Raw genomic sequence first — 42660 nt, forward strand, 5'->3', positions numbered from 1 at the left:
AGTATTAACTTAGAAAAAAGAAAAGTATGGGATTCATCGTATTCGAGGAAGAGGCATTCAACTATCTTGATGCCCAGTTGGAGAACTTCGTGAAGCGCATGGACAGAATCCGTGAGCGCAGTGAGGACAAGACCATGAACAAGTGGCTCGACACGCAGGACGTGTGTCAGACGCTCAACATCTGCCCACGGACAGTGCAGACGCTTCGGGACAACGGAACTTTGGCTTATACGCAAATCAGCCACAAGACCTACTACAAGCCGGAGGACGTGATGGCTATCGTAGCAGTAGTGGAGGACAAGAAAAAGGACATGCGTTTTCGCAAGCGCACAGGTTAGGCTGTCAATATACAACAGCCACTTAATCCAAAGCAGCAAGTAAACCGAGTAACGTAAGAATCAACAATAAAACGAGACAACTATGAGCAATGAAGTAATGACAAGAAACAGCGAGTGGATGAACCACATCGTGAACCACCTCAACCGAATGGTTGACAATTTTGAACGTGCCGTGATGAACTACCGCCCCATGCTTGGCGGTGAGCGGTTCATGACGGACAAGGAGCTTTGCGCCAGGCTGCAACTGAGCCGAAGAACCCTGCAGGACTACCGAAACAACGGTGTCATCCCGTATATCCAGCTTGGCGGAAAGATTCTCTACCGCGAGTCCGACATTCAGAAGATTCTGATGGCTAACTATCGTGAAGCGTACAGAATGAAAGGTGTGTAGGAGAATGTCCTTGATGAGTGGGGTGAAATGAACAAGGCGACAACGTATAACTTACCGAGTGTGGCTGTTATAGGTTGTCGCCTCGTTTTATTGGCTATACCGAGTTGGTCGTGTTTGCCGGGTATCATTTGTGTTACCTGTATAAATCTAATACCATGCTAAAACACACTGCGGAGGTTCGCCCAAGTGGCTGGAGGCGCAAAGCCTCCAAGGAACGTTGCTTTATGGCAGGTCTATGCCATTGCGTTCTCTGTAAAGATACAGACCAGTTTAGTGCGGCTTGTCTGCTTGCCTATGACGGACTGCATAATGAACTCCCGAAAGGCTCTGCTCTCAATGCTGTCAATACGGAAGGCTACCGCAATGACGAGTTCAAGGCTATACACATCATAGCTGATGCGGTCGTTCTTCCTGACATGACGGCGTACACCCTGCTCTTTCAGAATGCCATCCTTGAATATAGCCTTGACAGCCTTGCGCACATAGCAGCCGAATACATTATACATGTCGGCAATCTCCTGCATGGTCATCCATACATTATCGGTCGGCATGGATACCGTTCCGCTCTCGCTGATTGTTATAACTCCTCTGTTCATTTTTCAATAGTTTTTTCGTTCGATAATCTGTTCCTTTCTCGCTTGGCAATAAGCTTATCCATGTCATTTGAAATCTTCTGCTCCGTCACCTGCGCATAGACCTGTGTGCTTGTAATGTCTGCGTGTCCCATCATCTTGGCTATGCTGCCGATGGGAATGTCCTCGTTGAGCATCAAGACTCCGAATGTATGGCGACTGGCGTGGAATCCCAACTTATTACTTATGCCAAGCACCATTCCAAGGGTATGCACATCAAGATAGATGTCTTTCTTCTCACCCAGTGGAAAAACAGGCTTGCTGTCGTCCGTGGTATTGTAGAGCGAAAGAATCTTCTCGGCTATCGGATGGAGTGGCACGAAGAACTCCACGCCTGTCTTCTCTCTTTCCTTGCGGATGAACTTCCTGCCCTCAGAGTTCTCACTGATATGGTGAGGGTACAGTTTCTTTACATCTATATAGGATAAGGAGGTGAGCGAGGCAAAAATGAAACATCTGCGTGCAAGCTCCGTTCGCTCGTCAGCCATCGGGGTAGAGAGCATCTTGATGAAGTCTGCCTTGCTGATATGGGTCATCTTCGGTGCTGCCTTCTTCTCATACCCTATCTTGGCTATGGGATTGAAGCGGATAATGCTCCTGTCCACTGCCTTGTACATCAACATGTTCAGCCAGAGAAGGCAATGGTTCACGTAGCTGTCGATACGTCCCTGGTCTCGTTTCAGGAATAGCTTGTATTCCTCCCCGAAATTCTCGTCTATGTCCTCAAAGGCGATGTCGTCCTTATCCAACGAATGGACAAAGGCTCTCAGATTCTTCTGCCATGTCCGCTTGTGCAGAAAGGTTTGTCTGGCTTTTGAGGTTCGATACCATTCCACGATGGTATCACCAAAGTTCAGCAAGAACCTTCCTGTCGTGTCCTTGTCCTTCAACACAGCCTTCAGCATTTCCACGGTGATGATGCCATTGGCGGTAAGAAGTGAGTTGTATTTATCCTTGACCCCAGCAAGGAAACTTGCCAATCGTCCGTTGTCCCTTGCGTTCCGTACCTCTCCCTTCTTGGCGTTCCACTCCTGTGGGGTACAGGATATGCCTGTGGAAATGGCTGCACTTTTGCCGTCAACGGTGATGCGGCAAAGTATGTTGGCTGTTCCGTCTGCCTTCACCTTCTGTCTGTTGATGTAAGGCAAAATTGAAAATGTACTTCTGCTCATAGTTGTTGTCCTTATAATATAATAATGTAGTTGAACTGTAAAAAGAAAAGTTGAAAGCCTTGTTCATAATGCGAGAATAAAGTCCTTCTCGGTTGCAGCGATGAACTTGTCCATGTCCTCAAACAGCTTCTTTTGGGTTACTCTCGCATACCGCTGCGTCATCTTCACATCCTTGTGACCGAGCATCTTGCAGATGGTCTCCATCGGCACACCTGCCTCCAGCGTAATGAGGCTGGCGAACGAGTGTCGTCCCGAATGGTAGGAATAGGTCTTGCTCGTTTCCGCCAACTTGCAGATGGTGATGAGATCGATACGAACACGATTCGTGCTCAGCAATGGGAAAAGGGTATCTCTTGCCCCGTCCTCGTATTTCGCCACCAGCTCCAACGCTTCGGGCAGGAGTTTCACCCTGGCAAGTGTTCCGGTCTTCTTGCGGTTATAGATGAGCCATTTGTCGCCATCCTCCAACACCTTGACATTGGCTTTCGTGATGGAAACGGTGTCTATGAAGGCTGTTCCCGCATAGCAGGCGAAAAGAAACAGGTCACGGCTAACGGATAGTCTCGGCTTGTCTTCGGGCAGTTCCGCATCACGGATTTTTATGAAATCAGACATGCTGAGAGCCTTGGGTGTCGTAACCCTTGGAGTGCCAACCCGATAATGGGCGAACAGCAGGTTCTTGCACAAGCCTCGCTCAAAGGCAATGCGGCACATCTTCTTGAAGAGCGACACATAGATGGTGATGGTTCCTGATGAAAAGCCTTTCTCGTCAAGCAAGTAATGGTGAAAGTCACTGATGAAAGGCTCGGTCAGCTGTCCGAAAGCCAAATCAGTCAACCTATACTTCTCCCCGATGAACTCAGCGAGATTCTTGCGAATCTTTCTGTAAGTCCAGACACTGCTCTTCGACATATCTATGCCCTCATGGGTGCTGAGTTCACTGATATGCTCGTCCACGAAGGAGAGAAGGGTGGTCTGTGTCTTGACGCTGCCCTGCAAGGCCTCCTTGACATCCTTAGCCTCGAAGTCCGTTCTCTTTTCCACAAGCACATCGAAAGCCTTTTGGATGGAAAGCAACAACTGCTCGATGTCCTTGTTGGTCTCCACGGCTTCCTTGCTCTTGCCCTCCAATCGGCTGGCACGAGGATTCCAAAGCGATGGAGTGCAAGACAACTTGCAGGAGAACTGTGCCATAGTCCTGTTCACCGTGATGCGTCCCATGATGGGAGCTTTTCCATTCTTGTCCATTCCGCTCTTTTTTAGGTAGAGCAACACCTTGAATTTTTCGATTTTCATAACGCTTACATTTTGAGTGTGCAAATATAATCATTTTGTAAGCGTTCCTTGATACGCAAAACATTGAGAATCAGCGCAATAAAATCCGTTGATGCACAAAGTTGCCTTTCCGCATTGTTACCTGCTTTGCATAGGTAACTGTGGCTCACGATTTAGTAACTGAACTACTTCAATATTCCTCACTCGCTTGCTTTATGCCGATTTGGCAACTTTGTGCAAATCTACTCATTCCCAACTGTTTACGTTCCAACCTCTCTTATTCTCCTTTGGCTGCTTTAGAGCTTTATGTTAATATTGTTGCTTCAGTTTTTTAAATGTATAAACTCTCCACATATTTTTTCCTCTAAAGGTGGATTTTTTCTTATTTTATTTGCAGGCTCAGACTATCAAGGAGACTATTCGGGGAAAGAATGGAGAACTGCAGGGTACAGCTGTGACTACCGTTCGAGGGAATAAGTCTGTTACTGTATATAAGGACAAATATGGTAAGATTACCGGAAGATCGGAGAGTACTACAAATTCCCAGGGAAAGCCCCATACGGTATATCGTGACCAATATGGTCAAAGGACAGGAACCTCCACAACCAGCATTAAAAATCCTGGAACGTCTTCTACTACAACTACGGTCTATCGTGATAAATACGGGCAGCGTACGGGTACAAGTACCACTCGGCAAACTGGCAATTCCTCCACTACAACCTATAAGGATAAGTATGGAAGAATCCAAAAGCGAGGAAACAGTCAGAGGAAGTAGTTTTCATGAATAAGTCATCTATACAGAGCTTATCACAGTTGTTTTTCAATCCAAGTCATCAGTACCGTAACGGCGTATTGCTGCTCTTCTTCTGTCAGCAGTTTTCCGGCTGGTATATGATGCCATTTGAAGAAGCAACTACGGCAACAGCAGCCTGTGGCATGTTGGGCAATAAATACAGGATGCCCTCTCATTGGTGTTTGCTTACCGTCATTGGGAATTATGGCAGGTGCAAGGCGTTTGGCAATGAAATCCTCTGCATGTTTACGGATTGTTGCCAAGCCTTTTTCTTTAATATAATCTTTTTCCTTCTTCGAAAGACGGAATCGGCTGCGGAAAGCAGATTTGGACAGTCTTTCAAACAAATCTGCCAGATTGTACTCTTTGTTAGTAGGAGAGTACAATCTTTGACACACAGAAATATCATATTCTTTTTCTTTGTTTTCTGAGGAGATAGAGTTTTTTATATTGACATTTTTCTCTTCTTCAGGAAATAGTGAAAGTTCAACATATTTCTGTTGTTTTTTTCTTGCGTTCTTTCTCATAATTACTCTACATTTACTTCGAATTTTCATCAGTTTCATCAATGCTTCTTTTCTGCGTATTTGGTAAGAACCATACTATGATGCCGGGCAATGTGCCAGGAAGGCATTCACTTGAAAGATGAACTTGAGGCTTGTTTTATAGAATTACCATCTGTATTACCGAAAAATACAAATAGCTTTCCCGTATATTCAAGCATGCAAAAATACAAAAAATATTTGTGACAAGCAAATAATCTTAAGAAGTAATTTGGCAGATAGTGAATTCCAATGAGCCATTTGGCTTATTGATGATGACAGAAATTGATGAAAGTCAAGAAATATAGGCTTTTTTGAAAATATTCCTTCAAAAAATGTGTACGCACACAAAAAGGCATTACTTTTGCACTTGAAAAGATTGAATAACGATAATTAAAGTAAAGAAAGGGTAACAATTATGATGATTTTTGGAATGACATTAGCTGTATTGGCTATCACATTTGCTGAGATTGTAGAGATCAACAAGAAAATGAATCTTAGCAAGTAAAAAGGCTTGAAGATGAGCATCTTAGGATGCTCAGTATGAGAGCATATATATTAAGGTAACGATTAGGATAACAGATTTTAAGAGAGAAAGGAACTATATTATGATAGTATTAGGTATGATTTTAGCAGTGGTGGTTGCAGCCGTAGCAGAGCTTGGTGCAATAGCCAACAAGAAGAACTTCGCTTAATAGCGATATTCTTCATTTTAGGAGAAATAAGGTTTTCCATATATAAGAGGAAAGGCAGTTGTAGGCAGAAGATGTTTGCAGTTGCCTTTTTCTTTTTATGCCATTTGCCATCATCTCATTCTAATAAACTTGAAAAGATAATCTATATGAAAAAAATGCCATTCCCCAGTTTTTGTGTAATAGTTGTTTAATGACTAAAAGCAGACTTTAGGGAGTGCACTGACTACAGTTTTTAAATTTACGTATAGAAACAGTTATGAAAAGTAGTAAAAAGTAAAAAAATAACAGATGTTATAGTTGATTTGTAAGCAAAAATTTGTTTTTATCATCTTTTTTACTTATCTTTGCGCCCAAAGTAGTTCAAGAAGTGGAGAAAATACGCAGATAACTGGCGTAAACCGACCTAAATCAGAACTAATAGCTAAAGATATATAAAGATATATTATGTAATGCAGACAGTAAAAGAAGAATCGTATCAAGCGATATTTAGGAAGTACTACCCTCGAATGTTTTATTATGCTAAACGTATCGTAGGGGAGGATGCTGCCGATGATGTAGTTCAAGAAGCTTTTCTTGAATTGTGGAATCGTATGGATGCATTGGAGACGGATGTCCCGCAGATAGAATCATACCTCTATAAGACGATTTACTCCAGAGGATTGAATTACTTGAAGCGCTATAAGAAAGTCAATACTGCAGCCATTGAAGATATCAACGAAATGCGTATGTCGTGCTACTTCTCTTCGTTGGGAGATGGAGAACAGGACATGGAAAACATGGAGTTGAGAAGAAAAATCAATCAGGCCATAGGGGAACTTCCTGATAAATGCAGGGAAATATTCGTTTTGAGCTATCTCAAGGATATGAAAAATAGTGAGATTGCTCTGATGATGAACGTATCAGTACGTACCGTTGAAGCTCATATTTATAAGGCTTTAAAGTCTCTTAGGGCTCGTTTGGGAATATTTTTTGTATTTTTTATACCTTTTTTATAGGTTATTGAGTAAGTGTTTTCTCAACAATTATTGTTATGGTATTTAATTAGATCATTAATTTAAAAGGATATTAAGCAAGATTGTTATATGATAAATGAGGAATTAAAGGCGAGATTCTTGGCAGGTGAGTGCACGGAAGAGGAACTCATCGCATTAAGGGATATGTTGAAGAATTCTCCGGAGGAAAAACAAGAACTTTTCAAAGAAGAAAAGTTGAGCGATGAGCTCAAGGCGCAGTTCATGCCAAAGACCCAACTGATGCTTGCTGAACAGAGAATGCAGGATAAGATCAAGGAGATGAAGGATGAACAGCAGGCTGAGCATCATGCGCATATAATAGGTATGTGGCGTCGGGCTGCAGCGATTGCTGTGGTCTGCGTATTGGGTGGATTGGCCTGGTTCTATCTCCAGCACAATCCGATTTCTAATATGCAGATGCAGGTGGTGATGGCCAGTGCCGACAATGATACGACGGTTACTTTACCTGATGGAACTAAGGTTTGGCTCAACAAACTTGCTTCCATCAAATATCCGAAAGAGTTTGATGGTTCCGACCGTAAGGTAGAGATAGACGGTGAAGGTTATTTTGAGGTGACCAAAAATCCGCACAAGCCTTTCATAGTAGAGAGCGATGTGATGAGTGTTAAGGTGCTCGGTACCGTTTTCAATTTCCATGTGGATAAGGCTCATCAGCAGGCTTCCGTCAGTTTGCTCGAAGGTAAGGTGAGGGTAGAAGGAAATCATGATGAGGGTATGATCGTCTTGAAACCAGGGCAGAAGGCATGTGTGGATGCACGCTTAGGTAGCATGACGGTTTCTGAAACCGATGTCTATAAGGATGCAATGTGGCATGAGCACAAGACTTCCTTCAATAATGCAAGCGTGAATGAAATAGCCAAGATGCTGGAGAATATCTACGATGTGCAGGTGGTTGTTGATCCTACCATCGATCAGGAGAATACTTACTCCGGTGTCATCAAAGAGAAGGAGACCATCGACTCGGTTCTCGATCTCTTGCAGAACACCCTGCCTATCCACTATCACGTGAAAGGCAGTAAGGTATTTATCACGAAGTAGTGAATTAGTAAGGTTTACACCTTAATTATACTGTTATACGAGAAAAAGAGAGCACTTATTCAAAAAAATAATTTTTTGGGTAAGTGTTTTTTTGTTTTTTGCTGTTATATATTTGAAATTAATAACAACAAAAGGTAGTTATAACAACCTAAATGCTAAAAACAAGGATTATGACACATTGGTATCATTTACAAAAAACTAAAACCGCAGCTGCAGCTTTGGCTCTGATGTTGGTTTCCAGTTCCTGGACATCTGTAAAAGCCCAGATTTCGTTGAATGTTTCTCAGACCACTTTGGGAGCAGTCATCCAGAAAATCCAGAAACAGTCTAAATACCAGTTTACTTACGACGACAACTTGGCAAAGATGCAGGTGAATGCCGTTCAGGTGAAGAACGGTAAGGTAGAGGATGTTTTAAACAAGCTCTTGAAGGATAAGGGTGTATCTTATGTGATTAAGGATGGAATCATCTATCTGAAGAAAAAGGAAATTACTACAACTCCAAGCACCCAGCAACCAAGACAGAAACGTACATATAAGGGTACGCTTCTCGATGAAAACAAGGAACCTCTCATTGGCGCTGCCATCCTCGTAAAAGGCACCAATCATCGTGCTGTAACTGATATGGATGGTAATTTTACCATCGAGACCGATGAACCTGCCCCTGTCTTGCAGTTTACATATCTCGGATATAAGACGATGGATATGGCTGCAAAGGAAGGACATAACGTGAACGCACAGATGTTTCCTGACTCTCAGGCGCTGAAGGAAGTGGTGGTTACTGCCCTCGGTATCAAGCGCGAGAAGAAGATGTTGGGATATTCCGTACAGGATGTCAAGGCGGATGCTCTCAATACGACTGGCGACCCTTCTGTGACTGGTGCCCTCGACGGTAAGGTGGCTGGTCTGCAGATGAATACTTCCAGCACGGGTCTCGGCGGTTCTACCAAGATCACTATCCGTGGAAACTCTTCTCTTACTGATAATAACCAGCCTCTTTGGGTGGTAGATGGTGTTCCTTTTACCGACAACCAGAGTTCTGATGCTTCTGCTTATGGCGGATACGACCGTGGTGGCACTTCTCTGGACATCAACCCAGAGGATATCGAGTCTATCTCGGTACTCAAAGGTGCCAACGCTGCAGCCCTCTATGGTTCACGTGCAGGTAATGGTGTGATCTACGTTACAACCAAGAAGGGTAGTCATAAGCAGGGCTTCGGCATCACATACAACGGTAACTTTACTTGGAGTAAGGTGGCTGAAACAATCCCTATGCAGAAGCAGTACGGACAGGGCTCTCAGGGTGCTACGGTTTATAAGACTGATGAGGATGGCAACAAGACGCTTTCCAGCGAGTTGGCATTCGGTGCTCCGCTTGATGGCAGAATGGAACCTTCTTTTCTCGGTGAGAACATCGCTTACCGATATTATGGCGATAAGTTGAAGGATTACTTCAATACAGGTTTCTCCCAGTTCCATACCGTAGCTCTCGGAAATTCTGATGAGAAAGGTCATTTCCGTCTCTCTTTGGGTTTCAACGACAATAAGGGTCTTTTCGATGGAGAGAAATTGGATAAGCTGATAGTTGACCTTAATGCAGGTAGAACTATCAATAAGTATCTTTCTACAGATAGCAAGATTTCTGTTTCTCGCATGAAAGCCGAGAACCGTCCGATGACTGGTCTCAATGGAGAGGTAGCCCAGTTGCTTCTCATTCCTGGCAACGTGCGTTTGCAGGATCTTCAGACTTATACAACTCAGGACCAATTGCATCGCAACTGGTTCGGACCAGATATGCAGTATGCCAACCCATACTATGTTCGTCATCGCTTCCAGAATAGTGATGAGCGTTGGCGTGCCTTCGGTTACTATGGTGCTAATGTCAACGTAACCGACTGGTTGAAGTTTAATGCTAAATATGCTTTCGATTACTATCGCACACGCATCCAGGCCACAGACTTGAGTTTGGGTAACTCTGCTGTGAGCATTCCGGGCAGACACTGGAGCGAGATCGTTACCGATGATAATATGAGCCGTTCGGAGGAAAACAACTTCGAGCACAATATCTCTTTCCTCTTCTTGGGTGACAATCAGGTGACCAAGGATTTGCGCTTGGGTTACAATCTGGGCGCCAACATCATGTACCAGAAGTACGAGTTGCTGAGTGCTGCTACCAAGAATATGTTGGAGAAGGATAATTGGATTTTCAATACAGGTTATCAGTTGACCAATGCCAGTGAGAATGGCCATGAGCGCTCTATGTACTCAGCCTTCGGTTCTTTGCAGTTGGCTTTCCGTGAGTATCTCTCATTGGATCTTACAGCCCGCAACGACTGGTCATCTACCTTGCCAAAGGACAATCGTTCTTTCTTCTATCCAAGTGCAAGTGTTAGCTATATCTTCAGCGATTTCATGCGCTCTATCAACCATCCGTTACCAGCATGGATGACTTTCGCCAAGACTCGTCTGTCTTTCGCTCAGGTAGGTAAGGACCCAAATCCATACAATCTCTACAACACCCGTTCTTATACCTATGAGAATGGCATCCGTGTGCCAATTCCACAGACCGTGAAGAAGAACAACAACCTGAAACCAGAGATCAAGTCTTCCTTCGAGTGGGGTCTTGAGATGAAGTTCCTGGAGAACCGTTTGGGATTTGATTTCACCTATTATTATACCAAGACCAAGAACCAGGCTATGCTTGTAGATGCATCTGCTCCTTGGACACAGCAATGGGTGAATGCAGGTAAGATTACCAACAAGGGTATTGAGCTGATGCTTTACGGCACACCTGTCAAGACCAAGGACCTCAAGTTCGACCTCACCATGAATATTTCCAAGAATATCTCCCGTGTAGATGAACTGGCTAATGGCGTGGATCACATCTACTTCAATGGCGATGGCAACATGCCAGTCAAGGTAGGTGCGAAGGCAGGAGGTAAGTTGGGCGATATCTATGCCAATAACCTCATCAAGCGCGATGCGAATGGTCAGATGGTGATTGGCGAGAACGGTCTTCCGATGCCTGTTACCAGTAGTGATGCCGGCGGAAATCTGGAGCAGTATATCCTCGATCATCCTATCGGAAACATCGAGCCAAAACTTCTCATGTCTGTTACTCCAAGTCTGAACTATAAGGGTGTAAGTCTCACTGCGATGTTTGATATGCGATTTGGCGGCGATATCGTGAGCGTATCAGAAGGTATGGCTACTGCTGTAGGAACTTCAGAGCGTTCGGCTTATCGTGGTGAGTACAAGGAGTTGAATGGTGTGAGCGACTACTATATGGTAGTTCCTGGCGTGACAGCCGACGGACAGGTGAATACCAAGGAGGTAAGTGCACAGTCTTACTATTCCAACATCGGTTTGTACAAGTCGCAGAAGGGTTATGCAGAGATGTTTATCCACAGCGCTTCCTATATCAAGTTGAAGGAACTCGCATTGGGTTACAGCCTGCCAAAGAGCGTGCTCAAGAAGACTCCTCTTACCAATGTGAAGTTGTCATTCGTGGCACGTAATCTCTGCTTCCTGCTGAAACATACACCAGGCAATCCTGATGGAGGTTATGATACTTCTATGTTCTCACAGGCCCTTGACTTTGCCGCAGTGCCATATACCCGCACCTTCGGTTTCTCAGTCAATGTAGGCTTCTAAATACTATCAACTACATCATAAACAGTTCAAGACAATGAAAAAGACGATTATATTCAAGACGATGCTTGTGTCCATGGCATTGGTAAGTTTATCTTCCTGCTATGACATGGATGAGATGAGCAAGAATCCATACGAATTGCCTGATAACACTACTGGCGGCGGTGAAGAGCAGCCTGGTGAAGAAGACAATACCAAGTATGCCGATATCAATATCGACTATAAGGTGAGCAAGGAAGACTCCTTGGCGCTGAAGAGTGAGTTGAGCTCTGCCAACTCTGTTTTCCGCAACTTCCTCTATGAGGGATTTTTCAACGACTATCAGACTACTACCAACCTGAGTCATGACATCTATGCGGGTTTCGTGGCCAACAACCAGCCCAAGCATGCTGGCGCATCTCCTGATTATTCTTATAAAGATGGATGGAGCAATGCGCGCTGGAGACATTTCTATACCGACCGTAGCAGTGAGTATCGTACCTTGTTGCGTGCCTACAAGTTCAACGAAAATACCAAGAAGTACAAGAACTTGTTCTATGCCACACGTATCTACTATGCGTTCTTAGCACTTGCCAATACCGATACTTATGGCGATATGCCTTTCAAGGAGTATGTGCAGGCCAAGATTCCTGAGACCAACAATGTGTCTTACAACACCCAGGCTGAGGTTTACGATGCCATGTTCCGTATGTTGGAGCAGGCTGTTGACAGTATCAAGCCAACGGATGCAACCCAGATTGGTTATACCACAGACGATATTTGCTATCATGGCGACTGGAACAAGTGGCTTCGATTTGCCAACACCTTGCGCCTTCGCATGGCTTTGCGTATCTCCAATGTAGATCCTGCTCGTGCAAAGCAGGAGGCACAAAATGCTCTTAACAACGAGTATGGACTGATGCAGAGCAACGACGACAATATGCAGATCGTTCCTAAGTATGCTCCTGTAAGCCAAGGTGGTACTGATGACGGTGGTAACGAGCATCCACTGGTGATGTGTAGTGTTTGCTACAATGGTGAGAGTGTGATGTCTAAAGACTTGGAGAACTACTATCGCAACGCCAGTGAAGGTGGTGCAGAATACAAGATCAAGACAGGCCGTAATAGCTATACCACCAAGAAGATAGACCCACGTTGCTTGGTAAGCTGGTATCGTGGCAAGATGACAGCGAGCACTCTGGAGGCAGGTGAAGATAGCCAGCGTGAAGACTTCGTAGGTTGTGAGCGTGGTGCTCAGGCTCCTGTCATTGACATGGGAACCTTGAATTATTCACTCACCCGTACTGCGCCTAAGAGTCTGGGCAAGAACTTGGATCCTAACTACTTCTTCAGTCGTGAGCGTGCTTACCTCCTCTTGGGCTATGCTGAGTCTGAGTTCCTGAAGGCAGAGGCTGTTTTGCGTGGATGGGCTGGCATGGAACTTACAGGTACCGTAGAGGATTACTATAAGTCTGGTATCAAGGCATCTATGGACTACTACGGCATTGCCAATGACAAGGCACAGGCTTACATCGATGGTGAGAAGGCCCTTACGGGTAAGGTGTTCGAGGGTAGCGACAAGGAGAAGCAGCTTGAAGCAATCATCACCCAGAAGTGGATGGCTATCTTCCCTAATGGTAATGAGGGATGGGCTGAGTTCCGTCGCACCGACTATCCTGCTTTGGCAAATCAGTTGACCAACAATAGTGGAGGTGACGTGCCTATGGGTAAGAATATCAAGCGCATTCTCTATCCTTTCAGCGAGAATAACAACACTTACTTCACTTCTCATCCAGAACTCCAGCAGGTGAATACTCAGGGCACAAGACTCTGGTGGGATGTGGCTGATACCAATGACGCTGACGGCCATCGCCTGCAGCCAAACAATTTCAGATAATCATTCAGACTGTTGTCTATGAAAAGAAAATCAGTTTTGTTCATATTTGTATTCTTCACCTTGATGGCGCAAGCCGTCAGGGTGAATGTACAGAATGCGGTAGATTTCGTGCAGCCTCTCATGGGTTCCGATTCCGACCATGGACTTTCCACAGGCAATACTTATCCTGCCATCGCCATGCCTTGGGGCATGAATTTCTGGGTTCCACAGACAGGAAAGATGGGCGACGGATGGCAATATACCTATGCAGCCAAGAAGATAAGGGGTTTGAAGCAGACGCATCAACCGAGTCCCTGGATTAATGATTACGGTCAGTTTTCATTGATGCCTATTGTGGGCAAACCGGTATTTGATGAGGAGCAGCGTGCCAGCTGGTTCTCTCATAAGGCAGAGAAGGCTACACCTTATTATTATAGTGTCTATCTCGCCGACTATGATGTGACGGCAGAACTCTGTCCTACGGAACGTGCAGCCCTGATGTCCTTCACCTTTCCTCAGACCGATAGTGCTCATGTGGTAGTTGATGCTTTCGACAAGGGCAGCTTCATCAAGGTTCTCCCGAAGGAGCGAAAGGTGGTGGGCTTTTCTACCCGCAATAGTGGAGGTGTTCCTGAGAATTTCAGAAATTACTTCGTCATCGAGTTCGACCATGATTTTGAGGCTTTCGTCAATGTGAAGGATGGTCAATACCAGGGTATGGTTCAGGGCGATTATCAGGAGGCTTACCAGCAGGAAGGCAATCATGTGGGCACCATCATCTCCTTCAAGATTCGTCAGAGAGGCGAGAAGGTTGTGGCTCGTGTGGCTTCTTCCTTCATCAGTGAGTCACAGGCCTGGCAAAACCTTCAGGAATTGGGACAGGCAGATATGCAGCAGCTCTGTCAGCAGGGCAGAAACCGCTGGAATGAGGTGCTCGGCAAGATAGAAGTGGAGGATGAGGACATTGACCATCTCCGTACTTTCTATAGCTGTCTCTACCGCTCCGTTCTCTTCCCTCGTGCCTTCTATGAGAAGAATGTAGCCGGTGAGGTGGTTCACTACAGTCCTTACAACGGAACCGTACAGAAGGGCTATATGTTTACCGATACCGGTTTCTGGGATACTTTCCGCTGCCTTTTCCCACTGCTCAATCTGATGTATCCTTCTGTGAATGAGAAGATTCAGGCGGGTCTTGCCAATACCTATCTCGAGAGCGGATTCCTGCCAGAGTGGGCGAGTCCGGGGCATCGTGGATGTATGGTGGGTAATAATTCAGCTTCAGTAGTAGCCGATGCTTATCTTTCCGGTTTGCGTGGTTATGATGCAGAGACCCTTTGGCAGGCTGTGGTTCATGGAGCCAATGCCGTTCATCCTGAAGTGAATTCTACCGGACGTCATGGTTTTGAGTACTACAATAAGTTGGGCTATGTGCCTTATGATGTGAAGATCAATGAGAGTGTGGCCCGTACCTTGGAATATGCCTATGATGACTGGTGCATCTACCAGTTTGGCAAGGCGCTCGGCAAGTCGAAGAAGGAACTGAAACCTTTTGCCAAGCGAGCGATGAACTATGAGAAGGTGTTCGACAGGGAGAGTGGTCTGATGCGCGGAAGATTGCTGAATGGAAAATTCCAGTCTCCTTTCAATCCGCTCAAGTGGGGCGATGCCTTTACCGAGGGAAATGCCTGGCATTATACCTGGTCGGTATTCCACGATCCTGAAGGACTCATCCGTCTGATGGGCGGAAAGGAGAAGTTCAACCAGATGCTTGACTCGGTATTCCTTCTCCCTCCTGTTTTCGATAATAGCTATTACGGATTTACCATCCATGAAATCAGAGAGATGCAGGTGATGAACATGGGCAATTATGCACACGGCAACCAGCCTATCCAGCACGCCATCTATCTCTATGATTATAGCGGACAACCTTGGAAGTGCCAGTATTGGGTGCGACAGGTGATGGACCGCCTCTACACACCGACACCAGATGGTTATTGCGGCGATGAGGACAACGGTCAGACTTCAGCCTGGTATGTTTTCTCTGCGATGGGCTTCTATCCGGTTTGCCCGGGTTCAGGACAGTATGCATTGGGTACTCCTTACTTCAAGTCTATGAAACTCCATCTGGAGAACGGACAGCAGGTAAGCATACAGTCGGAAGGTGACGGATGCTATGTTGATGACATGCAGATGAACGGAAAGAAGTATGATCTTAATTATCTTGACCTGAATTCCCTGAGACAGGGTGCGCAGATCTCTTTCCGCCTTTCTGAAAAACCGAATTTGCAGAGAGGTATTCTGGAGTCAGATGCGCCATATTCTTTCTCAAAATTCATGAAATAGTATCATTAAAATATATCTTAAATTCAGAAAATGAGAAGAAGATTATTTCCTATATTATTATTGTTGGCTTGTGTGATAGGTGGAGACTATCCACAAGCCGCTTTTGCTCATGATAAAGCTCAGGCAACCTCCAGTCTGACCCAATTTGTCAATCCAAGAATCGGAACGGGCGGTCATGGTCATGTATTCCTCGGTGCCAACGTACCTTTCGGTTATATCCAGTTGGGACCTACTGAGCATACCCGTGGTTGGGACTGGTGTTCCGGTTATCATCAGTCAGACTCCATTCTCATCGGCTTTGGTCATCAGCACCTCAGCGGAACGGGTATCGGAGAATTAGGCGATGTTGCTTTCCTCCCCGTGACAGATGCTCATCAGAAGGAAGTGCTCTTCCATCATGCCAATGAGAATGTTCGTCCGGGCTATTATGCGGTGAAATTGCAGCAGCCGAATGTATGGGTGGAACTTACCGCTACCAAGCGTGCTGGTTTCCATCGCTATACCTTTGGGGCAGACGTGAAGAAGGCACAGTTGGTACTCGACCTTTTCCAGGGTATCGGATGGGATAAACCTACCGATTATGCGCTGGATGAGGTGAAGGAAACTGCAGTGGCTGGTCATCGCTTCTCTACAGGATGGGCGAAGGACCAGAAGAATTTCTTCGTGGCTGAGTTCTCTCAACCGGTTCAAGTACAACCGCTCGATAGTGGACGCTGGCTGGTTCAGGTGGCAGATGCCACCCGCCCTCTGATGATCAAGGTTGGTCTCTCTGCTGTCAGCATTGCCAATGCCCGACAGAATCTGCAAACAGAGATTCCTGACTGGAATTTCCATCAGGTAGTGGCGCAGGCTGACGAGGCATGGAATCGGGAATTGGCTAAGGTGAAGGTGGAAACTTCAGATTCCATTGCCCGCCGCATTTTCTATACAGCCATGTATCATTCGATGACAGCTCCATCCGTATTCTCTGATGTCAACGGAGAATATCGCGGTGCCGACGGTAAGGTGCATCAGGGTGATTTCACCAATTATACCACCCTTTCACTCTGGGATACTTATCGTGCAGCCCATCCGCTGATGACGCTCATTCACAAGGAAATGCTCCCAGACGTGGCAAGTACCTTTATCAATATCTATCGCCAGCAGGGTAAGCTCCCGGTATGGCATCTGATGGGCAATGAGACCGACTGCATGGTGGGCAATCCGGGCATCCCGGTGCTTGCCGACCTTGTGCTCAAAGGTTATGTGAAGGACAAGGAGGGAGCCTATGAGGCCATGAAACAGTCGGCATTGCGTGAAGACAGAGGCCTCGGTCTTCTCAAGAAATATGGTTACCTGCCTTATGACAAGGATCCGGAAATGGAGACTGTGGCTAAGGGACTGGAATATGCGCTGGCTGATGACTGCGTGGCGAAAGTGGCCCGACTCTTAGGCAAGAAGGCGGATGCGAAGTATTTCGCAGAACGTGCCCAGAGTTATCGTAAATACTTCGACCCGAAGACCGGTTTTATGCGTGGCATCGGTACCGACGGCAAGTTCCGCGAACCGTTTAATCCATTCTCAGCCGTTCATCGTCAGGATGATTATACCGAGGGAAATGCCTGGCAATACACCTGGCTCGTTCCGCATGATGTGCATGGACTGGTGAAGCTCTTCGGTAATGAACAGAAATTTGTGACCAAGCTCGACTCCCTTTTCATCGTAACGGGCAATATGGGCGATAATGCCTCTCCTGATATTTCTGGTCTCATCGGACAGTATGCCCACGGTAATGAACCGAGTCATCAGGTACTCTATATGTATAATTATGTAGGTCAGCCTTGGAAGGCAGCCCGTCTTATCCGCCAGACCATGCACGAGATGTATAAGGATGATTTCGACGGTTTGAGTGGAAACGAGGATGTGGGTCAGATGTCAGCCTGGTATATTCTCTCTGCGATGGGACTCTATCAGGTAGAACCTGCAGGCGGCAAGTATATCATCGGCAGTCCGATCATGGACAAGGCTACCATCAGCTTAGGCGACGGCAAGAACTTCTCCATTATCTGCAAGAACAACAGTCCGGAAAATATCTACGTGCAGTCTGCCAAACTCAACGGTAAAACCTATACCAAGTCGTATATCATGTACCAGGATATGATGAAGGGAGGAACCCTCGAACTCCAGATGGGCAATCAGCCATCCAAGTGGGGAACCCGTGGTGCAGATAGACCTTAAAAGAAATCACAATTTAAATCGAAACATAAATAAACCCAGACAATGAGAAAAACAATATTTGCAATAGCTCTGATGTCGGCAATGTCGGCGATGGCACAAGAGCATGCTGAGGTAGATGTTCATGCCCGCTACACTAAGGTGGTAACACCTGTCAATGGCAAGTATGAGTCCAAGCGTCCGCCTGTAGCAGAGCGTCTCTTTACTTCAGAGGCAGTGGAGAAGAAAATCAAGGAAGTACAGAAACTCCTCAAGAAGAATCCGAAACTCGCCTGGATGTTCGCCAACTGTTATCCGAACACGCTGGAAAGTACGGTGCATTATCGCCAGTTGGCTAATGGCGATGACGATACCTTCGTCTATACAGGTGATATTCCTGCCATGTGGCTCCGCGATTCAGGTGCTCAGGTTTGGCCATACGTAGCCCTTGCCAACAAGGATGAGAAATTGAAGAAGATGCTGCGTGGTGTTATCCTGCGCCAGTTGAAGTGCATCAATATCGACCGTTATGCCAATGCCTATAACGACGGACCTACCGGAGCAGGTTGGCAGAAGGATGATACCGAGATGAAGGCAGAGGTTTTCGAGCGCAAGTATGAGATAGACTCTTTCTGTTATCCTATCCGCCTCGCTTACGAGTACTGGAAGGTAACAGGCGATGACTCCATCTTTGGAGAAGACTGGATGCAGGCTATCGGAAATATCCTCAAGACCTTCCATGAGCAGCAGCGCAAGGAAACAGCCAAGGCTTACCACTTTACCCGCATGACCGATCGTGCCTTCGATACCGTGGGCTGGGATGGATTCGGAGCTCCTGTCAAGCCAGTTGGTCTCATTGCTTCCCTGTTCCGTCCTTCAGACGATGCCACGATTCTTCCGTTCCTGATTCCTTCCAATTTCATGGCGGTTTCTGCGATGAACAAGGCGGCTGAAATCCTGAAGCATGTGGCAGAGAAATCAGAGACTGAGCAGAAGAATAAGGCACTCGGGATTGCACAGGATTGTTCTGCCTTGGCAGCCGAAGTAAAGGATGCCTTGCAGAAGTATGCAGTCTATGATCATCCTAAATATGGCAAGATTTATGCGTATGAGGTAGATGGTTTCGGCAACCGCCTTCTGATGGATGATGCCAATGTTCCATCGCTTTTGGGTATGGGCTATTTGGGTGATGTTGAGATGAATGATCCGATCTATCAGAACACCCGCCGTTTCGTATGGAGCGAGGACAATCCTTGTTTCTTCCGTGGCAAGGCAGGCGAGGGTATCGGCGGTCCGCACATCGGTTATGATATGCCTTGGCCGATGTCTATCATGATGAAGTGCTTCACAGCCCAGAGTGATGATGAGATTCGCTGGTGCATGAAGACCCTCCTGAATACCGATGCAGGGATGGGATTCATCCATGAATCTTTCCATAAGGACGATGCTTCGAAATACACCCGTGCTTGGTTTGCATGGCAGAACACCCTCTTCGGAGAGTTGGTCATCAAGCTCATCAATGATGGTAAGGTAGATTTGCTCAACAGTCTCTAATCGATTTCCCAAACAGTCACTAATTGATTTTTCTAAAAAGTAACGACAATGAAAGAAATTAAAATCATAGGTTCTGCTCTTCCCAACATTCCATGGGAAGACAGACCAGAAGGAAGCAGCGTGCCGCTCTGGCGCTATTCCCAGAATCCGATTATCAAGCGTAATCAGCTACCCGACTCCAATAGTATCTTCAATAGTGCAGTAGTTAAGTTTGAGGATGGTTTTGCAGGTGTATTCAGATGTGATGACAAGAATCGCCGTATGACTCTTCATGCCGGTTTCAGCAAGGATGCCGTACATTGGGACATTGATGAGGACACCATCCATTTCGAGTGTGATGATCCTGAGGTAGGAGAGTGGGTTTATGGTTACGACCCTCGTGTGTGCAAGATAGGCGAAAAGTATTATGTCACCTGGTGCAATGGTTATCATGGACCAACGATTGGTGTGGCATGGACAGAGGATTTCAAGACCTTCCATCAGGTAGAGAATGCTTTCCTGCCATACAATCGCAATGGCGTGATGTTTCCTCGCAAGATCAATGGCAAGTTTGCCATGCTGAGTCGTCCGAGTGATACTGGTCATACTGCCTTCGGTGACATCTTCTATAGCGAGTCACCCGACTTGGAGTATTGGGGGCATCATCGTCATGTGATGGCTCCTGCAGCTTTCGAGGAGAGTGCTTGGCAATGTATGAAGATAGGTGCTGGCCCGGTGCCTATTGAGACTTCCGAGGGTTGGTTGTTGCTCTATCATGGTGTGCTCCATTCCTGTAATGGATATGTTTATGCTTTTGGTGCAGCCTTGCTCGATTTGGATGAACCGTGGAAAGTATTGGGCCGTTCAGGTCAGTATTTGATTACTCCTCAGGAGCTCTATGAGTGTGTAGGAGATGTACCTAATGTCTGCTTCCCATGCGCATCTCTCTGTGATGCAGAGACGGGTCGCATAGCTGTATATTATGGTTGTGCAGATACCGTTACCGGATTAGCCTTCGGTTATGTACCGGAAATCATCGACTTCATCCGCCGTACCAATATTATCAAGTAGAATCTTCAGAAAATATATAGATTTTTCATAATCAATATCTATTTCATAAAACAGATTTTTCAATAAGGCTATAAATTGATGTTAAGTTAAGATGTATTATTTATCTAAAAAAAGTTGTTTTTAGGTTTAGTTTAGGTTTATTAAAACCGCTATAGTTTTGCGTGAGCATAGCTATAGCGGTATTTTTTTGAATAAAAAATAAAAAAAATGCATTTTGACTAAGTAGTTTGGTTTTTATTCTTGTTATAAGTGCAGAAAATAGCTAAAAACGAGGAAAAAATCTCAAAAACGGCGAGATACTCAAAAGCAGAAAATAAATTATTAACTATACAATATTAACTTAAACCTTTAAAGTATGAGACTAAATCGACTTTTTAGCGTTGCAATGCTCTCCATTATATTTGGAGGTACAGCAAGTGCTCAACAGCCTTATGGTGGTTGCTGGCATCCGGAACACGTCAAGAACTAGTCCCCAGAAACTGACAAGAATGCCAAGTTCAACCGTTCTAAGGTGCCATTGGCAAAACGTTTCAAGGAGCCTACCTTGATGAAAGCCAATAAAAATCAGTTCTATGAGGGACAGGTATGTAATGCAACCATTCTTTTCCCTACATGTAGTTCTTGCCCATCTCAGGGCGCTAACAACTTCTTGGGATACCAGCCAACTTACTGGCAGTATATGGATAAACTCGTTTATTGGGCAGGTTCTGCCAGCGAGGGTATTATTATTCCTCCACCAGCACCATCTACAGATGCAGCTCACCAGAGTGGTGTGAAATCTCTCGGTCAGATATTCTTCCCTCCTTATGCTTTCGGAGGAAACCAGGCTTGGGTTCGTGAAATGCTTACCAAGGAGAATGGCTCTTACATCTTTGCCAAGAAATTGTATGAAATCGCTAAGTATATGGGCTTCGATGGTTGGTTTATCAACCAGGAGTCTGGTGGCTCTACTCTCTCAGAATGGGCTGGTTTCATCAAAGAGTTTAATGCACTCGCTGATGCAGACGGCAATAGCCACATGGAAATCCAGTGGTACAATGCATCTGGTTCACCAAGTCCAACCATTCTGAAGTCACATAAGAATACTTCTCAGTTCTTGGAGTATGGAGCTAATGGCGATTATCGTAGTCAGGCAAGCCAGCTGGGCTGTACAGAGGAAGAGACTTTCTCTAAGATCTATGCAGGTATCCAGGTGGTAAGTAGTGGTCATACCGGATTCGGTTATTACCTCAACAGATCTATGCCAACGACCGGCCACGTAGGTTCTATTGACTTGTTCTGCCCAGAGGAGCGTATCTGGAAGGATAATGTAAAGAACCTTCTTGGTAGTGATGATACAGGTCCAAGCGCATATGCTGCTATTCAGAAAACCTTTAAAAATGAAGAGCAGATGTGGGTAAATCAGGAAGGTGACCCAACAGTCACATCTACCACATCTTGGCCAGGAATTTCCAACCGCGTATTGGAGCGTTCTACTATCACTAATATGCCTTTCGTCAGCTCATTCTGCGTAGGTGTGGGTAAGCACCGCTTTGTAGAGGGTATCAAGAATGGTACACAAGACTGGTATCATAGTGGTGTACAGAGCATCATGCCAACATGGCGCTGGTGGATAGAGAACAAGGGCAACCTGACAGCTTCTATCAACTGGGATGATGCTTACAACTATGGTTCAAGCATCGAGGTGAGCGGTAGCTTGACAACAGGTGATCACCTCATGCGTCTCTACAAGACGATGATTCCTGTAACATCAGGTGGAACTCTCCGTATTGTTTACAAGACCACTACTCCTGGTAGTGTAGAGATGAAGTTGGCTACAGAGAGTTCTGTCAACCCAGATGTAACTCTGACCGATGCTACAGTAACAGAGAAGAACGGCTGGACCATCGCAGACTACGACTTGACATCACTCAATGGCAAGACCATCTATATGATTGCTCTCAACATGAAGGGTGAGACAGAGGTTCCTTATTATGAGTTGAAACTCGGTGAGCTCGCAGTATTGCCAGCAGGTTATGCTCCTGCATCTGTCGCAGTAGAGAATCTTGCATCAACCACAACTCTCGGTGCAGAAAAGAACGATGTGCGTCTGACATGGGACTATACCTATAACGATGATTTCGATCACTTCGATATCTATAAGAAGCATGAAGATGGCGAGCGCATCTTGGTAGGTCAGACTCGTGGCGAGGCTTTCTATGTTCCTACATTCGTTCGTAATGGCGTAGATAATTTCCTCGAGATGGAAGTAGTTCCAGTGATGAAGGATATGAAGCAGCAGCCTGCTAAGAGCATCAAGCTTGACTATCCTAAGGGTACTGCTCCTGTAGTTACCTTCTCTTTGGGTAAGAGTTACCTCGAAGTTGGTGAAACTACATCTATCACAGCCAAGGGTACAGGTAAACCTACTGCTTGGGAGTGGATTTTGCCAGAGGGCTTGGACTTCAAGCCAGGTACTCCTACTAATGAGGAGACTATCCAGGTAGTGGCTAAGAAGCCAGGTAAGATGAATGTTACTGTAAAGGTTACTAACGTTGTTGGTACTTCTACTACTACAAAGCAAGTTATCGACGTTATTGCTAAAGAAGACGCTGCTACTGTTTACAACGTAGTAAAAGACAAGAAGGTGGTTAGCTACTCTAACTCTACCAACTATAAAGAGACACCTTGGAAGATTATCGATGGCGTAACTTATCCAACCGAAACCAGTGATAAGTGGTGTACATTGCAGAGCGAACGTTGGGCTATCTTCGATTGCCAGAGCGCATATCGTATCTATGGTTTCCGTATCTATGATGGTAACTATGGTCCTGAGAGTGGTGTTGAACAGATCAACAACTATAAGATTCAGTTGTCTAACGACGGTGAGACCTGGACAACAGTGGTTGATGCTGAAAATCGTGTAAGCGAGAGCGTCAAGACCGACTACATTCCTCCTTACAAGGCACGTTACGTGAAGTTGATTCCTGAGGCTAACGGTACTCTCCGTATTTGGGAGTTTGAAGTATATGGTTCTGAGGACAACAATATGTCTATTTCGGTTCCTTCTTCTGAGATGAAGATGAACGCTGGTGAGACACAGAACATCGTTGTAACTTACGACTTGAATGGTGATCCAAGAGATCCTAAATTCTCTTGCCGCGTGAAGTCTTCTGCTGGTTTGAAGGTGGGTACTATCACAGAAGATCAGGCTAACTGCACATTCACTATCCCTGTAACAGCAGGTATGAAGATGGGTGTTGAGAAAGTTACTATCACTGTTGACAATGGTGGTACATATAAGGAGCGTGTTGTGAATATTAGCATCGACTCTAATACACAGCCTAATGTCTTGACAGGTGCTACTGCTGAGGTTCGTCACTATCAGGGTGATGGTGGATTCGGTGTTGCATTCGACAAGTTCGATATCCCTGGCTTGACAGATGGTGACAAGGCTGCTGAGGCTCTTGGAGCAATCGAGACACCTTCTACTCATAAAGATGACGCATGGGCTATCTTTACTGCACCAGAGGGCAAGTCTTGGAATCTCTCTAAGGTTGCTATCCACATCCCTAACAACAACAAGGGTACAAATGATAACGATGAAGCAGGTATCGTCAACAAGGAGATTAGCATCGCTGTAGGTAACGATATCAATAACTTGAAGCGCGTGAAGACATTCTCTGACCTGGGTGAGGTTTCTGAGTTGGAGTACATCTTGCCAGACTTCGAGGAGACTAAGTATATCGCAGTGATCTGTAACTTGAATCCATACTTCTATCCTTCTTTGGCTGAGGTTGAGGCTTATGAGCAGTTTGCTGCTGCTATGCCAGCTGTAGCTCCAGTAGCAGTGACAGGTTGGAATGTGGATGTTATCGCAGAGGGTAAGCCTTCTAAGAGTTTCAGTGATGATATTCTTGACAACCAGGGTTGGGTATTCTACACTGATGGTGTTCAAAAGGAAGGTGCACTTTGTGGCAGCGATGGTATCGTGACAACAGCGAAGGGAACTCAGTTCCAGATGGCAGACTTCAGTCAGAAGAATGCTCTCACTCTCAGATCTTACTACTCAACTGGTAATCTGAACTTCGTGACTCCAGAGAAGTGTGAGGAACTTTACTTCCTCGTTGTTTCAACCAATGGTTCTGGTAGTCTTGTGGCTTGTCCATATTACACAGACGGAACTCATGGTTATAATGATCGTTTCACTCCTCAGGATTGGTTTGCTGAAACTCCATCGGGTAGCGAAGCTGTATATGGTTTGGGTCGTATTATCACAAAACAGAGCCTTCCATATTACAAAGACGATATCGATACAGGCAAGATTCGTCTCTATGAGTACAGTGTAAAGGTTGATAAGTCTAAGGAAGTGAAGTATGTTGAGTTCACGAAAGGCTATGGTGGTGCAGGTATTATCACTGTCTTGGGTATTTCAAGAAAGGGTACTGGCGGTGTAGCTACTGGCATTGAGAATATCGAGAACCGTCCTGCAGTAAATGCAGCAGAAGGCATCTACACAATCAATGGTGTGAAGATCAACAGCTTGCAGAAGGGCATCAACATCATCAAGATGGCTGATGGTACTACAAGAAAGGTTGTTATCAAGTAAATGAGTATTGCTAAGTAATCAATACAGAAGCAATCAATACAAACAATAAAGGGGTAGGATTCACGTCCTACCCCTATTTAATATGAAGCATCATGAAGGCTTTATTTCATGATGATTTTGCTGCATACCGACAGTATTTTATAAACATCGCTGGCAGCCTTATTTTATTTACGACAATTTTAATCTCAGCGAATTGAGCACTACGCTTACGCTGGAGAAGGCCATCAGGGCACTTGCCCACATTGGGGTTATCTGGAAATCAATGCCGAAGATGTGGAGTGCTCCGGCTGCCAACGGGATGCAGATGATGTTGTAGATGAATGCCCAGAAGAGGTTCTGCCAAATCATGTGAACCGTCTTCTGACTCAGTTTTACGGCTTCCGGAAGCGCCAGCAGGTCGTCGCTCATCAGCGTAATCTGCGCCACATCCATCGCCACATCCGTTCCCTTTCCTATCGCCATGCTCACGTTGGCAAGGGCCAGAGCCTGGGTGTCGTTGATTCCGTCGCCCACCATTGCTACCTGCTTGCCTTCGTCCTGAAGTTTCTTTACCAATGCCTGCTTGTCGCCAGGCAGCACCTTGCTCTGGTAATGCTTGATGCCGGCTTTCTCAGCCCAATAATGAGCCGCTTCCTCCTTATCGCCACTCATCATATAGACCTCTATTCCCCTTTCCTGCAACTGCTTCATCGCTTCCTGGGCATGAGGCTTGAGGGTCTCTCTTGTCTCTAAGTCCAAATCCTCCTGCTTGGTGAAATCGATGTTCTGATTAGGAATGGTGAGGGTGCCGGTCTTGTCGATGACGAGGGCGTTGATCTTGTGGAGATTCTCCAGCGCCGACGCGTCCTTGATGAGAATCTGCTTCTGCGCCGCCTTGCCGATGCCTACCATCAGGGCGGTAGGAGTAGCTAAGCCCATGGCGCAAGGACAGGCGATGACCAATACGGCTACGGCTGAAAGGATGGCCTGCGGAAGAGCAGCGTTGCCGCCTATCAGCCACCATATTAAAAAGGTGATGAGGGCGATGGCTGCCACGGCTGGAACGAAAATCAGAGCCGCCTTATCCACGATGCGCTGCACGGGTGCCTTGCTGCCCTGTGCCTCCTGAACCATTCGGATGATGTGCGCCAGGGCGGTGTTCTCGCCAATCTGCTTGGCTCTCATGCGGAGCTTTCCCTGACTCGGAATGGTGCCAGCCAGCACGTTGTCGCCTGCCTTTTTCATCGCCGGAGTCGGTTCGCCGCTGATCATCGCTTCATCTACATAGGCAGCATCGGGAGTCATGAAACTCTCTGCCTGGGTAACCATGCCATCCACCGGAATCTTCTCGCCGGCTCTTACCTCTATCATGTCGCCTATCTGAATGGTGGAAATCGGCACTTCCTCCATCTTGTAGTCGTTGGTGCCTTCTATCTTCTCGTAAGTCACCAGTCGGGCGGTTTTCGGCTGCATTCCCATCAACTGTCGGATGCTGCTCGCCGTACTGTCCTTCGCCTTTTCTTCCAGGCATCTGCCGGTCAGCACGAAGGTGATGATCATCACGGAAGCATCAAAATAAGTGTGCCATTCTATGCCTCTCGCTCCCCATACCATTTCTCCGAAGAAGGTGTTGAAGGTGCTGAAGAGGAAGGCGATGAGGGTGCTGAGTGCTACGAGCGAATCCATGTTTGCCGTATGATGCAGGAGCTGCTTCCAGGCGGAAACATAAAACTGTTTGCCGCAGTAGAGCAGGTTGGCGAGTGCCAGGAGCAGACAGATCTGGTTGGCGAAGGAACTTGTATGGGAAATCCAGCCCATGGAGAAACACATGGTCAGGATGGCGAAGAGCCAGGAAGCCAGGGTTCGGCGGCGCAGGAGGGTGAACTCACGGCGGTTGATTTCCTCCACGCTTCTGTCGTTTTCGATAACGAGGTCGTAGCCGGCGTTGCTGATTTCCCGTTTCATATCTTCCAGAGAGATAATGTCGGGGTCATAATCTACCAGGGCAGTTCGGCTCGCCAGGGAAACCGAGGCGGAGTTGATGCCTTCGAGCGACTGCAGCTTCTTTTCTACATTGGCAGAGCATACGCTGCAAGCCATGCCTATTACAGGAATTGTTTTCTTCATTTTTTGTTCTATTTTAAATCCTATTCTTATTTCTTGCATTTTAAAGTGGGCTCAGTGTTCTAATTCAGTGCTCTAATTCAGTGCTCTAATAATGCAATTAAACATTTAATGTAATTGTTGTAGAAAATACTTCACCCATTTTTCGTATGTTCCAGATACTTCAACAGAAGCAATGTTGGTGAAGTATTTGAAAGAACTGCTCATCAGATTTTTTGAAAGCGAGAGCACAGGTTGTTGGATGACATTCCTATCCATCAAAAAGAGCAGGGTTAGCAACCTGCCTATTCTTCCATTTCCATCGATGAATGGATGAATCATTTCAAATTGATAATGAATGAGCGCCGCCATGATGAGGGCGTCAGTCTGTTCTTCGTAATGGATATAGTTTTCTAAGTCGGCAATAGACTTTGCCATATCCTCATAGACAGGTGGAATGAAGGGAGCAGTTGCCAGTGTGTCATCTTTTGTTCCAAGCCAGATAGGTGAGGTGCGCATCTCACCAGGGTATTTCCTTTCATTGTGCTCACCTTGCATCATTACCCAGTGTACATCCTTGAGCAATCGGCTGCTAATAGGCAGTTTCTGCATGCGTTCTACGGCAAATCTTGTGGCTTGAAGAAGGTTTTGTTCATCTAATTTGCGTTTCTTGTCTTCCTTATCTTCCTTATCATCTGTTTCAAAGAAAGCTAAGGCTAAAGACTTCTTTTCGCCATATACCAGATTCATGGAATTCTCAACTTCTTCCTTCTGCAATGCATCCATATCAGAGAGGTTGCGATTCTTCAATCTTTCATGTGCTTGAGCAAGCAGTGTTTGCATTTCTTCATCCATTTCCAGGTGAATATCCTGCAAAGGGGTTGGGACGAAAGAGCGGTATGCTCTCTCGTCCCTTCCTATAGTTCTGTAATGTCCTTGTCTATCCATTTGAATTCAATTCTTTGAGCGACTGGGCTATATCGCCAGCAATGCCCACACTCTTTTCTGCTATCTCCTGTGGAATATTGAGCTCTTGAGGCATGTTGAGCGTGATATATTTAGCATTCGGCTCACGATAAGCCAGCTGCATGATAGGTAGCTTGATGAGTCGGTTGCGCGAACCAATACCCAACTCTAAGATAACGAGTTTTTTGCCAGAATATTTTGTAAGAAAGTGATGAAAGAGTGTTTTTTTCTTGGGGTCTGGCGCTGCAAAAAGGTCGGTCATGACACCTTCTATCTCGAAGATGCGTTTTTCATCAAACCCTGATTTCTCCAGATGCAAGTCGCCATTGCTGGTAAGGATGAAGTAATCCTTCTGGCCAATCACTTTCATGAGGTCATGCATTACCTGTGAAGGTTGGTAATCGTCTACCCAAAACTTCACCAATCGTCTGTGGAACTCTAAGCGTGCTTCAGCAGTAGGATATTGAAAGTAAAGACCTTCCACAACATTTCTGAAACCATATTGCTGTTGCATGTCGCCAAACTGCCTTCGAAACATCTCGTTGTTGGCAAAGATATGATAGCCCTCGGCGATAGAGAGTCCGTTGCTGGCTCCTATGAGAATGGCATCTGCTTGGGCAATCCATTCTTGGGCAAGAGTGATATTTGCATTCATATTTAATATATCCTTCCTGGTTCGAAACTTGTATCTGATACGATATGATCTGCCGGTTTGCCCAACAGTTTCTTTAATGTCACAGCGATATCTTCCTTAATGGCAATACTCTTTTTGGCAATCTCCCTTGGAACATAAGCATCCTTTGGATTGATTACAGCATAAGTGGCATTGGGCCAGCGATATACCATGTTCATAAATGGCTCCTTGATAAACATTGGAGTCATCATACCCACACCAAGTTCAAGGAAAAGCACTTTCTTGTTCATGTTCTCCTTGAGGAAATTCAGATAGCGTTGCATTTCTTTTCGGTAATAGCTACCCTCCAGAAACTCACGACTGCGCCACCATGGAACCATCTCCGTACCGCAATGTGGACAACGGGGAATCAGGTCGTCGGGCAGTCTGTCACCTTCTATCTTGTCCAGCAACTCATACACCTTTTCCTTGTTGGGATAGATCTCGTCTGTACAAGTATGTTTACACTGCCAGTAGCGGAAATCTCCCTGAATGCGAGTAATCTTCTCGGCAGGGAAGGTGCGGAAAAACTGCGCATCCTGATTGGTGGTGGCAATATAATAGTTCTTGCCTTTGAGTAGTTTAGCCAGATCCTCGTATGGCTCACCCGTATGACACTCATACAAGTATTTGTACTCGCGGAGCAATGCTGCCCATAGCTCCCCTTTTTTGATTTGCGGATGATAAAACAGTGGGAAAAAACCATCAGCATGATATTTCTCGCCCAACTGTCCGGCTATCTGTTTGAATGTGGCATCGCTCATATAATAGAAGCGGAAACCTGCCGCTGCCGATAATCCAGAGGCACCACCCACGATGATGGCTTCTGCCTCCTGAATATTCTTTTTCAGTATTTCTATCAGTGTCATAGTTTCAATACTTGTCCGTCTTCTGGTATCATCAGGCGTTTTTTATCCACCTTTTCGTATTCAGCCTGATTACGGAGAATAGCCCTTGTTGTCTGTCCATGATCTATGGCATCCATATGAACCGCAATAAAACGAATCTGAGGATCGCAGTCCTTCAGCATTTGCATAGCTTCCATTTCATTCATCGTGATATCTCCATCTGTCTTTGATTGTGGAAGGAAAATGTTTCCACCAGTATTGATTACTATATAATCTGGCTTATAGGTTGATACTGCTATCTGGGTCTTCTCATCCCAAATGCAATCGCCCATAATGTAAATGGTTGGCTGTTTCTTGGCTTTGAGAATGTAACCAGAACTTGGTCCCATTTGCTCACCAAGTTGTCCACGTCCATGATTACCTCTGATGCGGATAATGGTGATTCCTTCATACTCAATGCAGTCTGCAATGCCCACTGCACGAGAAAAACCGTCTTTCTCCTTAACCTGCTCTACATCTTCAGTCTGTACGAACCAAGGCATATCCTTGCGAATCAGCTTGGCTGCAGTTTCATCATAATGGTCAGGATGGTTGTGAGTCAAGAGTGTGAAATCCAGTCCATCAAGCACTTCTTCCACGGGCATCGTCAAGTTTACTCGGGGATTTGGATTTACGCCAAGAGCCGACACGGAAGAGCCTTTGGCACCAAGCAATGGATCAACAAGAATTTGCTTACCTGCATATTCCATCTTCAACGTAGCGTTGCGAATGAGGCGGATGTAGTTCTTTGCATTCAACTGAGTAAAAGCAGACATTGAAGTCTGCATTAAAATCATTTTCTTCATACTTATGTGATTTTTATTTTCATTAAATATTTACCTTCATTATTTCGACTGCAAAAGTATGAGAAAATGCTGATTTATCAGATACCAGAAAACCGCTAAAAACTACCAAAATGATAAATCATTCTCATTCATACACACCATTTTTATAGTCCTCTTGGAATTCTCTGCATGTCTTGCCCGTCTGCTGCTTGAAAAAACGCATCAGGTGGGGTGGTTCGGAGAAACTGAAAGCGTAGGCTATCTCACTTATAGACTTGCTGGTGAACAGAAGCTCGTTTTTGATTTCTGCCAGCAGTCGCTGTTTCAGCAAATAGGTAGCCGACACTCCATACTGCGCCATCACGCTATGGTTCAGGGTGATGCGGCTAATCTTGAGCAGTGAGGCGTAGTCCTGCACACGTTGCAACTTCCAGATGTGGGTTTCCATCAATTCCACAAACTGAAAGGCATAATAATTCTTAGGAGCAGCTAGAGGCAATTGATGTTCAAGGGTGTAATGGCGATTCATGATTGCCAGCAGATAGTAGAGTACGCTGACGATGATGTTGTAGCTGTCGGATTGAGGCTGCCGAAGCTCTGCCCGTATTTTCTTGAGCAGCCGCTGATATTCTTCGCATTTATTTTCTGAACACATCAAATAGGGCGGTGTTTCGGTCTGCTGGCAGTATTGCAGTCGATAGACAAAGAATTTGTCGGCAATGAAGGTTCGCATAAAATCTTCACGGAATATCAAAAACTCGTAGTCGAGAGCCGCCTCATCAATGTGCCATTCCTGCTGCTGGTGTGGCTTCACAATGAGCACCATGCCGTCTTTCAGGTTTATCTTCCTGTAGTCTATCAGCACGTAGCCATTAGCTTTCTTGATGAAAAATATTTCGAAGAAGTCGGTCTTGAACACTTCATGCTCCGTAAGCACCCAAGGGCACTCTCCGCCATAAGCTGTGTTGATGTAGAAATCTACGCCGCAATCCGTCTTATTGAATGGCACTTCTACCAGACGCTGTCTTTGCTTTGCCATAATCTTAATCTTTAATCTGAAGTTTCGCAAGTGAATAAATATCTACTTGCCTGTTTATAAATATACATTATGTGGCGTATGGGCAACAGAAAATGATAGCCCATATCTTGTCCGTTACGGATAAGCAGAAGCATTGATATCTGCTCTCCAGCCTGCAAAATTACAAATTAATTATGACCACCGCAAGATTTATGGAAGAAATAACCCGATGGATAGATGAAAATCATTATAATAGGGTAGATGAAAAATGCGATGATTCAGGTAAGGGCACAAAAAAAGGCAGGTTTCAAATTGCTTTGGAATCTGCCCTCAATCATTTATGCGAAATTATTATTTGACTTCAATATTCTTGGTAGCCTTTGTCTCCTCCTTAGGAGTAAGCTTTGGAATCTGAACCTCAAGAACACCATCAGCTACCTTTGCTGAAATCTTCTCACGGTCGGCATCCTCAGGGAGTGTGTAGGCCTGCTGGTAGTTGCTGTAAGAGAACTCACGGCGCAGATAGTGCTCGTGCTTATCTTCATTCTTGTGCTCCATCTTGTTCTCGATGGCGATGTTCAGATTACCATCATTGTCGATGTTTACACGAACCCACTCCTTCTTCAAGCCAGGAGCTGCAACCTCCATGATGTAATCTTTATCTGTCTCCTTGATATTAGTGGCAGGAGCTGTAGCATTCATACGTGGTGTTGCTTCTGTATCAAAGAATACATCATCAAAGATGTTACTCAACCAATCTGAATTATTATTTCTACGTGCTAACAACATAATTAAAACCTCCAATTTTTATTTTACTCGTCCTCTCGGTTCCTTGCGGCTCCGTCGGGATTTCTGTTTGTTATTTATTATTTATTATTATTGATAATGTTATTTTTATCTTTTCTTTTCGATTGCCTTTGCCTCAAGACTCCGTCGTTCTTTCGAACTTCTTCATCTTTTAGCTTCAGCTTTCACTCTCATGTTGAGCAACTTGCGTGCCAGCGGCTGATATATGACAAAGTTGACATAATAAGCTAAATAATTTAAACTTTGCTGCCAATTTGTGCGGTGGTTTCAAAAAAAGATGTAACTTTGTCACCGAGATTAAAAACAATCACAAGAACAAAGATTATAACATTTAAGAAAAATGAAGAATTCTTCGGCTTATTCCTTGAGTTTCTCTTTATCTAATAAAGGTAATAGGGAAGGAACGGAAGTTGCGCAGGTTTACATCCGTAGAATGGATGATGCTGAGGGACCGATCAAGACCTTGAAAGCCTTCAAGCGCATTGTTTTGAAAGCGGGCGAGAAGCAACAGGTACCTTAGGATGAGTTGGTTATTGTAATTGCAATCTTAATCTTTCCTAATTATTCACGCTAACCCATATTATAATGAAGTATTTTTCATATATTTGCACATTATAATTAAGTATATAAGTATGTCTAAGAGTACAATGGCAAACAAACTTCCCAGGAAGTTGTTGCAAAAAATGGCTATCGTTGGCGAGCAAATCAAGTTGGCTAGGCTACGTCGAAACCTAAGCATGGCACAGGTGGCTGAAAGGGCTACATGCTCGGAGGTAACTTTATGCAAGGTGGAAAAGGGGATGCCGACAGTGTCAATAGGCATCTACCTGCGAGTGTTGTATGCACTACAGTTGGACGATGACATTCTGCTGCTTGCCAAGGATGACAAACTCGGCAGGTCCTTGCAAGACTTGGGGTTGAAAAATCGTCAAAGGGCAACTAAAAAAGAATAAGGAATGGAGAAACTGTTCGTTTTTGGAGATTTCAACTGGCTGCAGGAGCCAGAGTTTATAGGGGAACTATGTTACGAAAAGTTACGTGGTTCGGATAGTTATGCCTTCAAGTTTGACAACGATTGGCTCAACCTTCATGCAGGAATCAAACTCTCGGAAGACATCAACAACTATCCCGGCATGCAATACACCTTGCCTGGCAATGATATTTTTGGATGTTTTGCCGACGCTTTGCCTGATAGATGGGGAAGGACTCTCCTCAAGAGGAGGGAGCAGTTGCAAGCAGAGGAAGAGCAAAGGGCTCCACGTAACCTGTCTTCTTTCGATTACTTGGTGGGTATTGATGATTTCTCCCGAATGGGTGGTTTCAGGTTTAAGAAAGAAAAGGATGGGGGGTTCATCAATGTTTCTCCTTCTCTAAAAATTCCACCATTGACGGAAATACGAGAGCTTATTTATGCCAGTCAAGAGATAGAAAAATGTGAGGAGGAAGATGTCATGCCTGAAAAGAAGTGGATTGCCCAGCTGATACAGCCAGGAACATCACTTGGTGGCGCAAGACCGAAGGCAGGCGTATTGGATGAGGAAGGCAGGCTCTGCATCGCCAAATTCCCATCTCGGAATGACGATTATGATGCAGGATTATGGGAGCATTTCTCTCATCTGCTGGCCCTACAAGCTGGTATCCATGTGGCAGAGACTCGTTTGTGGGGAGGATTGGGTAAGTATCATACCCTCTTATCCAAGCGTTTTGACAGAACGGATGAAGGCCGGAGAATCCATTTTGCCTCCTGTATGTCTTTGCTGGGACTTAAAGATGGAGACAACGCACAAGGTGGTTACGGTTATCTGGATATTGTGGATTTCATTCTACAAGGATGCTGTGATGTAGAGACGAATTTACGGGAGCTCTATCGTAGGGTCGCCTTCAATATTTGCATAGGTAACTCAGACGATCATTTCCGCAACCATGGATTCTTGTTGACACCCAAAGGATGGACGCTCTCCCCGGCCTACGACATGAATCCAACCAACAATTTATACCAAAGCTTGCTTATCAATGCCGTTTCCAATAAGGCGGACATTCAAGTGCTGTTGGAGTCATGTGAGGATTATATGATTAATCGAAAGGTGGCTCAGGGCATCATCAAGGATGTACAAACTGCCGTGAGCAATTGGGAAGCTCTTGCCAAGCAATTGCAAATTCCACAAAGAGAGCAAGCAATGTTTAAGGATAGGTTCAAGTTTAACCTAAATTATAATGAAAGTATTTGAATATTTACTTCATTATAATTTGGGTTATACTGTTCGAATTAAGAGAAAAGAGCTCACTTTAAAAAGGGGCATATTTTGAATCCAGCATGACCAGTGTGGTCATGCTGAGTGAAACATAGCAATTGGCTCCGCTGGTGAATATCTTTCGAGAAATTGCCATGAAATATAAACATTTTAAACAGGCCTTACTTTTTAAAGTGGGCTCATACTTCCAGATTCGGGAAATAAAACGAGAGCATCCAGCTTAAGAAAAGCCTCCCATTTTTGGCAGTAAAGTATAAATATTTTAAACTTTACTGCCAATTTCCTTCTTTTATTCTTCTTCAATCCTTCTTTAATCCTTCTTTATCTTCTTTGATAATCCAGTCTCCGATGGTTCGCTGGTTGCTGTCATAGTTGACACCTACTTTTACCAGTCGTTTGCCGTTGGCTGAATAAGGAATCAGGTATCCCTTTTCTTCTATCTGCCTGATGGCTTCTTCTGCCGAACCATCATACTTCAGTTCGAAGACATAGGTGGTGTCTGGCAGTTGGAGCACAGCATCGGCTCTGCCTATGGCACTATCTTCTTCTACCTTGATAAGGGCGCCCATCAGATTGAAAATCAGATAGAAAACCGTCTGAAAATCTCTTTCGTTCTTATTCGACAGGCGGTTGGAAATGCTGGAGAGATAAGCCTTCAGGCGAACCATGGCACCCTCAAGATCATTTTCGTAAAGCATTTCTACAAATTCATTCACCAGTCCGTTGTTGTCGATGGATAAGGGTGACAGATAGTTGGGAGCCAGACTCTTGAGCATTCCGATCTTGACTTCCTGGTTTGGGTAGCCCAACCTGTAACTCTTGGTGATGGGACTGTATTTCTTGATGGTAAGATAACCGCTCTGATAGAGCAATGGCAGGGCTGAGGTTACCTGCTCAGGCGACACATCGAAGTCGTCAACACTAGCTCCCTTTCTCTCAATCTCCATCACGTTGACATGGTGTTTCTGCAGGGTTTTGATCAGATAGGTTGGTGTTCCCGATCCAAACCAGTAGGAATCTATCTTCTGACTGTTCATTGCCCTGATCAGACTGAACGGATTGAATACATCTTCTGCATGTTCGCTGAAATGGTAGCCATCGTAATACTGTCGTAATTCTTCCAGGCATTGTTCGTATGTCAGGCCGAGCGCTCTTCCCAATCCTTCCACATCTGGTTTCATTGCGGTGGTAAGTTCTGTCTTACTGATGCCACAGATGGCAGAATATTGGTCGAGCATGCTGATGTTGTCGAGGTTGTTGAGTTCGCTGAAGATGCTGAGCTGTGAGAATTTGGTAATGCCTGTGATGAACGTAAATTCCAGATAGGGGTCGAGTTTCTTCAGCGGACTGTAGAAATTCTGCATGATGAGCCTTAGCTGCTTCAGATTATCTTTTTCGTGAACTACATCAAGCAAAGGGGCGTCGTATTCATCGATGGTGACAACCGCTTTTTTGCCAGTCTGCTGATAAGCCCGCTTAATAATACCTTCCAGTCTTTCATTAGGGTGAATCTCGCCTTCCCCCTTACCATAAAGTTCTTCGTAAGGTAAAAGTTCTAGATTAAGATAATTCTTCAAGGCATCAGCATCAAAATGCTTGGCGCCGCTCATATCGAAATGGAGCACAGGATGCTTCACCCATTCTTTCTCATAGTCGGCGATGGCTAATCCTTCGAAAAGTTCCTTCTTGCCCTCGAAATAAGCCTGGAGCGTAGAGGCAAAAAGCGACTTGCCGAATCGCCTAGGACGACTCAGAAAAATATATTTCATACCTTTTTCTCTAAAATCCACAATGTATTTAGTCTTATCTATATAGAGATAATTTTTCGTGCGGATTTCTTCAAAAGTCTGTATTCCTACAGGATATTTATTTACGATTTCTGCCATATTCTCACTTGATTTTACGTTTCACGCTGCTAAGTTACAAATATTTTTTGGAATATAGGCAGCGATTAAGTTTTTTTTTGCGTGGTATTTCGTATAAGCGGAATTGTTTTTGAATGTTTTTCCCAAAAAGGTTTGTGATTTCAGGAATAATGGCTAATTTTGCGGGCGGGAAAGCGTCATTCCTCATAGGTGATGCTTTAGGGAATGATAAAATAAATAGGATATGAATAAGATATTTGATAGTATCAGACAGATGGATAAGGCTGGACAAGAATATTGGTCGGCTAGGGAATTGGCGTCTGTTATTGGTTATGCAGATTATCGTAATTTTAGCAAAATCATAGATAAGGCTAAGGTCTTATGTGTACAAAACAATAAGAATGTAGAAGACCATTTCGTTGAAGTCAACGAAATGGTTACTATTGGTAGTGAGGCAAAGAGAAAGCTGAAGTCCTACCATCTTTCCCGTTATGCTTGCCTTCTTATTTCTATGTCGCTCAGTTCCAAGAAAGAGAATGCATTGCCTGCATTAGAGTATTTTTCTGGTAAGCAGAATTTATCTTCTTCATTACAAAATGCTGATACTTATACCAATACGGATATTGTGTTCTTCTCTGATTCGGAAGGAAAACTGAGAGTGGAATTAGTCTTTGATGGAGATACGGTTTGGACGACACAGAAGAGAATTGCAGAAATCTTTCAAGTAGATGTGCGAACAGTGAGCTATCACATCAATGAAATCTTGAACAGCGGAGAACTCAATAAATATTCAGTTATCCAAAAATCTTGGATAACTGCGGATGATGGGAAGAAATACGAAATGAATGTATATAATCTGGATATGATTATTGCGGTGGGCTATCGTGTGAACAGTTACAAGGCAACTCGTTTTCGTCAATGGGCAACCAATACCTTGAGCGAATTTATCCGAAACGGTTACGTGTTAGATGATGAGCGTTTTAAGCAAGGTGGAAAGCAGGTTCAGGTGAAGTTTGACCAGTTGCTGGAACGTATTCAGGAGATTCGAGCATCCGAGCGTATGGCTTATCAAAAAATAACAGATATTTATGCCACGGCTTGCGATTATCAGAAGAATGCTACTACAACGCAGGAGTTTTATGCCAAGGTACAGAATAAGTTGCATTGGGCAATAACGGGTAAGACGGCAGCAGAAATCGTTTATTCTTCTGCTGATGCAACCAAGAAACACATGGGATTAACTTCTTGGGCTCAAGCTCCCGATGGTAAGGTGTTGAAATCGGATGTGACAATAGCAAAGAATTATTTGCATATAGAACAGATGAAGGAATTGAATGGTATTGTTTCTGCTTATATCGACTTAGCTGCCAATCGTGCCAAACGCCATATTCCAACGACTATGGAACAATGGGTCAAGTTCTTGGATGGTTTTCTTGAATTATCATCTTATCCAATTTTGATAGATAAGGGAAAGGTTTCGGCTCTTGAAGCTCGGTTGAAAGCTTATGAGGAATATGATAAGTTCAGGGTGATTCAAGACCGTGAGTTCTTGTCGGATTTTGACAAGGAAGTGATGAGGTTAAAAGGAGAATTGGGGTTGTTTGATAATTGATGATTAAGCATGAAAAAAATAATAATTGCTTGAGACTCTTATAAGGGTTGCCTTTCGAGCAGAGAGGCGAATGAGGCGATTGCTTCGGGATTAAAGGAATGGGATTCGGAAGATGCTTCTTCTGGAATAGAGAATGTGGATTCTGAAGATGCTTCCCCCGAAATCATTTGTCTCGAAATGAGTGATGGGGGAGAGGGGATGCTCGATGCCTTTCTCTCGGCGATGAAAGGAGAGCGAGTGAGCATTCATGCCCATGATGCCCTGATGAGATGGATTGAGGCTGAGTATGGAATTGTGAATGATACGGCAATTATTGAGATTGCGCAGGCTGCCGGACTGGCTTTGATTGAGCCAGAACAGCGCAATCCTTTTAAGGCTACTTCCTGGGGCGTGGGCGAGATGATATTGAATGCTTATCGCCGGGGCGTGCGCCATTTCATCGTAGGATTGGGCGGAAGTGCTACATCCGATTGCGGTATCGGAATGCTCAAGGCAATGGGCGACGACTGGAAGAAAATCCGACAGGAATGCAGTTTTGTGCTGGCTTCGGATGTTACCAATCCGCTTTGTGGCGAAAACGGGGCGGCTCATGTCTTTGCCCCTCAGAAGGGAGCTGATGCTGAGATGGTGGAAATGCTGGATGCCCGGGCAAGGAAGTTTGCTGAGGTGAGTGCCAAGCATTTCGGTTATGATAGGAGTGAGGTGCCTGGTGCTGGTGCAGCCGGTGGTTTGGGCTATGCTTTCCTGCAATATTTTGGTGCAGAGGTTTCTGCTGGAGCCGAACTTCTGTTGCGAGAAATCGGCTTTGATGAGATGATTCGGGATGCTGATCTCGTGATAACGGGTGAAGGACATAGCGACAGACAGACCTTGATGGGAAAGTTGCCGCAGCGGATTTTGGAACATGTCTTGAAAAATAAAGCCACGACAGACCAGCAAATCTGGTTGGTATCTGGAGGAGTCAGCGAAAAGCAGGCGCTTCTTGATGCAGGATTTGATCAGGTTCTTGCCGTATCTCCTCAGAATATGGATTTAGAGGAGGCGATGAATCCTGAAATTGCCAAAAGAAATATTGCGAATGCAATCAGAGTTTTCTTTGGAAATGATTAGACCTCTTTTAGAGAATAATCCATGTTTTTGCCAATGATCAGGACTTTCTTTGCCATTCTTCGGTTCTATCTTTTGAGGATCATAAATTTTTCTTTGGATTGATTCCTGATTGAGAAAAAGCGAAATCGTATATTTTTAGGTACAATAAGCTTAAAAATATACGATTTTACATATTTATTTTCTGTTTTTACATGTTATTTGAACGATTGATGGTTGTTTTGAACGTTTTGAAGGAAAAAACGACTATCCGTATGGTTAGTGATTCAGTATTTTTCAGTGTAGTATCATCAGTTGTAAATTTCCATAAATACAAACATTTTTTCTCATTTTGCAATTTCAAAAACGAGGAATTTCATACTTTTGCACCCAGTTATGATTTAACAAAACAGTAACTTGATGTCCTATCACATTTTGTTGCCTATATTATATGATGATTACTTATTTATTGAACTTTAAATTTTGAAAGATGATGAAAATGTTTTTACTCTCATTTAATGCTTTTAAGCATCGCTCCATCTTTGCCGTTTTCTTGGCTATATTCTTGCTTTTCGGAGCAGTCAAGGGAACCAAGGCACAAGAAAGTAATGGTTCTGCTTCACCCTTTGATGGTTTGGAAAAACTTGAAGGTATTTCTGCAAGTGAGATGGCGAATAATGCAAAGAACGGTAAGCATGGTGAATTTCCAACGGATAAGAAACAAATCTTTTTCTTGTATAATGTAAAGACCGGTCTGCTGCTCAATGTAGGAGGCTATTGGGGAACCCATGTGTCTCTTCAGGAATATGGAATGCCTCTTTCTGTCTATCAAGATAAGAATGGTTGGATTCATTTCCAGCAGGATATTGATAAGCAGGGTGCTTCATCAGGAACTCAGGAAGGATGTTCGTTGGAATACTTCTATAATGCTTCTAATACAGGTAATGCTGCAGTCAACAATGGTGTCTTTGTGGATCGCGATATCTATAAATCAAGTACAGATACGACCGTGATTCAGCGTGGTTGGAAGATTGTACCTATTGAAGGAGATGCAAAAAATACCTTCAGAATATACACTTATCGCTGTAGTACATCAGGGTATAAATCTTCTACTAAATATGAAAATTACTACCTTTCTGCAGCCTCTTCTGTGGTTGATGTAGATAAAAATTGTGGTGCTTTCTTAAAGACTGATAAAGACTATAGTGTTGAGGGCTCTAAGTGGCGTATCTTCTCATATGAGCAGCTTTATAATTTGCAAAAGAATTCTTTCGGCTTTAAGAGTTCATTAGATTTGTCATTCAAATTAGAGTGCCCTGGATTCAACCGTGATAATGGTGCGCTTGATAAATGGAAGACTGCTGTTTATAAGAAGGGAGCTACTGGATTATTCCGATTTGGATTGGAGGAACGTTATAAAACAGACCCGAGTCATGGATTAAACGACTATAAAGGTAGTGTTACATCTGATAATCCATATACTTTCAATGGAACCAAATATACGAGTATGAATGATTACCAGACTCATCTCGGTAAATATTATTGCGCAGATATCAAGAATACCCGTGGTGCAGTCTATCAGGTGGTACACGTAGATCATGGCGGTTCTTATGTTATCGAATGCAAGGCTTATTCTAATACAAATAAGGCTAAGCTATTTGCTGTTCTTTTGAAAGAAACAAAAGAAGGGACAACAAATTATAAAGAAATAGTAGATGGGTCCCTCCGCGAAACCGTTGTCATGCAGACGGCAAACATGTCTCAGACAGAACAGACCAATTTGCATGTCAGCGAAAAGAACATGGATTATGCTGGTAAGGAATTCTATGGTAGCCATAAGTACTTCAATAGTGTCCTCGTGCAGGTTCCAGAAGGTGGCGGTAACATCTGCTTCGGTGTACGTGTAGGTTCTGTTGCTGATAATATTGCTGAAGATGGTGAGTGGACTGTATTTGATGATTTCCGTCTTCTCTATGCAGGTTCTACCACCTCTCGCGACTTGATATTGGATGAAGACAAGGATAATCTGAACTATCTTCTCGACTGTACAGAAACTTATGACGATGTGGTTCTCCATCTCAACAAGAAATCTTTCAATAAGAATATCAATAAATGGAACACCATCGTTCTCCCAGTTAACTTGAATAAAGACCAGTTCACTCAGGCATTCGGAGCTAATGCCCGATTGGCAGAACTAACCACGCTCACTCGAAATCAGATCCAGTTTACAACGGTAAAGATTGCAGAAAAGGGAAATAATGACGTAGTTCTTGCGGCTTACGTACCTTATATCATCTATCCTACAAAGGACTTGGCAAATGAGAGAACACCTGCCTATACGGCAACCCTTCATAAGACAGGTTCTGGTTCTGAAAGCGAGGAGCATAAGGTAACTATCGCAGAGAATCATATTGATATTCCAAATGTCAGTCTCAAGAAGAATGACCAAAACAAGAATGATCTCTTTGGACTCATTAAGGATACTTGGTCGTTGAATTTGGCTAAAGTGAAAGTTGCTGATAAGCCAGGCGAAAGTGAAATCGTTACAGATGGAACTTTAGCTGCATACGGTACTTTTGCAAGAACCTACGGCAGTATTATGGAGAATGATGAGCAGACAACCTTTACTGTAGATAAGAGCAATCCGATTATTGAGGGTAGAGATAATCTGAAAGGTTGTTATTTCTTCCATGAAGGAAAAATGGTCTATGCTGGTAACCATGTTCGTGGTTTGCGTGGTTTCAGCGTATGGTTCAAGCCATATAACAATTCTACTTCAGGTGCAGCCACTTCCAAGTTTATCCTGGATGGCATTGACTATACCACAGATGTAGAGCGAATCATGGCTACAGAAGACAGCAGCATCGATTCCAAGTTTGCGAAACTCGGTGTGTTCAATCTCAATGGCCAGCTCGTTCGCAGCGGCAGTACCGATGTTTCAGGCTTACCTTCCGGTATCTATATCGTGAATGGCAAGAAAGTGTTTGTTAAGTAAAGACTAACTTATTGAAGATAAGAAAGGATGATTATGATGAAAACTCAATATATTAAACCGGAAATACACATGGTTCTCTTGGAGAATATGCTGATGGCAAGCAACTCCAGAAGTTGGACAGTCGATAACGCAAATACCGTTAATGACCCAGATGGTAATGATCACGGTCATATCTTTGGTCCTGACACTAATTGGGGGTCAGATCCTAATTGGGGCGGTTCCTCAAATCCATTTGACAGCGAAAACTGGTAACCAGAAGTATATGTAGCGTACTATTAAACAGTAAAATATATTAAAAATGTGTTATCTTGGCAGAAATTCTGCTGGGATAACACATTTTTTTGCTTAAATAATTTGGAGATCCTTAATTCCGCAACACTATAGTTTAACATTATTTATAAGTGCCTGAGCAACAAAAAGTTGCCCAGGATTTTGCCATGTCAGAATTTTCACTTACCTTAGTGTTGCGAAAAGAAGACAAGCAAAACT

The 42660-nt window shown here is 44.5% G+C and carries 30 protein-coding genes and 1 pseudogene; 19 read left to right on the forward strand and 12 right to left on the reverse strand.

Annotated elements, in window-relative coordinates:
- Positions 1 to 26: 26 nt before the first annotated feature.
- Positions 27 to 338, forward strand: coding sequence for a helix-turn-helix domain-containing protein (locus EXN75_RS11660; RefSeq protein WP_008656559.1), 312 nt, complete (start codon positions 27 to 29; stop codon positions 336 to 338).
- Positions 339 to 420: 82 nt separating this feature from the next.
- Positions 421 to 729 carry a helix-turn-helix domain-containing protein gene (locus tag EXN75_RS11665; RefSeq protein WP_008628594.1) on the forward strand — a complete coding sequence of 103 codons (309 nt, stop codon included), beginning with the start codon at positions 421 to 423 and terminating at the stop codon, positions 727 to 729.
- A 233-nt stretch (positions 730 to 962) separates the two neighbouring features.
- Here EXN75_RS11665 and EXN75_RS11670 read toward each other — a convergent pair whose 3' ends face one another.
- From EXN75_RS11670 to EXN75_RS11680, 3 genes are all read right to left on the reverse strand, one after another.
- Positions 963 to 1325, reverse strand: a complete 363-nt coding sequence (locus EXN75_RS11670; protein WP_134843954.1) for a hypothetical protein — start codon at positions 1323 to 1325, stop codon at positions 963 to 965.
- Positions 1322 to 2533 (reverse strand): site-specific integrase, encoded by a 1212-nt coding sequence (locus EXN75_RS11675; protein ID WP_134843955.1) that lies wholly within the window; start codon positions 2531 to 2533, stop codon positions 1322 to 1324. The genes EXN75_RS11670 and EXN75_RS11675 overlap by 4 nt, the downstream gene beginning before the upstream one ends.
- A gap of 63 nt (positions 2534 to 2596) precedes the next feature.
- Positions 2597 to 3829 (reverse strand): site-specific integrase, encoded by a 1233-nt coding sequence (locus EXN75_RS11680; RefSeq protein WP_134843956.1) that lies wholly within the window; start codon positions 3827 to 3829, stop codon positions 2597 to 2599.
- A 349-nt stretch (positions 3830 to 4178) separates the two neighbouring features.
- Between EXN75_RS11680 and EXN75_RS11690 the strand changes: the two genes are divergently transcribed.
- Positions 4179 to 4583 (forward strand): hypothetical protein, encoded by a 405-nt coding sequence (locus EXN75_RS11690; RefSeq protein WP_134843957.1) that lies wholly within the window; start codon positions 4179 to 4181, stop codon positions 4581 to 4583.
- A 32-nt stretch (positions 4584 to 4615) separates the two neighbouring features.
- Here EXN75_RS11690 and EXN75_RS11695 read toward each other — a convergent pair whose 3' ends face one another.
- On the reverse strand, positions 4616 to 5128 hold the full coding sequence (locus EXN75_RS11695) for a DUF4186 domain-containing protein (protein WP_134843958.1): 513 nt from the start codon (positions 5126 to 5128) through the stop codon (positions 4616 to 4618).
- A gap of 1159 nt (positions 5129 to 6287) precedes the next feature.
- Between EXN75_RS11695 and EXN75_RS11700 the strand changes: the two genes are divergently transcribed.
- The 9 genes from EXN75_RS11700 to EXN75_RS11740 all read left to right on the forward strand — a co-directional run bounded on the left by EXN75_RS11700 (position 6288) and on the right by EXN75_RS11740 (position 25143).
- Positions 6288 to 6833 (forward strand): RNA polymerase sigma-70 factor, encoded by a 546-nt coding sequence (locus EXN75_RS11700; RefSeq protein ID WP_134843959.1) that lies wholly within the window; start codon positions 6288 to 6290, stop codon positions 6831 to 6833.
- An 87-nt stretch (positions 6834 to 6920) separates the two neighbouring features.
- The gene (locus EXN75_RS11705; RefSeq protein ID WP_134843960.1) at positions 6921 to 7910 is read left to right on the forward strand and encodes a FecR family protein; all 990 of its coding nucleotides are present in this window, start codon (positions 6921 to 6923) and stop codon (positions 7908 to 7910) included.
- A gap of 170 nt (positions 7911 to 8080) precedes the next feature.
- Complete coding sequence (locus EXN75_RS11710; protein ID WP_118117702.1) at positions 8081 to 11563, forward strand: SusC/RagA family TonB-linked outer membrane protein; 3483 nt, start codon at positions 8081 to 8083, stop codon at positions 11561 to 11563.
- A 34-nt stretch (positions 11564 to 11597) separates the two neighbouring features.
- Positions 11598 to 13436: a SusD/RagB family nutrient-binding outer membrane lipoprotein gene (locus EXN75_RS11715; protein WP_134843961.1), complete on the forward strand. Its 1839-nt coding sequence runs from the start codon at positions 11598 to 11600 to the stop codon at positions 13434 to 13436.
- Between the two features lie 18 nt (positions 13437 to 13454).
- The gene (locus tag EXN75_RS11720; RefSeq protein ID WP_134843962.1) at positions 13455 to 15758 is read left to right on the forward strand and encodes a GH92 family glycosyl hydrolase; all 2304 of its coding nucleotides are present in this window, start codon (positions 13455 to 13457) and stop codon (positions 15756 to 15758) included.
- Positions 15759 to 15788: 30 nt separating this feature from the next.
- Entirely contained in the window at positions 15789 to 17975 is a 2187-nt protein-coding gene (locus tag EXN75_RS11725; protein WP_134843963.1) for a GH92 family glycosyl hydrolase, read from the forward strand.
- A 42-nt stretch (positions 17976 to 18017) separates the two neighbouring features.
- Positions 18018 to 19505 carry a glycoside hydrolase family 125 protein gene (locus tag EXN75_RS11730; RefSeq protein WP_118117711.1) on the forward strand — a complete coding sequence of 496 codons (1488 nt, stop codon included), beginning with the start codon at positions 18018 to 18020 and terminating at the stop codon, positions 19503 to 19505.
- Positions 19506 to 19553: 48 nt separating this feature from the next.
- Positions 19554 to 20555 (forward strand): glycoside hydrolase family 130 protein, encoded by a 1002-nt coding sequence (locus EXN75_RS11735; RefSeq protein ID WP_134843964.1) that lies wholly within the window; start codon positions 19554 to 19556, stop codon positions 20553 to 20555.
- Positions 20556 to 21102: 547 nt separating this feature from the next.
- The gene (locus EXN75_RS11740) at positions 21103 to 25143 is read left to right on the forward strand and encodes an endo-beta-N-acetylglucosaminidase (RefSeq protein ID WP_246031387.1); all 4041 of its coding nucleotides are present in this window, start codon (positions 21103 to 21105) and stop codon (positions 25141 to 25143) included.
- 168 nt (positions 25144 to 25311) lie between these two features.
- On the opposite strand, the gene EXN75_RS11745 is transcribed toward EXN75_RS11740, so the two are convergent.
- From EXN75_RS11745 to EXN75_RS11775, 7 genes are all read right to left on the reverse strand, one after another.
- Positions 25312 to 27249: a heavy metal translocating P-type ATPase gene (locus EXN75_RS11745; protein WP_134843965.1), complete on the reverse strand. Its 1938-nt coding sequence runs from the start codon at positions 27247 to 27249 to the stop codon at positions 25312 to 25314.
- 105 nt (positions 27250 to 27354) lie between these two features.
- Complete coding sequence (locus EXN75_RS11750) at positions 27355 to 28173, reverse strand: Fic family protein (RefSeq protein ID WP_134843966.1); 819 nt, start codon at positions 28171 to 28173, stop codon at positions 27355 to 27357.
- Positions 28166 to 28846 carry an SIR2 family NAD-dependent protein deacylase gene (locus EXN75_RS11755; RefSeq protein ID WP_134843967.1) on the reverse strand — a complete coding sequence of 227 codons (681 nt, stop codon included), beginning with the start codon at positions 28844 to 28846 and terminating at the stop codon, positions 28166 to 28168. The genes EXN75_RS11750 and EXN75_RS11755 overlap by 8 nt, the downstream gene beginning before the upstream one ends.
- Before the next feature lie 2 nt (positions 28847 to 28848).
- Positions 28849 to 29733 carry an SIR2 family NAD-dependent protein deacylase gene (locus EXN75_RS11760; RefSeq protein WP_134843968.1) on the reverse strand — a complete coding sequence of 295 codons (885 nt, stop codon included), beginning with the start codon at positions 29731 to 29733 and terminating at the stop codon, positions 28849 to 28851.
- Positions 29730 to 30557, reverse strand: coding sequence for an MBL fold metallo-hydrolase (locus EXN75_RS11765; protein WP_342776614.1), 828 nt, complete (start codon positions 30555 to 30557; stop codon positions 29730 to 29732). The genes EXN75_RS11760 and EXN75_RS11765 overlap by 4 nt, the downstream gene beginning before the upstream one ends.
- A gap of 124 nt (positions 30558 to 30681) precedes the next feature.
- Positions 30682 to 31575: a helix-turn-helix domain-containing protein gene (locus EXN75_RS11770; RefSeq protein WP_134843969.1), complete on the reverse strand. Its 894-nt coding sequence runs from the start codon at positions 31573 to 31575 to the stop codon at positions 30682 to 30684.
- Positions 31576 to 31905: 330 nt separating this feature from the next.
- On the reverse strand, positions 31906 to 32343 hold the full coding sequence (locus tag EXN75_RS11775) for an Hsp20/alpha crystallin family protein (RefSeq protein ID WP_134843970.1): 438 nt from the start codon (positions 32341 to 32343) through the stop codon (positions 31906 to 31908).
- Positions 32344 to 32701: 358 nt separating this feature from the next.
- Between EXN75_RS11775 and EXN75_RS11780 the strand changes: the two genes are divergently transcribed.
- The 3 genes from EXN75_RS11780 to EXN75_RS11790 all read left to right on the forward strand — a co-directional run bounded on the left by EXN75_RS11780 (position 32702) and on the right by EXN75_RS11790 (position 34589).
- Positions 32702 to 32881, forward strand: a complete 180-nt coding sequence (locus tag EXN75_RS11780; protein WP_134843971.1) for a fibronectin type III-like domain-contianing protein — start codon at positions 32702 to 32704, stop codon at positions 32879 to 32881.
- Positions 32882 to 32993: 112 nt separating this feature from the next.
- Entirely contained in the window at positions 32994 to 33314 is a 321-nt protein-coding gene (locus EXN75_RS11785; RefSeq protein ID WP_118120331.1) for a helix-turn-helix domain-containing protein, read from the forward strand.
- 3 nt (positions 33315 to 33317) lie between these two features.
- Positions 33318 to 34589 (forward strand): type II toxin-antitoxin system HipA family toxin, encoded by a 1272-nt coding sequence (locus tag EXN75_RS11790; protein ID WP_118120329.1) that lies wholly within the window; start codon positions 33318 to 33320, stop codon positions 34587 to 34589.
- 323 nt (positions 34590 to 34912) lie between these two features.
- On the opposite strand, the gene EXN75_RS11795 is transcribed toward EXN75_RS11790, so the two are convergent.
- On the reverse strand, positions 34913 to 36499 hold the full coding sequence (locus EXN75_RS11795) for an ATP-binding protein (protein ID WP_134843972.1): 1587 nt from the start codon (positions 36497 to 36499) through the stop codon (positions 34913 to 34915).
- A 223-nt stretch (positions 36500 to 36722) separates the two neighbouring features.
- Between EXN75_RS11795 and rhuM the strand changes: the two genes are divergently transcribed.
- The 4 genes and pseudogenes from rhuM (at position 36723) to EXN75_RS11815 (ending at position 42423) form a co-directional block, all read left to right on the forward strand.
- A complete protein-coding gene (gene rhuM / locus EXN75_RS11800) occupies positions 36723 to 38090 on the forward strand; it encodes a RhuM family protein (protein ID WP_134843973.1) in 1368 nt (455 codons plus the stop codon).
- Positions 38091 to 38135: 45 nt separating this feature from the next.
- Positions 38136 to 39200, forward strand: a pseudogene (locus EXN75_RS11805) (glycerate kinase family protein); the annotation flags it as partial.
- A gap of 466 nt (positions 39201 to 39666) precedes the next feature.
- Positions 39667 to 42171 (forward strand): T9SS type A sorting domain-containing protein, encoded by a 2505-nt coding sequence (locus tag EXN75_RS11810; protein WP_134843974.1) that lies wholly within the window; start codon positions 39667 to 39669, stop codon positions 42169 to 42171.
- Between the two features lie 33 nt (positions 42172 to 42204).
- Positions 42205 to 42423 (forward strand): hypothetical protein, encoded by a 219-nt coding sequence (locus EXN75_RS11815; protein ID WP_134843975.1) that lies wholly within the window; start codon positions 42205 to 42207, stop codon positions 42421 to 42423.
- The last annotated feature ends 237 nt before the right edge of the window (positions 42424 to 42660 follow it).

Origin of the sequence: Segatella hominis (assembly GCF_004535825.1) — a bacterium.
Lineage (GTDB): Bacteria > Bacteroidota > Bacteroidia > Bacteroidales > Bacteroidaceae > Prevotella > Prevotella hominis.

Bases quoted from the DNA above. Each gene is read 5' to 3' on its own strand.
- EXN75_RS11660 (WP_008656559.1), top strand. From the start codon at position 27: ATGGGATTCATCGTATTCGAGGAAGAGGCATTCAACTATCTTGATGCC.
- EXN75_RS11665 (WP_008628594.1), top strand. From the start codon at position 421: ATGAGCAATGAAGTAATGACAAGAAACAGCGAGTGGATGAACCACATC.
- EXN75_RS11670 (WP_134843954.1), bottom strand. From the start codon at position 1,325: ATGAACAGAGGAGTTATAACAATCAGCGAGAGCGGAACGGTATCCATG.
- EXN75_RS11675 (WP_134843955.1), bottom strand. From the start codon at position 2,533: ATGAGCAGAAGTACATTTTCAATTTTGCCTTACATCAACAGACAGAAG.
- EXN75_RS11680 (WP_134843956.1), bottom strand. From the start codon at position 3,829: ATGAAAATCGAAAAATTCAAGGTGTTGCTCTACCTAAAAAAGAGCGGA.
- EXN75_RS11695 (WP_134843958.1), bottom strand. From the start codon at position 5,128: ATGAGAAAGAACGCAAGAAAAAAACAACAGAAATATGTTGAACTTTCA.
- EXN75_RS11700 (WP_134843959.1), top strand. From the start codon at position 6,288: ATGCAGACAGTAAAAGAAGAATCGTATCAAGCGATATTTAGGAAGTAC.
- EXN75_RS11705 (WP_134843960.1), top strand. From the start codon at position 6,921: ATGATAAATGAGGAATTAAAGGCGAGATTCTTGGCAGGTGAGTGCACG.
- EXN75_RS11710 (WP_118117702.1), top strand. From the start codon at position 8,081: ATGACACATTGGTATCATTTACAAAAAACTAAAACCGCAGCTGCAGCT.
- EXN75_RS11715 (WP_134843961.1), top strand. From the start codon at position 11,598: ATGAAAAAGACGATTATATTCAAGACGATGCTTGTGTCCATGGCATTG.
- EXN75_RS11720 (WP_134843962.1), top strand. From the start codon at position 13,455: ATGAAAAGAAAATCAGTTTTGTTCATATTTGTATTCTTCACCTTGATG.
- EXN75_RS11725 (WP_134843963.1), top strand. From the start codon at position 15,789: ATGAGAAGAAGATTATTTCCTATATTATTATTGTTGGCTTGTGTGATA.
- EXN75_RS11730 (WP_118117711.1), top strand. From the start codon at position 18,018: ATGAGAAAAACAATATTTGCAATAGCTCTGATGTCGGCAATGTCGGCG.
- EXN75_RS11735 (WP_134843964.1), top strand. From the start codon at position 19,554: ATGAAAGAAATTAAAATCATAGGTTCTGCTCTTCCCAACATTCCATGG.
- EXN75_RS11740 (WP_246031387.1), top strand. From the start codon at position 21,103: ATGAAAGCCAATAAAAATCAGTTCTATGAGGGACAGGTATGTAATGCA.
- EXN75_RS11745 (WP_134843965.1), bottom strand. From the start codon at position 27,249: ATGAAGAAAACAATTCCTGTAATAGGCATGGCTTGCAGCGTATGCTCT.
- EXN75_RS11750 (WP_134843966.1), bottom strand. From the start codon at position 28,173: ATGGATAGACAAGGACATTACAGAACTATAGGAAGGGACGAGAGAGCA.
- EXN75_RS11755 (WP_134843967.1), bottom strand. From the start codon at position 28,846: ATGAATGCAAATATCACTCTTGCCCAAGAATGGATTGCCCAAGCAGAT.
- EXN75_RS11760 (WP_134843968.1), bottom strand. From the start codon at position 29,733: ATGACACTGATAGAAATACTGAAAAAGAATATTCAGGAGGCAGAAGCC.
- EXN75_RS11765 (WP_342776614.1), bottom strand. From the start codon at position 30,557: ATGAAGAAAATGATTTTAATGCAGACTTCAATGTCTGCTTTTACTCAG.
- EXN75_RS11770 (WP_134843969.1), bottom strand. From the start codon at position 31,575: ATGGCAAAGCAAAGACAGCGTCTGGTAGAAGTGCCATTCAATAAGACG.
- EXN75_RS11775 (WP_134843970.1), bottom strand. From the start codon at position 32,343: ATGTTGTTAGCACGTAGAAATAATAATTCAGATTGGTTGAGTAACATC.
- EXN75_RS11780 (WP_134843971.1), top strand. From the start codon at position 32,702: ATGAAGAATTCTTCGGCTTATTCCTTGAGTTTCTCTTTATCTAATAAA.
- EXN75_RS11785 (WP_118120331.1), top strand. From the start codon at position 32,994: ATGTCTAAGAGTACAATGGCAAACAAACTTCCCAGGAAGTTGTTGCAA.
- EXN75_RS11790 (WP_118120329.1), top strand. From the start codon at position 33,318: ATGGAGAAACTGTTCGTTTTTGGAGATTTCAACTGGCTGCAGGAGCCA.
- EXN75_RS11795 (WP_134843972.1), bottom strand. From the start codon at position 36,499: ATGGCAGAAATCGTAAATAAATATCCTGTAGGAATACAGACTTTTGAA.
- rhuM (WP_134843973.1), top strand. From the start codon at position 36,723: ATGAATAAGATATTTGATAGTATCAGACAGATGGATAAGGCTGGACAA.
- EXN75_RS11810 (WP_134843974.1), top strand. From the start codon at position 39,667: ATGATGAAAATGTTTTTACTCTCATTTAATGCTTTTAAGCATCGCTCC.
- EXN75_RS11815 (WP_134843975.1), top strand. From the start codon at position 42,205: ATGATGAAAACTCAATATATTAAACCGGAAATACACATGGTTCTCTTG.